Annotated in this window: 60 protein-coding genes and 3 pseudogenes (2 of these 63 cut by a window edge); 35 read left to right on the forward strand and 28 right to left on the reverse strand. The window is 40.8% G+C overall.

The features are described from left to right. The 14 genes and pseudogenes from H8A87_RS04590 to trmL (H8A87_RS04650) all read left to right on the forward strand — a co-directional run. Positions 1 to 340: the 3' end of an EpsG family protein gene (locus tag H8A87_RS04590; protein ID WP_232370075.1), read on the forward strand. It extends 635 nt beyond the left edge of the window; the window shows 340 of its 975 coding nt (coding positions 636–975); its start codon lies off the left edge, out of view; it ends in the stop codon at positions 338 to 340. Beyond that, entirely contained in the window at positions 327 to 1430 is a 1104-nt protein-coding gene (locus H8A87_RS20295; RefSeq protein ID WP_198688820.1) for a glycosyltransferase, read from the forward strand. Before H8A87_RS04590 ends, H8A87_RS20295 begins: the two co-directional genes overlap by 14 nt. Positions 1431 to 1432: 2 nt before the next feature. After that, a complete protein-coding gene (locus tag H8A87_RS04600; RefSeq protein WP_198688821.1) occupies positions 1433 to 2038 on the forward strand; it encodes a DapH/DapD/GlmU-related protein in 606 nt (201 codons plus the stop codon). A 39-nt stretch (positions 2039 to 2077) separates the two neighbouring features. Further along, positions 2078 to 3076: a CgeB family protein gene (locus tag H8A87_RS04605; RefSeq protein WP_198688822.1), complete on the forward strand. Its 999-nt coding sequence runs from the start codon at positions 2078 to 2080 to the stop codon at positions 3074 to 3076. Positions 3077 to 3091: 15 nt separating this feature from the next. Next, positions 3092 to 4510 (forward strand): mannose-1-phosphate guanylyltransferase/mannose-6-phosphate isomerase, encoded by a 1419-nt coding sequence (locus H8A87_RS04610; RefSeq protein WP_198688823.1) that lies wholly within the window; start codon positions 3092 to 3094, stop codon positions 4508 to 4510. 41 nt (positions 4511 to 4551) lie between these two features. Then, entirely contained in the window at positions 4552 to 5919 is a 1368-nt protein-coding gene (locus H8A87_RS04615) for a phosphohexomutase domain-containing protein (protein ID WP_198688824.1), read from the forward strand. Between the two features lie 103 nt (positions 5920 to 6022). Further along, the gene (locus tag H8A87_RS04620; RefSeq protein ID WP_198688825.1) at positions 6023 to 6976 is read left to right on the forward strand and encodes an NAD-dependent epimerase/dehydratase family protein; all 954 of its coding nucleotides are present in this window, start codon (positions 6023 to 6025) and stop codon (positions 6974 to 6976) included. Positions 6977 to 7055: 79 nt separating this feature from the next. Continuing rightward, complete coding sequence (gene trmL / locus H8A87_RS04625; protein ID WP_198688826.1) at positions 7056 to 7520, forward strand: tRNA (uridine(34)/cytosine(34)/5-carboxymethylaminomethyluridine(34)-2'-O)-methyltransferase TrmL; 465 nt, start codon at positions 7056 to 7058, stop codon at positions 7518 to 7520. A gap of 139 nt (positions 7521 to 7659) precedes the next feature. Next, a pseudogene (locus tag H8A87_RS20610) lies at positions 7660 to 7902 on the forward strand (IS982 family transposase); the annotation flags it as partial. Positions 7903 to 8278: 376 nt separating this feature from the next. After that, positions 8279 to 8986 carry a LicD family protein gene (locus H8A87_RS04630; RefSeq protein ID WP_198688827.1) on the forward strand — a complete coding sequence of 236 codons (708 nt, stop codon included), beginning with the start codon at positions 8279 to 8281 and terminating at the stop codon, positions 8984 to 8986. Positions 8987 to 9140: 154 nt separating this feature from the next. Beyond that, positions 9141 to 10031 (forward strand): choline kinase family protein, encoded by an 891-nt coding sequence (locus tag H8A87_RS04635; protein WP_198688828.1) that lies wholly within the window; start codon positions 9141 to 9143, stop codon positions 10029 to 10031. Positions 10032 to 10300: 269 nt separating this feature from the next. Continuing rightward, a complete protein-coding gene (locus H8A87_RS04640) occupies positions 10301 to 10972 on the forward strand; it encodes a DMT family transporter (protein WP_232370076.1) in 672 nt (223 codons plus the stop codon). Further along, positions 10969 to 11664, forward strand: a complete 696-nt coding sequence (locus tag H8A87_RS04645) for an NTP transferase domain-containing protein (protein ID WP_198688829.1) — start codon at positions 10969 to 10971, stop codon at positions 11662 to 11664. The genes H8A87_RS04640 and H8A87_RS04645 overlap by 4 nt, the downstream gene beginning before the upstream one ends. After that, positions 11658 to 12161, forward strand: a complete 504-nt coding sequence (trmL, locus tag H8A87_RS04650) for a tRNA (uridine(34)/cytosine(34)/5-carboxymethylaminomethyluridine(34)-2'-O)-methyltransferase TrmL (protein ID WP_198688830.1) — start codon at positions 11658 to 11660, stop codon at positions 12159 to 12161. Before H8A87_RS04645 ends, trmL (H8A87_RS04650) begins: the two co-directional genes overlap by 7 nt. 92 nt (positions 12162 to 12253) lie before the next feature. Here trmL (H8A87_RS04650) and cysE read toward each other — a convergent pair whose 3' ends face one another. The 4 genes from cysE to H8A87_RS04670 form a co-directional block, all read right to left on the reverse strand. Further along, on the reverse strand, positions 12254 to 13075 hold the full coding sequence (cysE, locus tag H8A87_RS04655; protein ID WP_198688831.1) for a serine O-acetyltransferase: 822 nt from the start codon (positions 13073 to 13075) through the stop codon (positions 12254 to 12256). Positions 13076 to 13094: 19 nt separating this feature from the next. Beyond that, positions 13095 to 14114, reverse strand: a complete 1020-nt coding sequence (gene gpsA / locus H8A87_RS04660; protein ID WP_198688832.1) for an NAD(P)H-dependent glycerol-3-phosphate dehydrogenase — start codon at positions 14112 to 14114, stop codon at positions 13095 to 13097. Beyond that, positions 14114 to 14584: a protein-export chaperone SecB gene (gene secB, locus H8A87_RS04665; RefSeq protein ID WP_198688833.1), complete on the reverse strand. Its 471-nt coding sequence runs from the start codon at positions 14582 to 14584 to the stop codon at positions 14114 to 14116. The genes gpsA and secB overlap by 1 nt, the downstream gene beginning before the upstream one ends. A gap of 73 nt (positions 14585 to 14657) precedes the next feature. Then, positions 14658 to 15095, reverse strand: a complete 438-nt coding sequence (locus H8A87_RS04670) for a rhodanese-like domain-containing protein (protein ID WP_198688834.1) — start codon at positions 15093 to 15095, stop codon at positions 14658 to 14660. A 337-nt stretch (positions 15096 to 15432) separates the two neighbouring features. On the opposite strand from H8A87_RS04670, the gene envC reads away from it, so the two are divergent. Together envC and H8A87_RS04680 are read left to right on the forward strand one after the other, a co-directional pair. Continuing rightward, positions 15433 to 16746, forward strand: coding sequence for a murein hydrolase activator EnvC (gene envC, locus H8A87_RS04675; RefSeq protein ID WP_198688835.1), 1314 nt, complete (start codon positions 15433 to 15435; stop codon positions 16744 to 16746). Positions 16747 to 16760: 14 nt separating this feature from the next. Further along, positions 16761 to 17831: a divergent polysaccharide deacetylase family protein gene (locus H8A87_RS04680; protein ID WP_198688836.1), complete on the forward strand. Its 1071-nt coding sequence runs from the start codon at positions 16761 to 16763 to the stop codon at positions 17829 to 17831. A gap of 32 nt (positions 17832 to 17863) precedes the next feature. On the opposite strand, the gene tdh is transcribed toward H8A87_RS04680, so the two are convergent. Together tdh and kbl are read right to left on the reverse strand one after the other, a co-directional pair. Continuing rightward, positions 17864 to 18889, reverse strand: coding sequence for an L-threonine 3-dehydrogenase (tdh, locus tag H8A87_RS04685; RefSeq protein WP_198688837.1), 1026 nt, complete (start codon positions 18887 to 18889; stop codon positions 17864 to 17866). 9 nt (positions 18890 to 18898) lie between these two features. Further along, positions 18899 to 20095, reverse strand: a complete 1197-nt coding sequence (gene kbl, locus H8A87_RS04690) for a glycine C-acetyltransferase (RefSeq protein ID WP_198688838.1) — start codon at positions 20093 to 20095, stop codon at positions 18899 to 18901. A gap of 230 nt (positions 20096 to 20325) precedes the next feature. On the opposite strand from kbl, the gene rfaD reads away from it, so the two are divergent. From rfaD to rfaC, 3 genes are read left to right on the forward strand one after another with little or no spacing between them, the layout of a single operon-like run. Beyond that, the gene (gene rfaD, locus H8A87_RS04695; protein ID WP_198688839.1) at positions 20326 to 21264 is read left to right on the forward strand and encodes an ADP-glyceromanno-heptose 6-epimerase; all 939 of its coding nucleotides are present in this window, start codon (positions 20326 to 20328) and stop codon (positions 21262 to 21264) included. Positions 21265 to 21273: 9 nt separating this feature from the next. Beyond that, positions 21274 to 22326, forward strand: a complete 1053-nt coding sequence (gene rfaF / locus H8A87_RS04700; RefSeq protein WP_198688840.1) for an ADP-heptose--LPS heptosyltransferase RfaF — start codon at positions 21274 to 21276, stop codon at positions 22324 to 22326. Continuing rightward, entirely contained in the window at positions 22326 to 23303 is a 978-nt protein-coding gene (gene rfaC, locus H8A87_RS04705) for a lipopolysaccharide heptosyltransferase RfaC (RefSeq protein ID WP_198688841.1), read from the forward strand. The genes rfaF and rfaC overlap by 1 nt, the downstream gene beginning before the upstream one ends. On the opposite strand, the gene H8A87_RS04710 is transcribed toward rfaC, so the two are convergent. The 4 genes from H8A87_RS04710 to H8A87_RS04725 form a co-directional block, all read right to left on the reverse strand. Continuing rightward, entirely contained in the window at positions 23283 to 24170 is an 888-nt protein-coding gene (locus tag H8A87_RS04710; RefSeq protein WP_198688842.1) for a GNAT family N-acetyltransferase, read from the reverse strand. The genes rfaC and H8A87_RS04710 overlap by 21 nt on opposite strands. A 223-nt stretch (positions 24171 to 24393) precedes the next feature. After that, positions 24394 to 24564, reverse strand: coding sequence for a glycosyltransferase family 2 protein (locus H8A87_RS04715; RefSeq protein WP_198688843.1), 171 nt, complete (start codon positions 24562 to 24564; stop codon positions 24394 to 24396). Positions 24565 to 24786: 222 nt separating this feature from the next. Beyond that, on the reverse strand, positions 24787 to 25740 hold the full coding sequence (locus H8A87_RS04720; protein WP_198688844.1) for a glycosyltransferase family 2 protein: 954 nt from the start codon (positions 25738 to 25740) through the stop codon (positions 24787 to 24789). Between the two features lie 144 nt (positions 25741 to 25884). Next, the gene (locus tag H8A87_RS04725) at positions 25885 to 26841 is read right to left on the reverse strand and encodes a polysaccharide deacetylase family protein (protein ID WP_198688845.1); all 957 of its coding nucleotides are present in this window, start codon (positions 26839 to 26841) and stop codon (positions 25885 to 25887) included. A 202-nt stretch (positions 26842 to 27043) separates the two neighbouring features. Here H8A87_RS04725 and rfaQ point away from each other — a divergent pair, with 202 nt between their 5' ends. The 6 genes from rfaQ to coaD all read left to right on the forward strand — a co-directional run bounded on the left by rfaQ (position 27044) and on the right by coaD (position 32975). After that, positions 27044 to 28111, forward strand: a complete 1068-nt coding sequence (gene rfaQ / locus H8A87_RS04730) for a putative lipopolysaccharide heptosyltransferase III (protein WP_198688846.1) — start codon at positions 27044 to 27046, stop codon at positions 28109 to 28111. Further along, positions 28108 to 29238, forward strand: coding sequence for a glycosyltransferase family 4 protein (locus tag H8A87_RS04735; protein WP_198688847.1), 1131 nt, complete (start codon positions 28108 to 28110; stop codon positions 29236 to 29238). Before rfaQ ends, H8A87_RS04735 begins: the two co-directional genes overlap by 4 nt. Then, positions 29235 to 30338, forward strand: coding sequence for a glycosyltransferase (locus H8A87_RS04740; RefSeq protein WP_198688848.1), 1104 nt, complete (start codon positions 29235 to 29237; stop codon positions 30336 to 30338). Before H8A87_RS04735 ends, H8A87_RS04740 begins: the two co-directional genes overlap by 4 nt. A 104-nt stretch (positions 30339 to 30442) precedes the next feature. Further along, positions 30443 to 31720 (forward strand): lipid IV(A) 3-deoxy-D-manno-octulosonic acid transferase, encoded by a 1278-nt coding sequence (waaA, locus tag H8A87_RS04745; protein WP_198688849.1) that lies wholly within the window; start codon positions 30443 to 30445, stop codon positions 31718 to 31720. Beyond that, complete coding sequence (locus tag H8A87_RS04750) at positions 31720 to 32496, forward strand: glycosyltransferase family 2 protein (protein ID WP_198688850.1); 777 nt, start codon at positions 31720 to 31722, stop codon at positions 32494 to 32496. Before waaA ends, H8A87_RS04750 begins: the two co-directional genes overlap by 1 nt. Further along, positions 32493 to 32975 carry a pantetheine-phosphate adenylyltransferase gene (coaD, locus tag H8A87_RS04755; protein ID WP_198688851.1) on the forward strand — a complete coding sequence of 161 codons (483 nt, stop codon included), beginning with the start codon at positions 32493 to 32495 and terminating at the stop codon, positions 32973 to 32975. The genes H8A87_RS04750 and coaD overlap by 4 nt, the downstream gene beginning before the upstream one ends. 47 nt (positions 32976 to 33022) lie before the next feature. Here coaD and mutM read toward each other — a convergent pair whose 3' ends face one another. Then, complete coding sequence (gene mutM, locus H8A87_RS04760) at positions 33023 to 33832, reverse strand: bifunctional DNA-formamidopyrimidine glycosylase/DNA-(apurinic or apyrimidinic site) lyase (protein WP_198688852.1); 810 nt, start codon at positions 33830 to 33832, stop codon at positions 33023 to 33025. A 114-nt stretch (positions 33833 to 33946) separates the two neighbouring features. On the opposite strand from mutM, the gene rfaL reads away from it, so the two are divergent. Next, the gene (rfaL, locus tag H8A87_RS04765) at positions 33947 to 35194 is read left to right on the forward strand and encodes an O-antigen ligase RfaL (protein WP_198688853.1); all 1248 of its coding nucleotides are present in this window, start codon (positions 33947 to 33949) and stop codon (positions 35192 to 35194) included. Between the two features lie 72 nt (positions 35195 to 35266). Here rfaL and H8A87_RS04770 read toward each other — a convergent pair whose 3' ends face one another. The 9 genes from H8A87_RS04770 to H8A87_RS04805 form a co-directional block, all read right to left on the reverse strand. Next, positions 35267 to 36445, reverse strand: coding sequence for a glycosyltransferase family 4 protein (locus H8A87_RS04770; protein WP_198688854.1), 1179 nt, complete (start codon positions 36443 to 36445; stop codon positions 35267 to 35269). Beyond that, positions 36445 to 37548: a glycosyltransferase family 4 protein gene (locus H8A87_RS04775; protein WP_198688947.1), complete on the reverse strand. Its 1104-nt coding sequence runs from the start codon at positions 37546 to 37548 to the stop codon at positions 36445 to 36447. The genes H8A87_RS04770 and H8A87_RS04775 overlap by 1 nt, the downstream gene beginning before the upstream one ends. A 16-nt stretch (positions 37549 to 37564) precedes the next feature. After that, positions 37565 to 37816 carry a glycosyltransferase family 9 protein gene (locus tag H8A87_RS20300; protein ID WP_332460331.1) on the reverse strand — a complete coding sequence of 84 codons (252 nt, stop codon included), beginning with the start codon at positions 37814 to 37816 and terminating at the stop codon, positions 37565 to 37567. Beyond that, entirely contained in the window at positions 37803 to 38543 is a 741-nt protein-coding gene (locus tag H8A87_RS20305) for a glycosyltransferase family 9 protein (protein WP_332460332.1), read from the reverse strand. Before H8A87_RS20305 ends, H8A87_RS20300 begins: the two co-directional genes overlap by 14 nt. 191 nt (positions 38544 to 38734) lie before the next feature. After that, positions 38735 to 39853: a glycosyltransferase family 4 protein gene (locus H8A87_RS04785; protein ID WP_198688855.1), complete on the reverse strand. Its 1119-nt coding sequence runs from the start codon at positions 39851 to 39853 to the stop codon at positions 38735 to 38737. A 161-nt stretch (positions 39854 to 40014) separates the two neighbouring features. Further along, entirely contained in the window at positions 40015 to 40182 is a 168-nt protein-coding gene (gene rpmG / locus H8A87_RS04790) for a 50S ribosomal protein L33 (protein WP_198688856.1), read from the reverse strand. Between the two features lie 11 nt (positions 40183 to 40193). Further along, positions 40194 to 40430 carry a 50S ribosomal protein L28 gene (gene rpmB / locus H8A87_RS04795; protein WP_198688857.1) on the reverse strand — a complete coding sequence of 79 codons (237 nt, stop codon included), beginning with the start codon at positions 40428 to 40430 and terminating at the stop codon, positions 40194 to 40196. Between the two features lie 278 nt (positions 40431 to 40708). Continuing rightward, on the reverse strand, positions 40709 to 41401 hold the full coding sequence (radC, locus tag H8A87_RS04800) for a RadC family protein (RefSeq protein WP_198688858.1): 693 nt from the start codon (positions 41399 to 41401) through the stop codon (positions 40709 to 40711). 37 nt (positions 41402 to 41438) lie between these two features. Continuing rightward, positions 41439 to 41582, reverse strand: coding sequence for a hypothetical protein (locus H8A87_RS04805; protein ID WP_198688859.1), 144 nt, complete (start codon positions 41580 to 41582; stop codon positions 41439 to 41441). Positions 41583 to 41672: 90 nt separating this feature from the next. On the opposite strand from H8A87_RS04805, the gene coaBC reads away from it, so the two are divergent. From coaBC to slmA, 3 genes are all read left to right on the forward strand, one after another. Then, positions 41673 to 42917, forward strand: coding sequence for a bifunctional phosphopantothenoylcysteine decarboxylase/phosphopantothenate--cysteine ligase CoaBC (coaBC, locus tag H8A87_RS04810; protein ID WP_198688860.1), 1245 nt, complete (start codon positions 41673 to 41675; stop codon positions 42915 to 42917). Next, positions 42895 to 43353 (forward strand): dUTP diphosphatase, encoded by a 459-nt coding sequence (dut, locus tag H8A87_RS04815; protein WP_198688861.1) that lies wholly within the window; start codon positions 42895 to 42897, stop codon positions 43351 to 43353. The genes coaBC and dut overlap by 23 nt, the downstream gene beginning before the upstream one ends. A gap of 128 nt (positions 43354 to 43481) precedes the next feature. Continuing rightward, a complete protein-coding gene (gene slmA / locus H8A87_RS04820; RefSeq protein WP_198688862.1) occupies positions 43482 to 44081 on the forward strand; it encodes a nucleoid occlusion factor SlmA in 600 nt (199 codons plus the stop codon). A gap of 249 nt (positions 44082 to 44330) precedes the next feature. On the opposite strand, the gene pyrE is transcribed toward slmA, so the two are convergent. Beyond that, on the reverse strand, positions 44331 to 44972 hold the full coding sequence (gene pyrE / locus H8A87_RS04825) for an orotate phosphoribosyltransferase (RefSeq protein ID WP_198688863.1): 642 nt from the start codon (positions 44970 to 44972) through the stop codon (positions 44331 to 44333). Between the two features lie 84 nt (positions 44973 to 45056). Continuing rightward, positions 45057 to 45800: a ribonuclease PH gene (gene rph, locus H8A87_RS04830; protein ID WP_198688864.1), complete on the reverse strand. Its 744-nt coding sequence runs from the start codon at positions 45798 to 45800 to the stop codon at positions 45057 to 45059. A gap of 125 nt (positions 45801 to 45925) precedes the next feature. Between rph and H8A87_RS04835 the strand changes: the two genes are divergently transcribed. The 4 genes and pseudogenes from H8A87_RS04835 to H8A87_RS19765 form a co-directional block, all read left to right on the forward strand. Beyond that, a complete protein-coding gene (locus tag H8A87_RS04835; RefSeq protein ID WP_198688865.1) occupies positions 45926 to 46789 on the forward strand; it encodes a YicC/YloC family endoribonuclease in 864 nt (287 codons plus the stop codon). Positions 46790 to 46977: 188 nt separating this feature from the next. Further along, a complete protein-coding gene (locus H8A87_RS04840) occupies positions 46978 to 48273 on the forward strand; it encodes a tyrosine-type recombinase/integrase (RefSeq protein ID WP_198688866.1) in 1296 nt (431 codons plus the stop codon). A 148-nt stretch (positions 48274 to 48421) separates the two neighbouring features. After that, a pseudogene (locus tag H8A87_RS04850) lies at positions 48422 to 48643 on the forward strand (AlpA family phage regulatory protein); the annotation flags it as partial. Continuing rightward, positions 48643 to 48852 (forward strand): annotated as a pseudogene (locus H8A87_RS19765) (DUF927 domain-containing protein); the annotation flags it as partial. The pseudogenes H8A87_RS04850 and H8A87_RS19765, both read left to right, overlap by 1 nt. Positions 48853 to 49484: 632 nt before the next feature. Here the strand turns inward: H8A87_RS19765 and H8A87_RS04860 are convergent. The 3 genes from H8A87_RS04860 to H8A87_RS04870 form a co-directional block, all read right to left on the reverse strand. Beyond that, complete coding sequence (locus tag H8A87_RS04860; protein ID WP_198688867.1) at positions 49485 to 50123, reverse strand: hypothetical protein; 639 nt, start codon at positions 50121 to 50123, stop codon at positions 49485 to 49487. After that, on the reverse strand, positions 50092 to 50976 hold the full coding sequence (locus H8A87_RS04865) for a Fic family protein (RefSeq protein ID WP_198688868.1): 885 nt from the start codon (positions 50974 to 50976) through the stop codon (positions 50092 to 50094). Before H8A87_RS04865 ends, H8A87_RS04860 begins: the two co-directional genes overlap by 32 nt. 121 nt (positions 50977 to 51097) lie before the next feature. Further along, positions 51098 to 52510 (reverse strand): MFS transporter, encoded by a 1413-nt coding sequence (locus tag H8A87_RS04870; RefSeq protein WP_198688869.1) that lies wholly within the window; start codon positions 52508 to 52510, stop codon positions 51098 to 51100. Positions 52511 to 52604: 94 nt separating this feature from the next. Here H8A87_RS04870 and H8A87_RS04875 point away from each other — a divergent pair, with 94 nt between their 5' ends. Continuing rightward, on the forward strand, positions 52605 to 53261 hold the full coding sequence (locus H8A87_RS04875) for a helix-turn-helix transcriptional regulator (protein WP_198688870.1): 657 nt from the start codon (positions 52605 to 52607) through the stop codon (positions 53259 to 53261). A gap of 63 nt (positions 53262 to 53324) precedes the next feature. On the opposite strand, the gene H8A87_RS04880 is transcribed toward H8A87_RS04875, so the two are convergent. Both H8A87_RS04880 and H8A87_RS04885 read right to left on the reverse strand, forming a co-directional pair. Further along, positions 53325 to 54248 carry a PfkB family carbohydrate kinase gene (locus H8A87_RS04880; protein WP_198688871.1) on the reverse strand — a complete coding sequence of 308 codons (924 nt, stop codon included), beginning with the start codon at positions 54246 to 54248 and terminating at the stop codon, positions 53325 to 53327. Then, positions 54245 to 55645, reverse strand: coding sequence for a purine-cytosine permease family protein (locus tag H8A87_RS04885; protein ID WP_198688872.1), 1401 nt, complete (start codon positions 55643 to 55645; stop codon positions 54245 to 54247). The genes H8A87_RS04880 and H8A87_RS04885 overlap by 4 nt, the downstream gene beginning before the upstream one ends. A gap of 619 nt (positions 55646 to 56264) precedes the next feature. Here H8A87_RS04885 and H8A87_RS04890 point away from each other — a divergent pair. Continuing rightward, positions 56265 to 57038 (forward strand): GntR family transcriptional regulator, encoded by a 774-nt coding sequence (locus H8A87_RS04890; RefSeq protein ID WP_198688873.1) that lies wholly within the window; start codon positions 56265 to 56267, stop codon positions 57036 to 57038. 112 nt (positions 57039 to 57150) lie between these two features. Here H8A87_RS04890 and H8A87_RS04895 read toward each other — a convergent pair whose 3' ends face one another. Next, positions 57151 to 57671, reverse strand: the 3' end of a protein-coding gene (locus H8A87_RS04895; RefSeq protein ID WP_198688874.1) for an LTA synthase family protein. Its footprint extends 1129 nt past the window's final position; 521 of the gene's 1650 nt are visible here — the last part of the coding sequence; its start codon lies beyond the right edge, outside the window — the gene reads right to left on this strand; its stop codon occupies positions 57151 to 57153.

Consider the following 57671-nt stretch of genomic DNA (forward strand, 5'->3'; position numbering starts at 1 on the left):
AGGAGCAATAAATATAAGACCTAGCATATTATCATTACAAACATTAATTTTATTGTTAGTTCCATTCTTTTTCTTTTCAGTCAAAAAAGATAAAATAACAATATTTATGTATTTTTTTATTTGTTTATCATCTATTATCCCTTTGATGATTAGAATTTATCCAATTGCATTATTACTGTTATTACCCGTAATAAATAAACCAAGGGCGAAAAATCCTAAATTAATCATGGTGTTTTTTATAACTTTTTCTATATCTTTTACTTTAGGAAAAACTTACTTATTGCTACAAACAGATAGACAGTCAATAAAAGAAGGAATTTATACTCGTGGTTACGAATAAACAAAAAGATAACTCAGTAGCTTTTGTTTTAATGTCGGACAGAAATACAGCTATGTGGTTTTCTTTTACCGGTTTATATCATGCTATTAAAGAGGAAAAAATAGAAGCAGATTTTTATTTTCCTTCAAGAACACCCGAAACAGAAAAGGAATACAATAATAATTTATTTTTTTATGATTTTAAAAGCCCTATAAGAACTTCAATCTCAGTTTATTCTCTTGCTCGAAAAATAAACAAAAAAAATGGGAAAGTGATAATTTTTTCCCAAGGTATTTTTTCTGCACAATTAAGTGTTCTTATTAAAAAAAATATTGAAATCATTCCATGGGGTCATGAAATAAATAATTATATTAATAGAGCCGGTTTATTAAGAGGACTAAACTATTACTTATCCGATATGATAATGAATATTAAATCAAATACACTTATTGTATCGTCAGACGAATTAGTTAAAAAAGCCCAAGATAAATATCCTAAAAAAAATATAATTTATGTTTGCTTACCTTTATCTGGAGATTTTTTTCGCTTATTAAATAATAAAAAGGTAGTTGAATTAGATAAAGTGAAAAGTCTTAATATTCTTTTCTTTGGAAATTTGACACCTTACAAAGGATTACAACATTTAGATAAAATTATTTCAAAATTCAGCGATTCAGATTTATCTGTAACTATTATAGGAAGAGGTAACTTAGAAAAATTAGCGCCAAATTTATATTTGCACTCAACAAAAAATCTTAATGTTCAGTGGATAAACCATTTTGTTACAGCTGATGAAGTTGTACATGTATTAATCAAATCTGATTTTATGTTTGTAATGTATGACTCTGTGACTGCGACCTCTCAAATAGATATCGCTAATGCATTTGGTATTCCTGTTCTTGTCTCTGACTTAGATTTTTTCAAAAGAAAAGTAGAAAATGGAATAAATGGGTTTATTATAAAGCAAGACCACCTAGAGAAATTTATCAGATTACACATTGAAAATAATATAAAAATGAACAGAAATGAGATTATCTCATTTTATAAAGAAACTGGTATCAATAATAATTTGATACAATCATTAATTAGTAATAAAATTATAAGTAAATAAAAATGCTCTTAAAAATAAAAAGCTATTTTAAGCATTATAGATTACTAGGATGTATTTCATTATTTGTGAATTATATTTACACAAAAATATTTTTCCCTAAAGCTCGTTTGATACGGCGTCCTTTTGATATAAGAGGTTATTCATATATTGATATCTCAAACAATCTTACAACAGGGCATCATTGTAGAATAGAGGCTCATAATGAAGAAAACAGAGTTGTCTTGTTTATAGGAGAAAATTGTCAACTTAATGACTTTGTTCATATTGCAGCAGCAGAAAAAATAAAAATAGGCAATAACGTATTAATTGCAAGTCGTGTATTTATTAGTGATCTAAATCATGGTTCATATAGTGGAACACTACAATCACATCCAGAATCCATTTGCAATGAACGAGCGCTTAGTACATCTCCTGTAACAATTGAAGATAATGTTTGGCTAGGTGAAGGCGTTGTAGTACTACCAGGTGTATCAATTGGACGATGTTCTATTATTGGTGCAAATGCTGTAGTATCTCGAGATATTCCTCCATATTCTATTGCTGTTGGAAATCCGGCAAAAGTTATAAAACAATATAATAATTCTACAGAAAATTGGAATAGAGTATAAATCACTCCCTTACATAAACATATAATTAATATATCTGATATGAACGAGAATTCTTTTTTAAATAAGAAGATTGCTATTTTTTGTCCCAAATTTTTTGGGTATGACAAAAAAATAGTTCAACAACTAGAAAGTCTTGGTGCCAAGGTTAAACTCTATGATGATAAACCATCAAACAATACACTGTTTAAAATTATCATTAGATTAAGGTTGCATTACTTTGTCAATTCTACTATCCAAAAATATTATGATAACATTCTGTATGAACTAAAAAAGTCTCCTCCTGATCATATTTTATTTATGAATCCCGAAACTCTCAAATCTGAAATAATAAAAAAATTTAAGGATTCTTTGAATAAAACAAAATTTATTGTTTATATGTGGGATTCAATATTAAATAGGAAAAATGCCACTTCATACATAGATAAAGTAGATAGTTTTTTTAGTTTTGATCATAAAGATGCTAAAGAGCTTAGAATCGATTTTTTGCCGTTATTTTATTCCAATGATTACTCTATAAGAAACCATCGTCAAAAGTCTAAAGAAATATACGATATTTGTTTTATTGGCACTGCTCATAGCGAACGCCATCTATTATTAAATAAAGTAATTAGAACTATTAACTCTAAAGACATTTTTAAATTTCTCTATTGTCCGAATGTATTGGTTTTTTTTGTAAAAAAATACTTAACAAGAGAATTAAAAGGACTAAAAATAAATGATATATCATTTGTTCCAATGAAAACTGAAGATATTTTAAATGCCATTCATATATCTAAATGTGTTCTTGATGTACCACATTTAGCACAAAATGGACTTACAATTAGAACAATAGAAATGCTCGGAGCAGGGAAAAAAATAATCACAACAAACAAGGAGATATGTAATTATGATTTTTACAATAAAAATAACATTTATATATTAACAGAAGATAATTTTTCAGGTATAAATGATTTTATATCTAGTGAGTATCAACCTTTGCCTATTGAATTGTACGAAAAGTATAGTTTACAGTCTTGGTTGAAAATTGTTTTTAGTTAATCTGAATTATCTATTATGAATAAAATATTACCTGTAATCATGTCAGGAGGAATTGGCTCTCGACTATGGCCATTATCCCGGGAACAATATCCAAAACAGTTTCTAGCTTTAAATGACGAAGCTGGAAAGACTATGCTACAAACGACAATATTACGATTAAATGCTCTTTCATGTTTACATTCTTTTCCTTTGGTTATCTGTAATGAAGAACATCGTTTTTTAGTTGCAGAACAATTAAGAAAAATAAATAAGCTTAATAAAAATATTATATTAGAGCCTGAAGGGCGTAATACAGCCCCTACTATTGCACTAGCCGCTTTAGCTACCTTACAAGAGAAAAATGATCCGTTATTACTGATCTTGCCTGCTGATCATGTAATTCATGATAAAAATTCCTTTTATACTTCTATAAAAATGGCTATTCCTCATGCTGTAGCTGGTAAATTAGTAACTTTCGGCATAGTACCCACCTCTGCTGAAACTGGCTATGGCTACATTAAACGAGGTAATTTATTAACACATGATCTATCTTCGGAAATATTTCTAGTTGATAAGTTTGTTGAAAAACCTTGTTTAATACAGGCAGAACACTATATTAAAAGTGGCACTTACTATTGGAATAGTGGAATGTTTTTGTTCCGAGCGAGTCGTTATTTAGAAGAACTAAAAAAATTAAGTCCAGATATATATGACTCTTGTTCTAATTCAGTAGAAAATATTTTTCAGGATCTAGATTTCACTCGTGTTGACAAAACAGCTTTCCTGTCTTGTCCAAGTAATTCTATAGATTATGCAGTAATGGAAAATACAGATGATGCTGTAGTAGTACCTATGTCGGCAGGTTGGAATGATGTTGGCTCATGGTCATCTCTGTGGGATATCTCAGTTAAAGATGATTTTGGCAATGTAATACATGGAGATATAATTTCTTATGAAAGTTATGATAACTATCTACACTCAGATAGTGCATTATTAGCGACTATAGGTGTCAGAGATTTAACTATTATACAAACAGAAGATGCAATACTTGTAGCCCATAAGAATAAAACTCAAGATGTTAAATACATTGTAGAAAAATTAAAGAAAGATGGTCGACCTGAATATAAGAAACACCAATGCAGCTATCATACTTGGGGAACCGCTAAACTCATAGATTATAGTCCTTATCATCGTGTTAATAAACTAACAATAAAACCAAATGGACAGTTATCATTACAATCACACTATCATAGATCTGAGCATTGGGTGATTTTATCTGGTACTGCAGAGGTAATAAGAGGTTCGGAACTATTGCGCCTTACTAAAAATCAATCAATTTATATACCAGCAGGAGAGGCTCATTCTTTGAAGAACTCTGGACAAGTAAACCTTGAAGTTATTGAAATACAATCTGGTGATTACATTAGCGATATAGATATTATACGTTTACTATAAAGAAATTATAAATTATATTAATTAATGGTTATGAGGGATTGATGAAAGATAAACTCAATTGCTTTAAGGCTTATGATATTCGAGGTCAATTAGGTCAAGAACTAAATGAAGATATAGCCTATCGTATTGGGCGTGCCTATAGTGAATTTATTAAACCTAAATCTGTTGTTGTTGGACATGACTCACGCCTTACTAGTGAAAAACTTAAATTAGCTTTAAGCCGAGGTTTACAAGATTCTGGCACTGATGTGCTTGATATAGGACTTGCAGGTACAGAGGAAATTTATTTTGCAACTTTTTTTCTAGGTATTTGTGGTGGGATTGAAGTCACAGCTAGCCATAACCCTATTAATTATAATGGTATGAAATTAGTTAGAGAAGACGCAAAACCAATTAGTAGAGATTCCGGATTGAAAGAAATTCAATCTCTGGCAGAAATAAATAACTTTCCTAAAATTAATAATTCGCATCGAGGTGATTATAAAAAAATCTCTATTTTAGAAAGTTATATAGACCATATTCTAAATTATATTGACTTAAAGAAACTGAAACCTTTAAGACTTGTCATTAATAGTGGAAATGGAACAGCGGGTCATGTTATTGATGCTATAGAATATCGTTTTAAAGCACTAAATATCCCTGTTGAATTCATAAAAATACATCATGAATCTGATGGAACTTTTCCTAATGGAATTCCTAACCCATTATTACCAGAATGTCGAAAAGATACGTCTGAAGCTGTTATAACACATAATGCTGATATAGGCATTGCATTCGATGGAGATTTTGATCGTTGTTTCTTCTTTGATGAGAGAGGTAACTTTATCGAAGGTTATTATATAGTAGGATTATTAGCTGAGGCGTTTTTGAAGAATAACCCAGGGCAAAAAATTATTCATGATCCTCGCCTCACTTGGAATACTATAGATATAGTTACCTTATCTGATGGAATACCTATTATTTCCAAAGCAGGGCATTCTTTTATTAAAGAAAAAATGCGAAAAGAAAATGCTATTTATGGTGGTGAGATGAGTGCTCATCATTATTTCAGAGATTTTTCTTATTGTGATAGCGGTATGATTCCATGGTTATTAATAATAGAATTAGTTTCTATTAAAAAAATAAAACTTAGCCAATTGGTAAAGGAGCGCATTAATAAATACCCTTCATCTGGGGAAATAAATAAAAAATCTTTCTCCCCAGATGAAACAATTAATAATATTTTAAACATTTACCAGAAAGATGCCGTTGTTGATTATACTGATGGCATTAGCCTAGAGTTTTATGATTGGCGATTTAATTTAAGAATATCTAATACTGAGCCAGTTATTCGATTGAATGTCGAATCCAAAGGAGATTTTGAGTTAATGAAAAACAAGACAAAAGAAATTTTAGCGCTATTACCTTAATATAGGATATTCAAACGAAAACCATTAAATTAGATATTTATTATTAGAAAAATAAAATTAGATAATACCAATACTGTCAATCAATAATAAAAAGGTGATATTTATGATCATAATAATAGGAGGGTCTGGATTTATTGGTTCCAGACTATGCTCCATTTTAAAACAAGAAAAAATCCCATTCAAAATTGTTGATAAGAAAAAAAGCAAAGCATTTCTTAATAATTGGGAGTATGGCGATGTTACAAAACCAGAAACATTATTAAAACCACTAGAAAATTCTTCCATTATAATAAATTTAGCTGCTGAACATAAAGACAATGTTAACCCAATTAGTCTTTATTATGATGTAAATGTTCAAGGTGCTAAAAACGTATGTGAAATTGCCGAACAACTAAATATAAAACATATTGTTTTCACCTCATCTGTCGCAGTATATGGCTTCGTACAGAAAGAAACAGGCGAAGATGGCTCTTTTAATGCTTTTAATGACTATGGAAAATCTAAGTTAAAAGCAGAATATGTATACGATGCTTGGCAAGCAAAAGAAACCGATAGAACATTAGTAACCATCCGTCCTACCGTCATCTTTGGTGAAAATAATAGAGGCAATGTCTATAACCTATTCAAGCAAATAGCTTCTGGACGTTTCTTAATGATAGGTTCAGGTAATAACAAAAAATCTATGGCATACGTTGAAAATGTTGCGGCCTTCCTAAAATTCGCAACAACTTTTAGTACAGGACGCCATGTTTTCAATTATGTAGATAAACCTGACTTTACTATGAATGAATTAACAGATGTTATTTGTAATTCATTAGGGAAAACGAAATCTAATTTCCGAATTCCATATACAATAGGGATCTTAGGTGGTTATTGCTTTGATATTTTATCTAAAGTAATAAAAAAAGAATTTCCAATCAGTAGTATTAGAGTGAAAAAATTCTGTGCTCGTACACAATTTAAATCTGATACTATGGCTCAAACAGGATTCGTACCTCCAGTCACACTCGAACAAGGTATTGCTAACACAGTACAAACCGAATTTAAGCACCTATAATTTTTTATACTCCCTATTTTTGCTTTTTTCATTTTAGAATTCAAACCAGCAACCATAACTCCCTTAATTGGGAAATACCATGCTAAACATCGTCCTATTTGAACCAGAAATCCCGCCTAACACGGGCAACATTATCCGCCTTTGTGCCAACACTGGCTGTCAGCTTCATCTCATTCAACCGTTAGGTTTCACATGGGATGACAAACGCCTGCGTCGTGCAGGGTTGGATTACCATGAGTTCGCCAATATCAAGCAGCACCATGATTACAACGCATTCTTGGAAAGTGAAGGCCTTAGTCCGGTCAATTCACAATCCCCTTCTGGAGCACGTTTGTTTGCTTTAACAACAAAAGGCACTCCGGCACACAGTAATGTGGGTTATCGTGATGGTGATTACCTAATGTTCGGCCCGGAAACCCGTGAGTTGCCGTCTTATGTGTTAGATAACATGCCGCCTGAGCAGAAAATCAGGATCCCCATGCTACCGGACAGCCGCAGCATGAACCTATCCAATTCCGTTTCGGTAGTTGTGTCCGAAGCATAGCGGCAACTGGGTTACCCAGGGTCGTTATTGTGGGATTAATACGTAATATTATGTGAGGATTGCTTCAGGAAAGGAGCTAAAGTGCCTGAGGCATGATCAAAATTTTTGTCAAGAAAAAAAATAGTGGAGACCCTCAGGCATGTATACTTTAGAAGAACATTATTGCAACGTCGATGATTTTTGCCAACAATTTATCCTCTACTGATATCAACAGATTATCGAAAATGGTTTACTTAAACGTCATCGTTCCTCTTCTCTTTCGCTCAGTGAGGTCATAACCATTATCATTCTCTTTCATATGGGCCATTACCGGGACTTCAAAACATTTTATCTTTCCCATGTTCAACAAAATATTGCTGACGCTTTCCCGGAGTTGGTCAGTATTTGGTTATCAATGATTGTGGTGAACTTTCCACATAATCGATGCCGCAGGTTTAATAACAAGGAACTTCAGGAATTTTGTTGAAGAGAAATGCCGTTTATCATGCAGCGTAATCGGCTCATCCTGAGCGTTGGTCAGGCAAGATGAGAAACTAGAAATCAGGGGGAGGCTGTGATGCTGAGAAAAACAAGCCACTTAAATCAATTAGAGGTAATTACCTTGATACTTACCGCTCTTCCCAAGATATTCCGCAAGGCTATTCATCACTTTTTTAGTATCTCACCCCGAAAAAAGGAAAACGAGCTAGCTTTCCGGATTAATGATAATTTTCAAATATTGAATCCTACATCTTTAATTTAGTTAGGTATAAATAGCTATGACAATCAAAAAGATAAAAGAACTTTTAAATAAAAACGCTTACATTAGATATATTAAATTCATATTACTCCCTGCCATTCTCTCTAATAAGAAAAAGATAAAAAGAAACAAAAGATATCATAAATACAATCTTGCCGCATTATATTCATTCCAAGAAGCCATGAATGATATTAATAAAAAATTTTGGCTAGACTGGGGAACTTTACTTGGTGCTGTAAGAGAAAAAGGCTTTATAGAACATGATAATGATCTAGATTTTGGTATGTATTTGTCAGATTTCTCAGATGAAATTGAAAAGTCTCTAATTAAAAAAGGATTTGAAAAACTTAAAAAGTTTGAAAAAAATGGCGACAAAAAAGCTCTTGAGTTTACTTATTCTTTCAAAGGTGTTCAAGTTGATATTTTTTTCTACCAAAAAGAAGGAAACCATATGGTTTGTCATCATTTTGGTAAATTTGATGAGCCTACAATTAATAGCAATATCAAAGAGGGTACATGTATTACTTTCGAAAACTATTGTCCCCTATTTGAATTAACAGATTTAAAATTCCAAGGGAGACAATTTTCCATACCAAAAAATATAGTAGAATACTTAACTAATTATTACGGCACTGATTTCATGAAACCAGTGATAGAGACTGAATATATTCCTGATAAATATTCTTATACCAAACCCATTGGAGTTGGAAAGTACTACTTATATTGATCTTATTCAAATCATCATTGTTATTAAAATTCACTATGTTAGTTATTTAAATATAAGTAATAAACAAAAAATCATTATTCTGCTTATATTATAAAAATAACATGATATAATCAATGAACTCCTAAAAAAACATATCATTTTGGAATTTTATTGCGTGACTGAAAACACTAAAAATATAAACAGACTGATTGCAAGAATATTTAATTTAGAAAAAAATAAAATAAAAATTTATTTACTCGGAGGTATGACAAACACTAATTATCTAATAGATATCGATAACAAAGAAATTGTTTTACGGATTCCTGGAAAAGCAACAGAGAATTTTATTGATAGATACAATGAAAAAATAAATAGTGAACTGGCTTCTTCATTAGGAATTAATGTCAATGTCCTTTATTTTGATTATAATACAGGAATAAAAATAACAGAATTTATAAAAAACTCATCTCCATTATCACCAAAAACAGCTAGTTCTAAGAAAAATATCTTATTAGTCAGTCATAAATTAAAGGAATTACATCAATCAAACCTAAAATTCAATAATTCATTCAATGTATTCGACAAATTCAAACACTATTGGTCTTTACTACAGAATAATTGCATCCCTTACTCTTTTAAATATAAAGAAGAAATAATAAATTTCTTCTATCAATCTGAGGATATTTTAAATAATTTAGGTATTGAGCTTTGCCCTTGCCACAATGATTTGGTTGCAGAAAATATATTAAAATTTAACGATAATATCTACATTATAGATTGGGAGTATTCAGGTATGAATGATCCAATGTTCGATATTGCAGCCTTATTCTTAGAATGTAACTACTCATCAAATGAACAGAGAGAATTTCTCTATAACTATTTTGGTGAAAACACACACATTAATTCATTAAAGAAGATATTATTATACCAATTCACTCAAGATGTTCTCTGGACAATATGGACAGTAGTGAAAGAAGAAAGTGGCGAAAATTTTGGTGACTATGGAGTTAATCGCCTTATACGTGCTTATGAAACAATGCAAAAATACAAATTAAATTATGTCTAATAGTTGCCATAAATTGCCAGAAAATTTCTATGGGTTATTTTCTGGCATATTCTGGGGATTAAGTGGTGTTCTTTTAGCTCTATTATTAAAAGACAATACACTGTCCTCCTACTTCATTGTTCCTATAGTTATAGCATTCCTGAATGATTCAATTTCATTCGTATACATGTTTTTCTATCTTTTATACAAAAAAACCATAAATATATATTGTATATTTTTAAAAAAATTTAATTATTACTATAGCTGCTATATTTGGTGGGCCTATAGGTATGTCTTTTTATATTCTAGCAATAAAATATATTGGCATAGGTTATGCTGCAACTATCTCTGCATTATATCCAGCTATTGGGGCTTTAATATCATTCTTTCTACTCAAAGATAGAATTCATCGAATAGGATTGTTAGGCTTACTATTAGCCATAGTGTGTACAATGATTCTAGGTTTTTCAGCCTCAACTCAGATTGTATCTGGATGGATTGGGTTTCTTTTTGCTTTCTTATGTGCATTGGGCTGGGGTTCTGAAGTTGTAATCAGTTCTTATGGTATGAATAAAGATATACCTTCAGACATTGCCTATTTTATAAGACAACTATCATCTTCATTGGGCTATCTTATCCTTATCATAGTCTTCATTCATTCTTTTCCTGGCCTAACACACATTTTTTCTGATGTTAAATTATCTGTTTTACTATTTACAACTTCTTTAGCTGCCACAATATCCTATCTTTTTTATTATCGTGCTATAGAGAAATTGCTCCCGATAAGAGCCATAGCTTTAAATATAACTTACTCTGTTTGGGCTGTTCTCTTTGCATATATAATTGTAGGTGAACCCATATCTATAAGTTTATTACTTACATGTGCTGGTGTTTCTTTCGGTTCATTTTTAACAGCAGTTAATCCTCGTGATATCAAAAAATTAAAATTGGCTCTCAAATGAATGCAATAATTTTAGCGGCGGGTTTAGGATCCCGATTTAAAGAGTTAACGGTTAATAATCATAAGGCACTATTGCCTATTAATGGTATTCCTAATATTGAACGCATTATACAATACTTAACAAACTTTGGAGTAAATGAGATACATATAGTCACTGGACATATGTCTCATTTATTCAATTACCTAATAGATAAATATCAGTGTAATTTAATTCATAATCCACACTATGCAGATTACAATAGTATATATTCTTTTAACTTAGCTTCTGAATTTTTTAATGACTCTATAGTAATAGATGCAGATGTAGTTTTGTTAGAAAATATCTTCGTTACACTAGAAAAAAGTGCTTATTATGTTATTGAAAGACCCAAAAGCCTTGATCAGGAATGGATACCTATATTAAATAATCGTGGCATAATTGAAAGCATGCAAGTCAGTGATGCTGATGCACCTTCTCTTCTTGGTATATCTTACTGGAATGCTTCTGCATGTGAGCTTATCAAAAAAGAACTTTCTAAATATCTTGATAATGAAACATTAGAAAATAGTAAACTCTATTGGGATAATATCCCCATTTCTCTATTCGATAAGATGAATGTTGGTACACACTTGGTAGAAAAAACACACGCAGCAGAAATGGATACTGTTGAAAACTATAACTATATATGTAACAACTTACTTAAAACATGCTAAACATCGTCCTATTCGAACCAGAAATCCCGCCTAACACAGGCAACATTATCCGCCTTTGTGCCAACACAGGCTGTCAGCTTCATCTCATTCAGCCCTTAGGTTTCACATGGGATGATAAACGCCTACGTCGCGCTGGACTGGATTACCACGAGTTTGCTAACATCAAACAACACCATGACTACCACGCATTTTTAGAAAGTGAAGGCCTTAGCTCAGTCAATTCGCAATCCCCTTCTGGAGCACGTCTGTTTGCCTTAACGACAAAGGGCACTCCAGCACACAGTAATGTGAGTTATCGTGATGGTGATTATCTGATGTTCGGGCCGGAAACCCGTGGGTTGCCGTCTTATGTGTTAGATAACATGCCGCCTGAGCAGAAAATAAGAATCCCCATGCTGCCGGATAGCCGCAGCATGAATCTGTCCAATTCTGTTGCTGTAGTTGTGTTTGAAGCGTGGCGGCAACTGGGTTATCCAGGTGCGTTATTGCGGGATTAAGATTGATAGGTAACATTCAGCGCCTAACCCGCGCTGAATGTCCTAGCTATTTATTGATCGTAAAAAAGTGATCATAAAAACGGAACAGGGTTTCAAATCCCATCCCCATTCTCAAATCCATTATTGATGCCATTAAAATGCTGATCCATATCCAGTGATGGCTTATCACTCTCCGGTTTTCCGACAATCCTGGCCGGTACGCCAGCCACTGTAGTATGAGGTGGAACTGGTCTTAATACAACGGAGCCCGCCCCAATTTTTGCGCCACGGCCAATCTCGATATTACCGAGGATTTTGGAGCCCGCACCAATCATTACCCCTTCACGTACTTTCGGATGACGATCGCCTCCCGCTTTGCCCGTACCACCAAGTGTTACGGATTGCAGAATGGAAACATCATTTTCAACAACCGCCGTCTCGCCAATCACAATGCCGGTTGCGTGGTCGAGCATAATACCGCAGCCAATTTTCGCGGCAGGATGGATATCGACACCAAAAGAAACCGAGATCTGGTTTTGCAGATAAATCGCCAATGCTTTGCGATCTTGATTCCACAGCCAGTGTGCGATGCGGTAGGCCTGTAGTGCATGGAAACCTTTAAGGTAGAGTAGTGGTGTCGAGTATTTGTCTACGGCCGGATCACGCAATCGAACAGCTTTGATGTCACGAGCTGCCGATTCGATCATCTTAGGGTCACTGCGATAAGCGTCTTCAACAACTTCTCTGACCTCAATCGGAGGCATAATCGGTGTTGCCAGCTTATTTGCCAGCATATAGCTTAGGGCACTACCAAGATTTCCATGCTTGAGTAGTGTCGCGTGAAAAAAACTGGCTAACATGGGTTCACAATCTGCCAGAGCCCTCGCCTCGTTTTTTATATTTTTCCAGACTTCGTTCAGTTCTTCTCGCGACATATCAGTTGTCCCATCTTACTTAAGAGTGAGAGCTTTCTCCCTCATCTCTTGTAGCTCTTCCCAATAATGCTTGGGCAGCTTCAATCACGTTCTTATTGCAGTACAGTATCTGGTAGATCTGCTCCGTGATAGGCATTTCAACACCCACTCGTTCCGCCAGTGCCCGAACTTCTTTAGTGTTGCGGTACCCTTCAACAACTTGCCCAATCTCGCGCTGCGCATCATCAACATTGACACCCTGCCCCAGCATCATGCCAAAACGACGGTTGCGGGATTGGTTATCAGTACAGGTCAGAACCAAGTCGCCTAATCCAGCCATTCCCATAAATGTGGAAGGATCAGCACCCAATGCCACTCCGAGGCGACTCATCTCCGCTAATCCACGGGTGATCAACGCAGTGCGGGCATTCGCCCCGAAACCCATACCATCAGAGATACCCGCGCCAATTGCAATGACATTTTTTATTGCTCCACCGAGCTGCACGCCAATGAAATCTGGGTTTTTGTATACTCGGAAGCTTTTGCCACAATGGAAAAGCTGTTGGAGTTCCTCACCAAATTCAATTGTTGTAGCAGAGACAGCAATCGCGGTTGGTAAACCAGCCGCCAGTTCTTTTGCGAATGTCGGGCCAGAGACTACTGCCAAGGGGATTTCATTACCTAATATCTCACGCGCCACATCTTGTAATAAGCGCCCTGTCTCGGTTTCAAGACCCTTGGTTGCCCAAACAATACGGCTATCATGTTGTAAATGTGGCTTTATCTGCTGTAAGACATCCCCGAAAACATGGCTGGGAACCACTATCAAGATATTACGGCTGGCTGAAACAGCACTCTTCAGGTCAGCTTCAAGCAGTAAACTATCAGGAAAAGAAACATCCGGTAAAAATGCCTGATTACAACGCGCTTGTTGCAAGGCATGGACATGCTCAGGATTATGTCCCCAAAGCACAACTTTATGTCCATTACGAGCAAGTGTAATGGCTAAAGCGGTGCCGTATGAACCGGCACCGATCACTGTCATAGAAGCAGTATTCATTAAGCTTCCTGTTCAGCCTCATTAGGCTGAGGTTCAGCTTGCTGTTGCAGGTAGTTCATGAACAAAGCATCAAAATTCACTGGAGCCAGGTTCAGTTGTGGGAAAGTACCACGACCAACCAGACTAGTGATACATTCACGGGCATACGGGAACAGGATGTTCGGGCAATATGAGCCTAAGCAGTGTGCCAGTTGGGTTCCTTCGATGCCATCGATAGAGAAAATACCCGCCTGCTGAACTTCGCACAGAAATGCGGTTTCTTCCTCTAATGCCGCCGTAACGGTGACACGCAGAACAACCTCATAGACTCCCTGAACCAATTCACTGGAAGCAGTATCCAGATCCAATTTGACTTCCGGCTGCCATTCCTGCTGGAAAATCTGAGGTGCCTTTGGTGCTTCAAAAGAAACATCTTTCGTGTAGATACGCTGGATCTGGAAAGCCATTTCTGTGTTGTTTTGTTCTGACATAATAGTGTTTACCTTTTTCAGACGTCCTTATTAAACCTTAATGGTACAAGCATACTGCTAGCACCAGAGTTCATTATTTCTTGCCACGGGCCAATGGCAGATTTTCACCCGCCCACCCAGCAATCCCCTCTTTCAGGGAATAAGCCTGCTCAAAACCGAAACGAACCAGATTCTCTGCTGGTGTTCTGGATTCCATTCCATTCGCTGAAACAACAATGACAGGCTGTTTTTTATGTTTTTCCAACTCACCCAGATTATTGTCTTTAATCTCAGATGGCGTCAGATTAACGGAACCAATGATATGCCCTCTGCGGAAATCGTCACGGGAGCGTAAATCCACGACGATAGCATCTTCCTTATTGATTAAATGGATGGCTTGTGCGCGGGTGATCTCTTTACTCTTGGAGAACACGCTTTTTGCCGTCATGACGATGACAGCCACCAGCAATGCAATCCAAACAAGACTCAGGATTGTGTTCCGGCTAATAAATTGCATGATTTCTTGCAGCATGGAGGGCAACAACTCCCGTTAGTTAATAACAAATATCTAAGGTAGCAGAGTATACCTATGTGCTGCGTCAATTACAGCCAATTAGCACCAACCCAATGCAGATTTTGCGGGGAGTTTCGAGAAAAAGTAAAAAATGCACCGAGAATAACTTGATTGTAATACATCATTAAAATATTTCATGCCACACTCATCCAAGGCAGGATCTTCGACAATAAATGAACTAAATTAACTAAAACTTATATTAATGATAAAAAACAGGCTGTTCTCTGGTCAGAGGCAATTCCTCATGAAATAATCGGGCGCTATGACGCTATATAGAAGCAGGGTACTCAATAAGATGGCTGAACATAAGGATCTAAAGAGCCGTACGAATCGGCAGAAACAATATCAATGGCAAAAGAAAATCAGAGTGTTCTCACTCTGCGCCTTGTTGTTCGCCTTTTTCAGCTTCTGTACAAGTACTTTCGCAAATCAAATTTCAGAGAATAAAAATCAGCTCAAAGATATTCAACAGGATATTGCCGAGAAAGAGCAAAGTGTAAAACAACAGCAAAAACAACGCACTGATCTACTTGATCAATTAAAGGAACAAGAAGGTACGATCTCAGAAGTGGGGCGTTCGCTGCACGGTACACAGACTCGTCTGAATGAGCTGGAAAATGAAGTCTCATCATTGAATGCAAACATCAAACGCCTGCAAACACAACAAAAGGAACAACGCAAACGACTTGCAAGCCAATTGGATGCTGCATTTCGGCAAGGAAATCACCAAGGATTAGAATTGCTGCTCAATGGCCAGGAGACTCAGCGCAAAGAGCGTGTTCTTGCTTATTACAGTTATTTAAATCAGGCTCGTCAGGACACTATCACTAAACTGCAAAAAACGACCGCAGAGCTTAACCAACAAAAAAAATTGCAACTAGAAAAACAAGGTGAGCAGAAAACAATACTGACCAACCAAAAACAACAAAAACAAAAAATGGAAGTTGCCCGTACAGCACGGCAAAAAACGTTAACGGTACTGGAATCTTCATTGAAAAAGGACCAACAGAGCCTAACAGAGCTTCGACAGAATGAAACCAGCTTGAGGAATAAGATTGCCAGAGCTGAACGTGAAGCCAAAGCCCGTGCTGAACGAGAGGCACGTGAAGCTGCTCGCGTTCGTGCTCAAGTTGCCGCTAAACAGAAGCAAGCTCAACAAAAAGGCTCCAGCTACAAACCAACAGAAGATGAGCGTGCTCTCATGGCCCGGACAGGTGGTCTTGGGCGTCCGGCCGGGCAAGCAATCTGGCCAGTACGCGGTCGCGTCATCCATAGCTTTGGTGAAGCGATTCAGGGTGAACTGCGCTGGAAAGGAATTGTTATCGCCGCTGCGGAAGGTACAGAAGTGAGAGCTATTTCAGATGGACGCGTATTACTGGCAGACTGGCTGCAAGGCTATGGTTTAGTTGTCGTAGTTGAACACGGTAAAGGCGATATGAGCATTTACGGTTACAACCAAAGCACACTAGTCAGTGTTGGGCAACAAGTTCGGGCAGGCCAGCCAATAGCGCTGGTCGGCAACAGTGGCGGGCAACAGCAACCTTCACTGTACTTTGAAATTCGTCGTCAGGGCCGGGCTGTTAACCCATTACCATGGTTAGGAAAATAAGGATAAACACAGTAATGATGAAGTATCTATCAATGAAGCGTGTTAGTTCGTTCACTCTGTTATTTTGGATACTGTTACTCTCCACATCATTACTGTTTACCTTTAATGCCCAAGCTGCACGTTTAGCCATTGTCATTGATGATGTTGGCTATAGTGTTAATGAGGAAAACAAAATATTACAAATGCCTGTTGCAGTTTCTATCGCAATCCTGCCTAACTCTCCGCACGGCAGAAAAATGGCAGAAAAGGCCCATCAGCAGGGACGGGAAATTTTGATCCACTTGCCGATGGTGCCGCTAAGTAAGCAACCTCTGGAGAAAAATACACTGCATCCTGACATGAGCAGGGAAGAAATTGACCGTATTATTCTAGATGCGATACAGAAAGTTCCCCACGCGGTTGGTATGAATAACCATATGGGCAGTGCAATGACATCTAATCTCAGTGGCATGGAAAAAGTGATGCAAGTGTTATCTCATCACCATATTTACTTTCTGGATAGTGTGACGATTGGTAATACGCAAGTCACTAAAGCCGCGATGGGAACATCTGTTTCTGTGATCCGCAGAAATATTTTTTTGGATAATATTCAGACCGAAGCCGAAACACGACATCAACTCAACCGTGCAATCGCCCTTGCCCGCAAGCAAGGTTCTGCCATTGCAATTGGACACCCACATACGACAACCATACGCGCCTTACAGCAAACACTCACGACATTACCTGGTGATATTGAGCTGGTAACACCCAGTATGTTACTAAGCCCCGTACCGACAAACAAAAATGGTCAACAGACAGCACATCAGTGTATAAAGCCCCGTGCACCAGAATCTGTACCTGCAACTCAATTGGATTATCTCAAGATGGTAGGAAGGGCATTAGCTAACAATGCTATCGTTAATATCTTAAACCAGCACATTCAAAAGCTCTTGGGCAATGCCTCGAAACAAGAAGCACTGAACTCCTTAGGTAAGACAGAAGTCAACCAGACAACAGAAAATAAAACGGCGGGCAAAACAAAATCACAGCAAAAGGATGATAAAACAGACGCCCATAAAACCAAGGACGCCTGTTCTAACTTTTAATTTTTAACTTTTAACTATTAAATCTCAATTCATTAATCCCAATTCAGGATAACTTTGCCAGATTGCCCTGATCGCATGATATCAAAGCCTTTCTGATAATCATCAATTGAGAATTGGTGAGTAATAATTGGGGTCAAATCTAAGCCAGATTGGATCAAGGCCGCCATTTTGTACCACGTTTCGAACATTTCACGTCCGTAGATTCCTTTGATGAACAGTCCCTTAAAGATGACTTGATTCCAATCTATCGCCATGTCTGACGGTGGAATACCCAACAGGGCAATGCGTCCGCCGTGATTCATGGTATTCAGCAAAGTACGAAACGCAGGTGGTGCTCCTGACATTTCCAAACCGACATCAAAACCTTCTGTCATCCCCAGTTCTGCCATAACATCGGGCAGATTTTCTTTGCTGACATTCACGGCACGGGTAACACCCATTTTTCGTGCCAGCTCAAGGCGATATTCGTTCACATCGGTAATCACAACATGACGTGCACCGATATGCTTACATACCGCAGCCGCCATAATCCCGATAGGGCCAGCACCTGATACCAGTACATCTTCCCCTACCAGATCAAAGGACAGTGCAGTGTGAACGGCATTGCCGAATGGATCAAAAATAGCCGCCAGCTCATCCGGAATGTTGTCTGGGATTTTAAACGCATTAAATGCTGGAATAACCAGATATTCAGCGAATGCTCCTGCACGGTTCACACCAACACCCGTTGTATTGCGGCATAAGTGAGTACGTCCGCCACGGCAGTTACGGCAGTAACCACAGGTGATATGGCCTTCACCGGACACGCGATCACCAATTTTGAACCCTTTTACTTCCTGACCAATCGCAACAACTTCACCAACATATTCGTGCCCTACTACCATCGGCACAGGGATCGTTTTCTGGGACCAATCATCCCAGTTATAGATGTGAACATCCGTACCGCAGATGGCAGTTTTACGGATTTTAATCATCACATCATTGTGCCCAAGTTCCGGAGTGGGCACATCCGTCATCCAGATACCTTCTTCTGGCTTTAATTTCGATAATGCTTTCATAGTGATACCTTATGCAATGACGTTCAGTTGCTTGCCAATGCGTATAAACGCAGCTACCACGCGTTCAATTTGTTCTTCAGTATGGGCGGCAGAGATCTGGGTTCGGATACGCGCCTGACCTTTAGGAACAACCGGATAGAAGAACCCAATCACGTAGATACCTTCTTTCAGCAGTTCAACCGCGAATTCCTGTGCCAATTTCGCATCACCCAACATGACTGGGATGATTGCATGGTCAGCGCCTGCCAAAGTGAAGCCCGCAGCGGTCATTTTTTCACGGAAAAGATTCGCATTTCTCCAAAGACTATCACGCAGCTCCTCTCCATCTTTCAGCATATCCAGCACTTTGATCGATGCAGAAACAATGGCAGGAGCCAGTGAATTGGAGAACAGATAAGGACGTGAACGCTGGCGAAGCCATTCAACAACTTCTTTGCGTGCAGCGGTATAACCACCAGAGGCGCCACCCAGAGCTTTACCCAGCGTACCAGTGATAATATCGACACGATCCATGACATCACAATATTCATGTGTGCCACGACCATGCTTGCCAACAAAGCCAACCGCATGTGAATCATCGACCATGACCAGTGCACTGAATTCATCCGCCAAATCACAGATGGATTTCAAGTCGGCAATCACGCCGTCCATTGAAAATACTCCGTCAGTTGCGATCAGGATATTTTGCGCACCTTCCGCTTTTGCCTTCTCCAACTGCGCTCTTAATTCCTGCATGTCATTATTGGCGTAACGGTAACGTTTCGCTTTGCATAAACGGATGCCATCAATGATGGAAGCGTGGTTCAAGGCATCAGAAATAATGGCATCTTCTGGCCCGAACAGCGTTTCAAACAGACCGCCGTTTGCATCAAAACACGAGGAGTACAGAATGGCATCTTCCATACCCAAAAATTCAGCTATCTTATTTTCTAATTCCTTATGGGAGTCTTGAGTACCACAGATAAAGCGAACGGATGCCATACCAAAACCGTGGCTATCCATTCCTGCTTTTGCGGCAGCGATCAGGTCAGGGTGATTGGCCAACCCTAAGTAGTTGTTGGCACAAAAATTAATGACTTGGCTACCCTCAGCAACAACAATATTGGCATTCTGGGCAGACGTGATGATACGCTCATTTTTAAATAGCCCTTCGGAACGGGCTTGTTCCAGCTGTTCATTAATTTTCTGGTAAAACGACGCTGACATTTTTCTCTCCTGAGTACCTAAATAAGTGAAAGGCGAGGTGTATTTTACTGATAGATCCTGCCAGTGACGACACAACGAGAAAGATAATATCAACTTTGTAAAGCTGATCACGACTCAGAGTCTGCCATGCGGCAGGATTTCAGGATATTCCCCTGTTTAAGCTGCTGTCGTCAGTAGGGTTAAGTGCTATTATACGCACCAAAGATACTGACTATTTAAAGGTGAGCCAAATGATTATTGTCACTGGTGGTGCAGGGTTTATTGGCAGCAATATTGTCAAGGCACTGAATGACGAAGGTTATAAGGATATTCTGGTTGTAGATAACCTGAAAGACGGCACAAAATTTGTCAATTTGGTTGATTTGGATATCACCGATTATATGGATAAGGAAGATTTCGTTGCCAGTATCGTTGCGGGTGATGATTTAGGTGACATTGATGCCATTTTCCATGAAGGTGCGTGCTCAGCCACAACGGAATGGGATGGTAAATATATGATGGACAATAATTATCAGTATTCCAAAGATGTACTGCATTATTGCCTTGAACGTCAGATCCCGTTTCTTTATGCCTCTTCTGCCGCAACTTATGGTGGGCGCAGTGATAATTTTATTGAAGAGCGTCAGTACGAAAAACCTCTCAATATTTATGGCTACTCCAAATTCCTTTTTGACCAGTATGTTCGTGATATTTTGCCTCATGCGGATTCCCAAATTTGTGGCTTCCGTTATTTCAACGTATACGGGCCGCGCGAAGGGCATAAAGGCAGTATGGCGAGTGTCGCCTATCATTTAAATAATCAGATTCACCAAGGACAGAATCCGAAGTTATTTTCTGGTAGTGAGAATTTCCGCCGCGATTTTATCTATGTCAGTGATGTTGCCGCAGTCAATCTGTGGTTCTGGAAAAATAGCGTTTCAGGCATATTTAACTGTGGAACAGGCCGCGCTGAATCTTTCCAAGCTGTTGCCGATGCCGTTACTGAGTTTCATAAAGAAAAATCCCCTGCTGTGGAATACATCGATTTCCCAGAAAAATTAAAAGGTCGCTATCAGAGTTTTACTCAAGCAGATCTGACGAAACTTCGTGCTACCGGTTATGAAAAACCATTCAAGGCCGTTGCCGAAGGCGTCACTGAATATATGCAATGGCTCAATCAGGATAATTAATCGACTTCTATGAAGATATTGGTGATCGGTCCATCATGGGTGGGGGACATGATGATGTCACAAAGCCTCTACCGTACTTTGAAAGCTTTGTACCCCAATGCAGAAATTGATGTGATGGCACCGGCATGGTGTCGCCCATTACTGGCAAAAATGCCAGAAGTGAATCAGGCATTAGCCATGCCGCTTGGTCATGGCGCCCTTGCCTTGGGTGAGCGCCGCCGTCTCGGCCTCGCATTGCGTGAAAATAAATACGATCGTGCCTATGTATTGCCCAACTCATTCAAATCTGCACTGGTGCCTTTCTTCGCCAATATCCCGCTGCGCACAGGCTGGCGCGGTGAAATGCGTTACGGGCTGCTGAATGATATCCGCACCTTGGATAAGAGCGCTTTTCCGCTTATGGTTCAGCGCTATGCGGCTCTCGCGTATGATACAAAGAACATGCGCAGTGCCGATGATCTTCCCCAACCTCTGTTGTGCCCGCAGTTAACCGTCAATGACGAAGATATCGCCGAATCGACCACAGCCTTCAATATTGCCGACCATCGTCCTATTATTGGTTTTTGCCCAGGAGCCGAATTCGGCCCAGCCAAACGCTGGCCACATTATCGCTATTCAGCCCTCGCCGAACAGTTAATCGCCCAAAAAGGCTATCAAGTCTTGCTGTTTGGCTCCGCCAAAGATCATGAAGCGGGTGAAGATATTCGCACCCTTTTAAGCGACGATGCTCGCGAAGATTGCCTCAATCTAGCGGGCAAAACTTCACTTGAACAAGCAGTAAATATCATCGCAGCCTGTGATGCCATCGTGACGAACGATTCAGGTTTGATGCATGTCGCGGCAGCTCTAAATCGTCCTTTAGTCGCATTATATGGTCCAAGTAGCCCAGATTTTACTCCCCCCCTATCAACCAAGGCCGAAGTCATTCGTCTGATTACGGGCTATCATAAAATCAGAAAAGGTGACAGCGATGGGGGCTATCACCAAAGTTTGATTGATATTCAACCTGAGATGGTTTTAGCTTCATTAGAGAAACTGCTACAGGCGGAGAAGCAGGATTAATGCGTGTTTTACTGGTAAAAACGTCTTCGATGGGCGATGTGTTACATACTCTGCCAGCATTGACTGATGCAAAACAGCACCTTCCTGATATTCAATTTGATTGGGTCGTGGAAGAAGGATTTGCACAAATTCCAACTTGGCACTTTGCTGTCGAAAATGTTATTCCCGTAGCTATTCGTCGCTGGCGAAAAAACTGGTTCAGGAAAGATATTCGTGAAGAGCGAGCGCGATTTCGGCAACAACTGCAACAGCCCCAATATGACGCCATCATTGATGCCCAAGGTCTGTTAAAAAGCGCCTTCTTGGTAACTCGGTTGGCACATGGCCCAAAACATGGCTACGACAAAAAAAGCATTCGCGAACCCATAGCCAGCTTCTTCTACGATCACCGTCATACCGTTAGCAAGCAACAACACGCAGTTGAACGCATTCGCACCTTGTTTGCTGACAGTTTGGGCTATAAAAAACCGTCAGAGCAAGGTGATTATGTCATCGCTCGCCATTTTCTGAATCAGCAAATGGGAACCCAAAGCAATTATCTGGTTTTCCTGCATGCAACAACCCGCGATGAGAAACATTGGCCCGAAAATCATTGGCGACAACTTATCGCAGAGCTCCAAACAACGGGTATGCGCATCAAATTGCCTTGGGGCGCAGAACATGAGCATCAACGGGCATTAAGACTGGCAGAAGGATTTTCTCATGTTGATGTTCTGCCTAAACTGACACTCGCTGAAGTCGCACAAGTCCTCGCTGGTGCAAACGCAGTGGTTTCAGTTGATACGGGACTCAGCCATCTTACAGCTGCACTTGATCGCCCCAATATCACTCTGTTTGGTCCAACAGATCCTGGTCTGATCGGTGGATATGGGAAAGAGCAGCATCCCCTGAAATCAGCGAGTAACACGATGCAAGGTATTACATCATCGGAAGTTATGCTGCTCTTGCAAGATATGTTAAAAAAGAACTTTTCCTAATGGTAAAGTTTCACACCAACGATTTTTATATTCAAAAGTAGGATTACCCAATGAGTAGCGCATGGTTTTGTCCCCCTGCTGACACAGTGCTTTTGCTTCTTGGGTATTCACCCACATCAAAATACTACCAACACTGAGATGAGCATATTCGGGATCATAGCCACCATTAATGGCATCAAATGAAATCCATTTAGGGCTATCCGCCCATAGAACAAAATCATAAGCACAAGGTTTACCGTTAATCAGTAACACATTGCCAAACATATGTTCACGAAGCTCTGAATACATTTCAAGAAGATGCGTTTTTTGCTCCTCAGAGTAGCTGTAATTCCAGCGCTTCTGGTACAGATCGATATAGATATTCACCAATTCTTCTGCACTGAATTCACTTGAAGGACGGATTTCTCCCCCAGCCCGCTTAAATTTGTTGATCTCGTTGCTGCGATTACGACGGGTTTTGTAAGAGAAACTGTCTTTAATGAGACAGATTTTTCGTTTGTTGAATCGTGGGCTATAGCTGGTATTAATAAAGTTATCTTTATGGATTGGAGATAACCTCTTTGATTTTACTGGTAAAAATATCTTAGCGTCCATTGCAATAGGGAAAACAATTTCATCATATGAAACTAAGTAACTAGTTTGCATATCTTCAATTAACTTTTTGTTATTAAAAGAAAAACAGGCCCCTTTAATTTCTGTTTTTGTTTTTTTGATATAAAAACAAAATTTCCCATCAAGATGCCTATCCAAAAAAGAGATAATGTTGGGGTGTGTTGATGCACATCCACCAAAAAGAGCATAAGCCTCTTTATACTGCTCAAAACCGCATTCTTTCCACCCTGAAAGAAGTGCTTTTACTGCTCCCATAGGGGTATCTCCATAAAGATATTCTGGTTTTATCTGTCAATAATTAGAAACAGTCAGTCAAATACCATATTTTACATAAAAATAAGGTAATGAGATACGGGTGTATTTTACGTTAAAAACAATCTATATGAACATAATAATCTACATTATTTATGAAATAACAAATTAACTCCCTTATAATTTTCATTAGAGAAAATCACCCTCATTCGCAGTAAATGAATACTTAATTGGCTGATTGAGTAATAGAAGAAGTCGAATCAATTGAACCATCATCAATTATGATAAGCTCATAATCTTCAAAAGACTGTGACAATATAGAATCTATAGATTCCTCTAAATAACTCTCACCATTATAGACTGACATCAGCACAGAAATCCTAGGAGATGAATTCATTTATCTACCTTAATAAAAAAACAACAATTTTTTATATTATTACTATAGCACATCAATTCAAACAAAAATTTATAATTCATACAAAATCACATCTATTTCTTCAATAAAAACCAACATTATAAAATCACTTTATTAATAAATATAATTTACCTTACTTTATAATTAATAAAAAACAGACCAAATAAATTTAGTCTATTTTTTAATATCACACCATGATTATCATTAGTAATTTTTCTTATTAATTACCTTATAGTATTTTTTCTTAAAACTAAATCTAACACGTCTGTCTAGCATAAAACCTAATGTGGATACACTTCTTATCAACCCCATCAATGAAGAAAAAGATTCAATTGATAATAATCCTTTATGTTTGTATATAATTTCTATTGCATGACAGACAGTAAGATTTCTGAAACCTTCACCAAACACTTTATTATCCATTAACACAACTTCTGCCATGGTATTTATTTTATCTTTATTTATAGTACCAGAAAGACTACCTTCTCTTTTAATATAATTATAATACTTCATTTTTGTATAATATATTTTTTCACATTTAATTAATATTGATGAAAATGATAAGGCATCTTCATAACATGAAACTTCTGGGAAATTACTCCCTTCAAATAAGTTTCTTCTAAAAAATTTACCGCATGAATGAGCCTGATATTTTTTATGGATCAAATACTCCTTTATTGCCGTATTTCTATCAAATAGCACTGGAGATATTAAATGCGATTTATGTATTATATCATCAAACTTTTTAACCTCTTGCAACGGAGTAATTAGCATATCCGGTTTTTTTTCCATAAGAAAGTCAATAATCTCTTTCATAGAAAAATCTGCTAGAAAATCATCACCATCAACAAAAGTAATATAATCACTATTACTTACTTCCACAGCATATTTTTTTACTTTACCTAAGCTCCTGAATTCTTTTCTTATATATACAAAAGAACTATTTTCCTCAGAAAAATTTTTTAAAATAGATGGAGTAGAATCGGAGGAACTATCATCTATCAACAAAACTTCATATAAATAGGGGTTTAAACCAGACAAAGCACCTTTTATGCTATTGATACACTTTAGAATTAGTTTTTCCAAATTATGTGCAGCAACAACGATTGACAATATTTTTGAAGAAACTGAATGTGTGTCTTGTATTTTAGTAATCATAATAATTATTAATTCACATTATCAATGTGGTATACTGTTAATATATAATATCATAAATTCAAGTCAATATTTATGACATTACACCTATAAATTTTCATATTAAAAATAAATTCAATCTCATTATAATAATGATATCTTGTTATGTCACAATTTTAATTGGTAATAATATTCTGCCAATGTCATTCCTCGCACCAGCGGTTTCAGAAACTCAAATAGTCCTTCCAAGTCTTGATAAAGCTGCTCAATCTGTCCCTCGTTTTTAAACGTTGGGCTCCCTCCCGGCATAAACTCAGATGAATGCAGCATAAACTCAACATAATCACTACCACCAGCCAACGTTTGCTGGACAACTTTTTTCATCTGCTCCAAGTTACCACCTTTTGGGCGCAACCAATTAACCGATGGCGAACGCTGCTTACCTCGCAAATGATCATACTTTTGCTTGATAAAATTCATAATCAGTGAGTGTTTATACTGAATACTCATTGGCACTTGCAGCAACGAAGAGTCACCGACTTTGGCTATATCCTGCAAATCCATAAAATAAGCGTGAGCAGGAAAACGGCTATAATCTGTTCCACCATTCCCCTTAGGATCACCTTTAGTAAGACGCCAATTAACCTTTGGTGTAACGGAACAATCTACTTGATAACCATACTCGACCAATAATTGCGCATAGTACTCATTGAATGCCCAGCGACCAGCACGATGACTCAACATCTTAGTTTGGAGCTTATCTTCCAGCAAATTGGTCATTAAATCAACTTTGGCTTTAATCTGTTCTTTGGGGTATTCAATCAGGTAAGGCTTATAACACATATCGTCATCAGTAAGGGGAACAATGGGCGGATTGTTCCAAGCATGCAAATGCATGCCTATTTCCCCAGTATTTCTGGCAATCACATCCTCGGCAAATTCGATATAGCTATCATCCATTGCCATTTCATAGTTGGTTAACCAGACGGGTTTGAATCCAAAACGTTCACAGAGATTCTGAAATCTTGGCAGATAATGCGTGTTCTTTGTCGATATCTTCTCACGATTTTGCCATAGATCATCACCTTCAGTGTCGATCGTGATAATAAAAGCGGGTAATAACATCAATATGCACCAAAATGTGATAATAATAGTTATCCTAATGGTACGCATAGCAAATAAATAGCGCAATTAGAGAATCCTAACTACCTGATTAGGTGTAAACTTCCCTTAATAAAGCTACTTTATTGATGCACTTAAAGATGGCACGCTATAATTTTTACATTAAGATCACCATATAATATTGATATTCTAAAGAACTCAACACATGACCAAAAAAAACAATGAAATCAAACGCATTCTGGTGATTAAACTACAACATCATGGTGATATGCTACTGGTAACACCTGTCATCAACACACTAACCCATAATTATCCAGATGCAAAAGTTGATGTACTTCTTTATAAAGAAACCTTGCCTATGCTGGAGAATTCAACAGAAATTTCCCGTATTTTTTCCATAGACCGTAAATGGAAACAGCTAGGTGAAAGAAAGAAGTTATTACATGAGTGGAATCTACTAAAAGCATTACGACAGCAACACTATGATTTAATTGTCAATCTTGCTGATCAATGGCGAAGTGCCTTTATCACTCGTTTCACTGGGGCACCCATTCGTTTGGCACTTGATTACCCTAAGCGCCAAAACTGGAAATGGCGTTTTTGTCATACTGAAGTTATACCTATAAATGACCATAACTCATTACACACAGTAGAACAAAACCTTTCTATCCTAAAACCATTGCAACTTACACCGCTCATCACAAAAGTGACAATGAGCTATAGTGATAAGGATTTACTATGGGTAAAAGAAGCACTTACCAAATACGCATTTTCCGACCGATACCTCGTGATTCAACCTACGTCTCGATGGTTTTTCAAATGCTGGGATGAAAAGAAAATGGCAGAGGTGATTACAACACTACAGAAAGATGAACACAGTATTATCATCACTTCTGGACCAGATAAGCGTGAGCTGGAGATGGTCGATACTATCCTGTCATACTGCCCTGATAAAAAAAATATCCTATCTCTCGCAGGGCAATTAACATTACCCAAACTTGCTGCTTTGATTGATCATGCCAAGTTATTCATCGGTGTAGATTCAGTCCCCATGCACATGGCCGCTGCGCTAAAAACACCTTGTATAGCATTATTCGGCCCATCCAAACTAACATTCTGGAAACCGTGGGAATCTATTGGTGAAGTGGTTTGGGCTGGTGACTATGGCAATATCCCACATCCAGATGATATCAAAACTCATACAAATGAGCGTTACTTGGATTTGATTCCAGTGGATGCAGTTATTTCAGCAGCAAGGAAATATATTTCATGAAACCACTACGTTTAGCTATCGTTCGCCAAAAATACCGCCCAGATGGAGGGGCTGAACGTTTTGTATCGAGAGCACTAGAAGCTCTAAATCACCAACAAATTGAGCTGAATGTGATTACACGATCTTGGCAGGGAGAAAACAACCCTAATTGGCATATTCACCTATGTAACCCGATTAAGTATGGAAGAATCAGTCGAGAAAGTGGTTTCGCAAAATCTGCTCGACAATTATGGCAAAAAGAACAGTTTGATTTAGTCCAAAGTCACGAAAGAATTGCTGGTTGCGATATTTATAGAGCCGGGGATGGTGTTCATATACGCTGGCTACATCAGCGTGCTCGTATTTTGTCAAAATGGAAAGCCAAATGGCTATTAAACGATCGTTACCACCGTTATGTGATGAAAGCAGAGCAGGAAATGTATTCGGATCCTGCTTTGAAGCAGGTTATCTGTAACGCAAAAATGGTAAAACAGGAAATTATTGAGGCATTTGGTGTATCTGAAGATAAAATATCCGTTATATACAATGCTATTGATAGTAAGAAATTCTTTCCTCCTGATGAACAAGCTCGTTTAGCATTGCGACAACAATATGAAATTCCCCCAATTGCAAAATGCCTGATTTATGTGGGATCTGGTTTTGAACGAAAAGGCTTATCCGCGGCCATTAAAACGGTTGCGAAAACGGGAGACTATCTATTAATTATTGGTAAGGATAAAGAGCAGAAGAAATACCAAGATATTGCAAGTGCTTTAGGGTGTCATCATCGTATCCGTTTCATGGGCTTACAAAAAAATACATTACCTTTTTATCAAATGTCTGATGCTTTGTTGCTGCCAACACTCTATGATCCATTTCCGAATGTGATCCTTGAAGCCATGGCATGTGGTTTACCTGTAATCACCAGTACAACGTGCGGAGGAGCCGAATTCATCACCGACGGAAAAAATGGTTTCGTCTGCGATGCACTAGACCTCGAAAAATTAGGGGAAGCAGTTCATAGCATTCCTGATAATATATTAGATACAAATATGTCTATTGCTGCAAAAAATCAGGTAATGACAGCAACCCCTGAAAATTTATCTCAGCAATTAATTCAGCTTTATCAAAGAGTTTTAGCACAGTGAAAGAACACATTCTATTTATTATTGATGGATTACCCGGAGGAGGAGCTGAAAATGTCACTCTTCGTCTTGCCGCTGGTTTACATCAATCAGGTTATCAAATTTCATTACTTTCACTGAATACTCAATTATCTTATACCATACCAGAAGGTATTCATTATATTATTAGCTCCGATAATTATCAGGGCCCTTTAAGAAAACTCAATGAGATCAAACGCCGAGCTAAAGCTATGGATAAAGTTTTATTAGAACTTTTCCAACAAAGAAGCAAACCAGCTCTTGTTATTTCTAACCTTCATAAGACTGATCGTATAGTCGTTAAATCCAAAGCATTGGATGATTGCAATGTATGGCATTGTATTCATGGAATATTCTCTCAATCATACTTAGGTAATAAAAGTGGTCTTTCTTATTGGATAAAAAAAGAAAAGATAAAAAGTGTTTATAAAAACAGGCAAATCATCTGTGTTTCTAATGCAGTTAGCAATGACCTGATAAAGAATATTTCGATACAACCTAACCAGATAAAAACCATCTATAACCCATTTAATATTGATGAAATAAATAATAAATCTTCACAGACCAACCCTTATCATGGGCTAAATTACCTTCTCCATGTTGGACGTCTCCACGAAGTCAAACGTCAAGATAGGCTTATTGATGCCTTTGCAAAAACAAATCTACCATGCAAACTAGTTATTGTTGGCCAAGGCAGTAAAGAAATCGAAGATAAGATTAAATTTAAGATCCGTGAGCTTGGCTTGGACAATAAAGTTATTCTGGCTGGTTTTCACTCTAATCCGCTACCTATTATTAGTGGTGCCAAAGCTGTTGTTATCAGTTCAGACAGCGAAGGATTACCCACAGTGTTAATCGAAGCATTGATTTGCCATACACCTATCGTTAGCACTGATTGTCCTGGTGGTGTAAGGGAAATAATGACCGGTGACCTTAAAAACTATCTGGCTGAACTAACTGCCGATGGCTTAGCAAAAAAAATGCAGCTTGTTTATGATACCCCACCAAGAATCACAGATGAGATGTATGAAAAATTTGAAGCAAATAATATACAGAAGCAATATATTGAATTAATAGAAAAATAGCTCATAAAACACCCAGCCATGAATAAAATTGGTCCGCATTTTACACACTTTCTTCAAGCCAATGTGATATTATAGCCAAAGTCTATGTCAGTGAATTTGATAGAATGTTGCTTCGCTTATATCAGGTACTTCTCTACCTTATCCAACCAATTATCTGGTTACGTCTGCTGTTACGCAGCCGTAGCTCACCTGCGTATCGCAAACGCTGGGGGGAACGTTATGGTTTCTGTGCCAAAAAAGTTACCCCGGGTGGGATTTTACTTCATTCCGTTTCTGTCGGAGAGACATTGGCCGCTATTCCGTTAGTGCGGATCTTGCGGCACCATTATCCTTTCTTGCCCATTACTATAACCACCATGACACCGACTGGCTCTGAAAGAGTCCTGTCTGCTCTGGGCACTGATGTTAACCATGTATACCTTCCCTACGACTTGCCTGGCTCAATGAGCCGTTTTCTTGATCACGTCAATCCAAAGTTAGTGATCATTATGGAAACCGAACTGTGGCCAAATCTGATCACTCAGTTGCACCGGCGCGAAATCCCGCTGGTCATTGCCAATGCAAGGTTATCAACCCGCTCTGCGGCGGGATATCAAAAAATTAGCAGCTTTATTAAAACCATTTTAAATAAGATCACACTGATTGCTGCGCAAAATCAGGAAGATGGTGAACGTTTTATCGAATTGGGATTAAGGCGTTCCCAACTCTCGGTGACTGGTAGCCTTAAGTTCGATATTTCCGTTGCCCCAGAATTAGCGGCAAAGGCCATCACATTACGCCGCCAATGGGCTCCTCACCGCCCTGTATGGATCGCAACCAGCACCCATGATGGCGAAGAAAGTATTATTCTGGATGCACATTGCAATCTCCTGAAACAATTTCCTGATCTCTTGTTAATTCTAGTGCCTCGCCATCCTGAACGTTTCAGCAAGGCCGCTGAACTGACACAAAAAGCTGGGTTGAACGCAATATTGCGAAGTGCTGGCACTATTCCAGACACCAATGTGCAAGTGGTTATCGGAGATACCATGGGCGAATTGATGCTCCTGTACGGTATCGCTGATCTGGCTTTTGTCGGAGGTAGCCTGATAGAACGTGGTGGACATAACCCATTGGAAGCAGCAGCGCATGCCATTCCGGTTATTATGGGTCCACATACATTCAATTTTAAAGATATCTGTGCCAAGCTGGATAAAGCTGATGGGCTGATTACTGTCACGGATAGCCAATCATTAAGTTCAGCTATCAATAGTCTGCTGACAGACAAAGACTACCGCCGCTATTACGGTCATCATGCCGCAGAAGTCCTGCACGAAAATCAAGGTGCCCTTCAGCGCTTGCTAAAATTACTGGAACCTTATCTCCCTCCAAGGAGCCATTGATGAGTGCGAAAAAACGGTTATCTGTTGTCATTATTGCCCAAAATTCTGCTGATTTGATTGCAGATTGCCTACTTTCTGTAAGTTGGGCGGATGAAATCATCGTTTTGGATTCCGGAAGTACGGATGCAACTTGCCAAATAGCCAGCGAGATGGGCGCAAAAGTTTACACGAATACGCAATGGTCTGGCTTCGGTCGTCAACGACAGCTCGCACAATCCTATGCCAGCGGCGATTATATTTTCGTGATTGATACCGACGAGCGCGTTACCCCAGAACTAAAAACATCGATTGAACAAATCCTAGTCAGCCCTGACGACAATAAAGTCTATAGCTGCTCACGCCTCAATCTGTTTATGGGTCGGTTCATGAAACACAGTGGCTGGTATCCTGATAAGGTCATCCGTCTCTATTGCCGTAAAAGTTACCAATACAACGACAATCAGGTTCATGAATCCCTTGATACTCAAGGAACCGCCATCGTGACACTAAAGGGCAATTTACGCCACTTGACCTGCCGCAATCTGATGGAATTCCAGCAAAAGCAATTGAATTATGCGAGAGATTGGGCAAAACATCGCTACGAGCAAGGCAAAGAAACCTGTTATTTTTCTATCTTCAGCCATACGTTAGGCGCATTTTTCAAAACATGGCTGTTAAGAGCAGGTTTTCTTGATGGGAAGCAAGGGTTGGTGTTAGCAATTGTGAATGCTCAGTACACATTCAATAAATATGCTGCACTTTGGGAATTAACTCAAACTAAGAATAAAAGACAATGAAAAGAAAAGCGATTTATCCCGGCACCTTTGATCCCATCACTTACGGTCATCTTGATATCGTTACTCGTGCCGCAAACATATTTGATCATGTTTTACTGGCTATCGCTAATAGTGACAGAAAAAATCCCATGTTCAGTTTGGAAGAACGTGTCGCGTTGGCAAAAGAGGTCACGGCTCATCTAGAGAATGTCGATGTAATTGGTTTTAGTGAGCTTATGGTTAATTTTGCCAAAAAACAGCAAGCTACCATCTTAATCCGCGGAGTTCGTTCTGTTTCCGATTTTGAATATGAATGGCAACTTGCCAATATGAACCGACATTTTATGCCGGAACTGGAAAATGTCTTTTTATTACCTTCTCAAGATCTGTCCTTCGTCTCATCATCATTAATCAAGGACGTTGCGCGCCACGATGGCGATATTTCATCATTCCTGCCTGAGCCAGTTGCACGAGCAATGCTACAAAAATTAGGTAAATAATATCGTCATTCAGGGGGCAATGATTATCCCCAGCCCCCCAAATACGCTTAATGCTGACACTGGCGACAGAAAAATGTGCTGCGTTGCCCTAATTTTACACACTCAATTTTTTCACCGCATATTGGGCAAAGTTCACCTTTCTTACCGTAAACAAACAACTCCTGAGCAAAATACCCCGGTTTACCATCAGATTGCAGAAAATCTTTCAGCGTCGTTCCGCCTTGTTTAATAGAACGATGCAAGATTTGTTTGATGATATCGACCAATAAATAGGCCTCTTGCTGTGTCAGTGAATTCACAGGGCGCTCGGGCAAGATACGCGCAACGAACAGTGCCTCGTTGGCATAAATATTCCCCACACCAACGACAACTTTATTATCCATCAGCCAAGGTTTGATGGCGGTTTTTTTGTTGTGGGAAAGAGTGTAAAGATATTCCCCATCAAATAAGTCAGAAAGCGGCTCTGGGCCTAAATGGGCCAGTACGGAGCACTCATCAAGATTGTCACTCCATAACCATGCACCAAAACGCCGAGGATCGGTATATCGAAGAATTTTGCCATCAGCCATAATCAAATCGACATGATCATGCTTTTCTGGAGGAAATTCATCCAACAAGATACGTAAACTGCCGGACATTCCCAAATGAATAATAATCCAGCCTTCAGGCAGCTCAAGCAGTAAATACTTTGCCCGTCGCTGAACACTCAATACTGGCCTATCGGAAAGTTTCATGATTTGCTCGGAAACAGGCCAGCGCAAACGCGAATTTCTGACCTCAGCGTATTGGATCACATTACCAACCAAGTGAGGTTCAATCCCCCTGCGACTGGTTTCCACCTCTGGTAGCTCCGGCATACCGACTCCTTGAATAAATAATCAACAACGGGTATCTCAGCAGATAACGATACCGTTTTCATGTATCATTTGCAGCCAGTTTCGTTGGATAGTTGAGAAAATAGATTAATCACTATGATTGATATAAAAAATAGATTTAACATAAATAACAGCAAGAAGTCCTTATGGAATTTATCCATTGTCGGGCTGTACATTATTCTTGTTTATCTTCCTGATATTACAAGATATAAAAATCTTGTCATGATACTGATCTGTACAACAGCGCTGTATTATCTGGTAAAAGACTTTCGCCAAGTAGCCAATTCGTTACGTAATCACCTATTCTTAACCATTTTACTGTTTGTTCTAGCCATGCTCTATTCTGTTGGGATCTCGATTGATCCTGCGTTGAGTTTCAAAGAAATGAACAAACCGATCTTAAATGGGTTGCTGCTATTCAGTTTTACTTTCCCCATCGTGCTCTATCAAGAAAGCAGAGAACACATTGCGAGGATGATTCTAGTTGCATTTATTATCGGTATGGTCACTATTTCGCTGGCAGATATTGCACAATACATCATTAATTACCATAGAATCGGTGAAATACCATTTACAAATTACAACCATCGTGAATTTTCCTACGGATTTATTTTCTATTTCCCCGTATTGCTATGCACTTGGGCGTTATGGAAAAAACATTCTCTGCTGAGTTGGTTATTACTGGTTATTACCTCAGCGATTAGCCTATTCTTACTGCTCGGCACACTTTCCCGTGGTGCTTGGGTTGCCATTGTAGTGACCACAGTCTTTATCATTGCAATTAATAGAGAGTGGAAACTCACCGTTGCGGCGGCAATATCTCTGGGATTATTGGCTGGTGCCACGCACTGGTCAGCAGCATCCAATCCTGATACCCAATTACTGCTTCATAAACTCACCCAAACAGACAGTAGTTATCGCTATAGTAATGGCACTCAAGGATCAGCATGGTCCCTAATCATGGAAAACCCCATCAAAGGCTACGGTTTTGGTAATAAGGTTTATCATCAAGTCTACAATAACCGTGTGGTCGATTACCCTGACTGGACATTTAGAACGTCGATTGGTCCACATAATGTCTTTTTAGCACTTTGGTTTTCAGCTGGCATCCTTGGTCTGATAACAACACTATTAATGACATTAACAGCACTATTCACTGGGGGCCGGATCATTCGCCAGCATAGTGGCATCATCCGGCAAGCAGGGCTCATACTTCTGGCTGCTTTTATTGGTCTGTTCATCGTCAGGGGCGCGTTTGAAAACGCCTATATCAATGAGATAGGGATCTTATTTGGCTTAATGATTGCTCTGTATAAGAAAACACCCGGAAAGGCAATAAACTAATCAGTAACACACCAGCCCATACCCAAAAAGGGTGCGGGCTGACTTTGTACATTCTCTAGTTCAATCAGGCGATTACTGAGACAATTTTTCCGCTATCACGCTCGTAATCAACTTCGCACGCTGATCCCAGTTAAAACGTTCCGCAACCAATCTCTGCGAGCAATCAACTTTCGCTATCATTTCAGTTGGATTATTAATCAACCACCGGATCTGCTCAGCAAAACTCTCTGCATTTTCACTATCGGCAAAATTTACCGCATTTTCATCAACAGCATCACGAATGGAAGGAAAATCAGAAATAACCACAGGCTTGCCCATGGCCATATATTCAAAAAGCTTGAGGGGAGAAGTATAACGACTGCCGATACTGGTTTTTGTTAATGGTAGAACACAAATATCATTATCAGCAATAATCTGAAAGCGTTTTTTAGGTTGGACAAAACCAAGGAAATTGACTTTATCACTCACACCAATCTGTTCAGCTGTCTGCCGCAATCGTTCAATTTGCTCAGTTGTACCGCCGGCAATATTCAATATGATGTTATCAAGGTAAGACATGGCCTTCATGACCGTAGGGACACCTTTCCAGCGATGTAAACTACCCAAATAAAGCACCTGAGTAAGAGACTTACTTTTATGTTTTCTGCCGGAAAGCGCCTGTTTCGTAGATTCAACCGCCAACATATCAACACCATCCGGTGCCACAACAATCGGAGTTTTGACGCCATATTGTTTATAAATATCTTCACGTAACAGCGAGGTCAGGACAAAAACAACCTTAGAGCAGTCATAAACTTGTTGTTCAATTTTCCTCAACTTCTGATATTTGTGTTGATTTATACGCTTGGTCAAATTATGTGATTCTTTAAACGACTGAGCAAATACTTCGTGGCTTTCAAAGAAATGAGGAATATCAGGATGTTTACATAACAGATAATTCGCCATTTTAATATTACGGGTAAAAATGGCATCAACCTGATGCTCTTTAAGCCAGCGAGAGACCTGAAAATAAAACAGTTTCTGGGTATTCAGTGGGAAATACCATTTTCTACGTATATTGTGTAAGGCGATTAGCTCCGCAGCAGGCGGTAATGCTCTTCCAAGAATCTCTTCAATATGGCTTTGGCCTTTTGGGGTAATCAGACAGACACGATGCCCCTGACGGGAAAAAGCATCGACATTCTGCAAAATCTGCAGCGATGCAACCCGGTAATCAGGAACAGGGTAAGGATCAATATACGCAATTTTCATTATTTTTTTATAGCGCCCAATAAACGACTCGCAGAATGTCCCCAGGTATACATAGTTTCAATCCTCTGACGAGCATATTTACCCATGTCTCTTCCTCTATCCGGTAAAGACGAGAGATGATTGATTGCATCGGCAATGGCCGCAGTATCCCCCGGAGTCACCAGAATACCAGCATGGTTCTCATTGCCAACCACCTCGGGTATTCCACCAATATAACTGGCAATCACAGGGCGCCCACACGCCATCGCTTCAGCAATGGTAATACCAAATGCTTCATCACCAACGCTGGGGAAGATTCCAGCATCTCCCGCAGCGTAAAATTCGGGTAATTGATCATGACCCACTGGCGGATGAAAAATGACCGATTTTTCCAACTGCAATGAAGAAACCCGTTTTTCAAGCGGTTTCAAATCTTCACCTGCACCAATAATCAATAACTTTACATCCTTGTCCCGCAGCAAAGCCATTGCATCAATGGCAACTTTCATACCTTTCCAGCCTACCAATCTACCAGCAAACGTTAACAGGAACGTTTCCTCATTGATACCTAATCGAGTGCGAACATCAGAATCAGCAGGTTTGAATTTATCGATATCCACGCCATTGTAGATAACGCCCGGAAATTGCTTAAAGTGGTGCTGGATCTGCCAGGCATTGAAATGGCTGCATGCAACCCATGCGGATATTTTCTTACCTAATATTCGATCCCCTTTAAAAAAACTGGTTCCACCACTCATATAGCAAAACTTTGTACCGGATGACTTAAGCATCATTCTCGGCCAGAAAAAGTCAAAGGGCTTCGTCAAAATCACCCAATCAAAATTTTCGGCAATAACCGTTTCGCGGGCATGGCGGGCAAAAGAGTAACGTTCAATAATGCGTTGAAAACGGCGCCCAATGTTAAGCACTCGATCTCTAGGAATAAATGGGAAAGTATGAACATGGATATTTCGCCCACCTAATGCGGGCCGAACATCACCAGTACCGCCGAAAATATGAATTTCATGCCCCGCATCTGTCAAAGCTTTGGCCAACTCCCACACTGCGGTTTGAATGCCGCCATAAGACATGGTAACGGTAACATCGATAAATCCTATTTTCATTTTATTCATTATCCTTTCATTCATTTTCCAGTAAGTTCTGAACAGAATGCCAAACTTGATCAACTGATATTGCTGACATCGTATCTTGACGAGTTGCCTGTCTATAATCTACAGGATGTTCAATTACCACCAATTTTGGGTGTTGTTGAGGTGCGAGAAAACGTCCTGGGTGAAAACTGTGATACAACGCAACCATCGGGATCCCTAATGCGCCGGCCAGATGAGTCGTTCCGGTATCGATTCCAATGTATAAATTAAGCTGGCTCATTCTGCCGCATCGTCGTTTTACCAGCCAGCGATGTGCATCTGTTTGCTCCCAGCTTTTCTGCGAGCATTTGCGCACTATCTTCACCATCTTTACTACCCAACAGCAAAATATGTGCATGCGGATAATCATGATAAATACGTTGGGCTAATTCGTAAAAGTGTTCTACAGGCCAGTCGCGATAGGCTTTTGCTGGAAAACTCTGTAACTGAAAACCTACCTTCAATCGCTGTTCTAATTCCTGCCGCCGGAGAAAATCTCTGGCATATTCATCTTCACTCTGGCTCACGCAATACTGCAAATGCCAATCACTGACGTCAATCCCAAGTGCATTAATCAACAGCGCCCTTTCCTGTTGCGCTGGCATAAGTTCCCGTGGTTTTGCCACAGTGTATTCATTTGATTTTGCATTAGAAATATCCGAAAAATAAACAGTTAAATTTGCTTTGCGTTTGGCATAACGTAACAGGGATTTATCATGACTATATACCAATGCCAAATCATAACACCGGCGAGAAAACCACCCACACCATCTTGCCTTTCCTTTTGAAAAAATCTTCAGCTCATTAATTGAATCAATGTGTTCAAGGATTTCTTTTGTTTTTTTATGCACAAAGATATCAATATTTGCTTCCGGCCATTTTTCTTTTAATGCACGAATAATCGGCGTCACCAACAAGGTGTCGCCAAAACGGGCAATATTTATGATTAAAATATTTTGGGGTTGCATAATAATGAATATTAATTTATCAATCTAAGGATTGGCCTCAGAGCACTATACAGCAAAGTTATTCAATGTACTATTTGCCAATAAATAAACGCGATAATCACTCACAATAAAATTCATTTAATTTCATGAAGTTATGTAATGGCATGTCAATTATATCTTCCAATGCTGATTAACAAGATATAAACAAAATGTCATCGATTTATTTCTGTACTGCGATAAAAAATAGATTCCATTTTTTCTAACATGTTATCCATGCCAAATAAATGAGTAGCCCGTTTTAATGAAGCATTTCCCATTTGTAAACGCACCTCATCATTATTCATTAATAAATCTAATTTTTCTGTTAATTGTTCGATATTTTTGGGTTCGATAATATATCCGGTATCTCCATCAATCACGGCTTCTGTAATTGCTCCCACTGATGTAGATACGACAGGCAATCCACATGCCATCGCCTGCATGATTCCTTGTGGCACACCTTCATTGCCAAACGAAGGCAGGGCAAAGATATCCATCGCATTCAAACAGTCAGGAACATCCTGGCGGTTGCCAAGAAAAATAACGCTCTCTGTCAGCCCTTCCTGCTGAACTCGTGGTTCTAAATTTTTTCTCTGGGGGCCATCCCCCACAAACAACAACTGCCAATCAGGATAACGCTGATGAAGAATTTTCCAGCTATCAAGCAGATAACGATGGCCTTTCCAAGTTCTCATCGTGGCAACAATACCAAGCGTTGGCCTATCTTTGATACCAATACGCTGGCGACTCTGCTGCTTGTTTTCAGGATGAAAGCGCGTCAGATCGATCCCTGTCGGCACAGAGGTCATATGAGAGAGTGGATAAGCATTATGCGTATGCAGATATTGGCGCAGCTTTTCCCCAGTTGTCACAATATGCTGACAGGCATGCAAATACAGCCAGCGAGTCGCGATAGATTTTGAAACATGAGTAGAGACATGACGGGTTCGGACTGTTACAGGCATACCTTTTAACGTGGAGCATGCCGCTGCCACTAACCAAGAATCGGTAGAACTATGGGTATTGATCACATCAAATTGGTGGCCTTCTGTCTTTAGCCAGCGACGCATTGCCCGTAGGCAGGGAAGGCGTTTTTTTTCAATCGGGAGTGCAACCACAGGCACACCATAGTGATGGGCTTCACGGTAAAGGGTTGAAGTTGGACAACAAACAATAACCACATGATGACCACGTTGTATCATGCCCTGAGATTCCGTCAGGATACGAATCTCCTGCCCTCCCCAGCCACACGATGATTCTGTGTGTAAGATATTCAAGGTCTTTTTAGCCATTTTCCAAAGCCACGCCTGACGGTTAATAATCAAAAAAACATTAGCATAATTGAATAATTCATGACGTCCACGCATAACCTAATTTACATCAGATTATCGAGACATTATCAACAGGCATAAAAAAACCCAGCGTGATGCTGGGTTTTTTTCATCCACTAAAATTATTTAATTTTAGCTTCTTTGTACAGTACATACTGACGAACAACTGGATCGAACTTTCTCAGTTCCAGTTTTTCAGGCATAGTACGCTTGTTCTTCGTAGTGGTATAGAAGTGACCAGTACCAGCAGAAGAAACCAGCTTAATTTTATCGCGAATACCTTTAGCCATTTTTCAGCTCCTTAGTATTTCTCACCACGGGTACGCAGTTCAGCAAGAACTGTATCGATACCCTTTTTGTCAATCACACGCATACCTTTAGCAGATACACGCAGAGTTACAAAACGTTTCTCAGACTCAACCCAGAAACGGTGAGAGTGCAGGTTAGGCAGAAAACGACGTTTAGTCGCATTTAATGCGTGGGAGCGGTTGTTACCACTCACCGGGCGCTTGCCAGTAACTTGGCAGACTCGGGACATGTCTATTCTCCAAAAATCAAATCAGCTCGAGCTTTGTATTGGGTGTGGCCGCCTCGTCAGGCTTAGGAGCCCATCTCAGCACATTTTCGTTACTGAAAAAACGTCTTTACTGAAAAGACCGTCACTGAAAAGACTCACATTTTCCCAGTAAAAAACTTACTGAGATAGGCTCTTCTCGCCAAGCCCAAGATCCTCAAAGGTGGCGTAGTATACGCCCTCATTCGCTGATGCTCAAGTCCCGAACAACTAAGATCTGACAGGATCGTGAAAAAACCGTATTAAATCCAACCTCTTTCCATAAATGAGACACAATATTGCTTGCCGATAACTATATGATCCAAAACCTTAACGCCAACCAAGTCACAAGCCTTGATAATTTTTTCTGTCACCAATTTATCTGCCAGACTAGGTTCTGGATTGCCGGAAGGATGATTGTGGGCGAGAATAATCGATGCTGCATTAACTTTAACCGCCTGTTTCACAATTTCACGCGGATGAACTTCAACTTTGTTTATCGTTCCTTTAAACATTTCATCATGGCAGATAACTTTATTTTGGTTCGTCAAAAACAGCACGACAAATACTTCCCGGTCTTGCCAAGACAATAAATCCTGCAAATAATTCTGAGTCATCGTAGGGCTGCTCATGATATCTTCATGGATAAACTGGCTGGAGAAGAAACGTTTTGCCAGTTCGGATATCGCCTGCAATTGGACATATTTGCACAGCCCCATGCCCTTATGTGAACAAAAATCTGCGTAATCAGCAGATAGCAGATGGTAAAGCGAGCCAAACGATTTCAGCAGATAATCTGCCATTTGCACAACAGGAACCCCTCTGGTTCCCGTACGCAAAAAGATAGCCAGTAGTTCAGCATCCGTGAGGGAAACAGCGCCATAAGCCAGCAATTTCTCCCGGGGAGCAAGATTTGCATGCAATTCATCGCTTTTTTCCATTACCGTGACCTCCATTACACCCCTCCCCTTGATATCCTTTGCCCTATAATCATCACGTTATAACGATCACCCATGAACCATCACCCATGACGATGGAATCCATCAATCCGATATTCACTCGCCCACTATCCCATGATGAAAAAATCACCGCCAGCCTCATTTTCATGGCTTGCGCAACGCTTCGCAAACTTGTCATTTTTGGCTGTCTAAATAGGCACGTTTCTCAACTCAATATTTTCTTATGGTAGAATCTTAGAGAATTGTAACTTACATCTGGACAATCAAAATGACAGGATTTTCCGGCAAACAACTTTCTGGTAATCAGCTTTCTGGTAAACAAATCGTCCTCGGCATTAGCGGAGGGATCGCCGCTTACAAAACGGCTGAACTGGTACGCCGTTTACGTGATCGCGGTGCTCAGGTACGCGTCGTCATGACTCCTGCGGCAGAAGCCTTTATTACGCCGCTTACATTACAGGCCGTATCGGGCCATCCGGTCTCTGATGATCTCCTGGATCCAGCAGCCGAAGCCGCCATGGGGCATATTGAACTGGCGAAGTGGGCTGATTTAATCATTCTCGCTCCCGCCACAGCGGATCTACTGGCACGCTTAACCGCAGGGATGGCGAATGATTTAGTTACCACAATCTGCTTGGCTTCCGCAGCCCCTATTGCTGTCGCTCCCGCAATGAACCAGCAAATGTACCGTGCGCAGGCAACCCAACATAACCTCAAGGTGCTTAAAGAGCGTCATGTGCTGATTTGGGGGCCAGATGAAGGTAGTCAAGCATGTGGTGATGTCGGGCCAGGCAGGATGTTGGAACCCATGGCGATTGTCGAGCTGGCTACGCAACATTTCAGCACTGAGCAAGATTTTGCTGATCTGAGCATCACCATTACCGCCGGGCCAACCCGCGAAGCCTTAGATCCCGTCCGTTTCATCAGCAACCACAGCTCCGGTAAAATGGGATTCTCCATCGCACAGGCTGCGGCAGAACGTGGTGCAAAGGTGACATTGATCACTGGCCCCGTTAATTTACTGACACCACAAGGTGTTAAACGCATTGACGTGACCAACGCACTGGAGATGCATGAACAGGTTCAAGCGATGGCAGCCTCACAGAATATCTTTATCGGTTGTGCGGCCGTATCTGATTACCGTTTCAAACAAATCGCGACAGAAAAAATCAAAAAACAGGGTGATGAAATCACATTTACACTAGTGAAAAATCCTGACATTGTAGCGAGCGTTGCAGCAATGGAAAAAAATCGTCCATTCGTCGTTGGATTTGCAGCCGAAACCCAGAATGTGGAAGAATATGCCCGCGGAAAACTCAAGCAGAAGCACTTAGACTTGATTTGCGCGAATGATGTATCCCTGACCGGACACGGTTTCAACAGTGATACCAATGCATTACATCTATTCTGGCATGATGGTCGTATTCATTTACCCCACAGTGGTAAATTACAACTCAGCCACCGCTTATTAGACGAGATACTCGAACGCTATGATGAAAAAAATCGACGTTAAAATCCTTGATCCCCGCATCGGGCAAGAATTTCCTTTACCGACTTATGCTACACCTGGCTCTGCGGGTTTAGATTTACGTGCTTGTCTGGATAATGCAGTAGAACTGGCTCCAGGCCAGACTGAACTTCTGCCAACCGGGATTGCTATCCATATCGCAGATGAACAATTGGCTGCGGTTATTCTCCCTCGCTCAGGTTTGGGCCATAAACATGGCGTCGTTCTGGGTAATCTGGTCGGTCTCATCGACTCCGATTATCAGGGACAATTGATGGTTTCAGTTTGGAATCGCAGTGATAAAACATTCACTATCGAGCCTGGTGAGCGCATCGCCCAGATGGTTTTTGTGCCCGTTGCACAGGCTGAATTTAATTTGGTTGAAGACTTTGAAACCAGCAAACGTGGTAGTGGTGGTTTTGGTCATTCCGGTCGTCAATAACTTTCCATAAAGCCTGATACCGTCAATCGATTTTCATATTTTTTGCTCACAATGTTTTTGTCAGTAGTAACGTTGTGGCAAAAAATAGCTGGATTTGTTTTGCTGTTTTAGCAGGGGTTTTATCAGACATGGCAGAAAAAGAACGTACAAAAAAGAAAAATAGACGTGAGGAAATCTTGCAGGCACTGGCACATATGCTTGAGTCCAGTGGTGGCAGTCAGCGCATTACTACTGCAAAACTCGCCGCAAACGTTGGCGTTTCTGAAGCCGCACTTTACCGTCATTTTCCAAGCAAAACCCGGATGTTTGACAGCCTGATTGAGTTTATTGAAGACTCCTTAATTTCACGCATCAACCTGATCCTGCAAGATGAAAAAGACACCATCACGCGCATTCGGTTAATTCTTGTCCTGATTTTGGGCTTTGCGGAGAAAAATCCCGGGTTAACCCGTATCATGACTGGTCATGCTCTGATGTTTGAACAAGACAGATTACAAAATCGCATCAACCAGCTATTTGAGCGAATTGAAGTACAGCTTCGTCAAATTTTAAAAGAGAAAAAAATCCGTGATGGGCAGGGGTTCGATTATGACGAGACCATATTGGCCTCACAGTTGCTGGCATTTTGTGAAGGGATGCTCTCCCGCTTTGTTCGCTCTGAATTTCGCTCTCGCCCGACAACTGAGTTTGAAATACGCTGGCCATTGATATTGACCCAACTGCAATAGGTTATCACTGCACCGCAAGTTCCCACCTTTCACATAGTGAATGATGATAACGTGCGGTTTTTTTATGGGGTTATGTTAATATGTTCCAGCTTATTGAGTTCAATATCAGGTAACTCAATAATAATGGCATCATTATCGCAATCCTTACCATTCAGTATGCAGGATGCCATTTCTACTACTCACCCCGCCCACCTTTGGGCGAGGGATTTTTTTTCGTTCTGCCTTGCTGCTATCAGCATTTGCTGACCATCAGATACCGTATTCTTTACGATAGGTTTCCACCGCTTCCAGATGGGATTGCATCTCTGGATTTTCACGCAAATAGCTCACCAAATCATTCAAGGTAATGATGGAGAAAACTTGGCAATGATAGTCACGTTCAACTTCCTGAATGGCTGAAAGTGTCTCCCGCCCACGTTCCTGACGATCCAGACACAAAATCACCCCCGACAGTGTTGCACCGTGCTGCTTAATAATATCCATCGACTCGCGAATTGCCGTACCTGCCGTAATGACATCATCCACAATCACGACATTGCCTTGCAACGGGCTGCCAACCAGAGATCCACCTTCACCATGATCTTTGGCTTCCTTGCGGTTAAAACAATAAGGCATATCGATATCATGATGCTCCGCCAGTGCCACTGCGGTAGTAGCCGCGATCGGGATACCTTTATAAGCAGGCCCAAACAGCAAATCACACTTAATTCCGCTATCCAGCAGTGCTGCTGCATAGAAACGACCAATCAACGCCAAATCACGTCCGGTATTGAACAGACCCGCATTGAAAAAATACGGGCTTTTGCGACCTGATTTCAGCGTAAATTCGCCAAATTTCAGCACCTGTTTTTTCAGTGCCAGCTCAATAAATTCGCGCTGATAGGCTTTCATTGGAGTTTCTCCTTTTTGATTTTTTCATTTATCAATAAATTGCAGGCATAAAAAAGGCGACTCTTCAGCCGCCCAATTAATTTATTATTTTAAAGGATCTTGTTCTAACGCATCCCGCTGCGCTTGGAAAATAATATCCAATCCCTCTTTTGCCAGGGAGAGCAGTGAGAGCAACTCATCATGGCTGAACGGTTCACCTTCTGCCGTACCCTGCACTTCAATCATTCTACCGTCATCTATCATGACAATATTCATGTCAGTTTCAGCCGCAGAGTCTTCGACATACTCCAGATCACAGCGGCCTTCGCCCTCAACAATACCGACAGATACTGCCGCGACCATCGCTTTCAGTGGGCTTTCTTTCAACTTGCGATCAGCAACCAGCTTATTCAGGGCATCGACCAACGCCACACAGGCGCCAGAAATAGCTGCAGTGCGAGTACCGCCATCCGCTTGAATCACATCACAATCCAGCGTAATGGTAAATTCACCCAGTTTTTTCAAATCCACAGCGGCACGCAGTGAACGTGCGATCAAGCGTTGAATTTCCATCGTACGCCCTGTTTGCTTGCCTCTGGCAGCTTCGCGCGCATTACGGCTATTGGTCGCTCGTGGCAACATACCGTATTCAGCCGTGATCCAGCCCTGTCCCTGACCTTTCAGGAAACGTGGAATTCCTTCTTCAACGGAGGCATTACATAACACTTTGGTATCCCCAAACTCCACCAGAACCGAACCTTCCGCGTGTTTGGTGTAATGACGGGTCATTTTAATAGGACGCATCTGCCCTGCTTCTCTTCCCGCTGGACGCTTTCCTACTAAGCTCATAGTGTGATCTCCGTTGTTAAAACATTATAGGGGGCGCATTATACGGCCTAACACGGCGAATGCCTATCCTGCATCTACATGGAGCGCTATAATCCGCCAATCATTTTATAAATTGAGAACGAATTATGATCCGTAGTATGACCGCTTTTGCGCGGAGAGATATCAAGGGAGACTGGGGAAACGCAGCATGGGAATTGCGCTCCGTCAATCAGCGTTACTTGGAAACCTATATTCGCCTACCAGAGCAATTCAGAAGCCTTGAACCCGTCATCCGCGAACGCATTCGTTCCCGCCTGACGCGTGGAAAAGTGGAATGCAACCTGCGTTTTGAACTGGATGCCCGTATTCAGGGTTCCTTGATGTTGAATGAAAAGCTGGCAAAACAACTGGTTGAATCAGCAAACTGGGTTAAACAACAAAGCGGTGAAGGTGAGATTAATCCAGTAGATATCCTGCGCTGGCCGGGCGTGATGTCTGCCGAAGAACAAGATTTAGATGCTATCAGTACACAATTGCTGACGGAGCTTGATCTAACATTGGATGCCTTTATCCAAAGCCGCGAAACCGAAGGACAAGCGCTTAAGGCACTTATTGAGCAGCGTTTGGATGCGGTAACGGTAGAAGCGACTAAAGTCCGTGAGCAAATGCCGGCAATCCTGCAATGGCAGCGCGAACGCTTACAGACCAAACTGGAAGAAGCACAAATTCAGTTGGAGAATAACCGCCTTGAGCAAGAGCTGCTTTTACTGGCGCAGCGCATTGATGTGGCGGAAGAACTGGATCGTCTGGATGCCCACGTGAAAGAGACACGTAATATCCTGAAGAAAAAAGAAGCCGTCGGCCGCCGACTGGATTTTATGATGCAGGAATTTAACCGCGAATCGAATACATTGGCTTCGAAATCAATTAATGCAGATGTGACGACTTCTGCGATTGAATTGAAGGTATTGATTGAGCAAATGAGGGAACAAATTCAAAATATTGAATAGTGTTTCTTAGCAACTCACAACATTTCATCAAGCCAGATATGCATTGTTATATCTGGCTTTTTTACTATCATAGCATTGCAGAACGAATCACAGTAGGCATGATTAGCGTGTACCCAAAGGTATACCCATAGAGCATTCAGAAAACCATTTTGGGTACACCCCTACTTTTTTTCATTGGAGATTGCACAATGCCTAAACTCACAGACAAAGAGATCAGGGCGTGGATAAAGTCAGGCGAAAGATTCGAAGGGAAAGCAGACGGTAACGGGCTATATTTACGCTTTAGAGAGATTGACCGAATTCCAGCATGGCGTTTCAGATATAAATTGGCTGGAAAGTCCAGAACCATGAATTTGGGAACGTATGCTGACCTATCGCTAGCCAAAGCTCGAGAGCTTACCCGTGAGTTGTCCGCGCGTGTTGCTTTGGGCTATGACGTTGCCGGAGAGAAACAGGAACGCAAGGCCGAAGCGCTGGCAAAGATTGAGGCTGAAAAGAACGCTATAAAGATATCAGACTTAGCAGCTGAATATTTTGAGCGCCAAATACTCCCACGCTGGAAACACCCCGATATACTCCGCAGACGCATAGACAAAGATATTAACCCTCGCATTGGTCATATGAAGCTGGAAGACGTTAAACCTCGTCATATTGATGAAATGCTGAAAAGCATTGTAGACAGAGGCGCACCGACTATGGCGACCGATGTTCTACGGTGGCTAAGGCGTATGTTTGATTATGCCATCAAGCGGCAGATGATAGAGATTAACCCGTGTTCAGCTTTCGAGGTTGCGGACGCTGGCGGGAAAGAAGTATCACGCGATAGATGGCTAACCAGAGAAGAACTGATCATTCTGCTGAGAACGTTCAGGACGTCCACAATCAGCCGCCAGAATGAAATCAGCTTCAAGATACTGCTTGCCCTATGCTTACGGAAAATGAAGCTATGCGCCGCACGTTGGGAAGAATTCAACTTTAAAAAGGCGGTATGGCACTTTCCGGCAGAACGTAGCAAGAATGGTGATGCAGTAGATATTCCACTGTGCCCACAGGTTATAGAGTGGTTTATGGAATTAAAAGCTATGGCTTGTGGTAGCCAGTACGTTTTGCCAGCCAGAAAAATGCAACACCGAATGATCCCACATATTCAGGAAACTACCTTGTCCGTTGCGCTTGCCAAAGTAAGACGAGCAATCCCTATTGATATGCCTAACTTCACTATCCACGACTTTAGGCGAACTGCCAGAACTCACTTAGCCGCGCTAGGTGTTGATCCTTTTGTGGCTGAACGTTGCCTAAATCACCGTATAAAAGGCGTTGAGGGTATCTATAACAGACATGATTATTTCGACGAGCGTAAAGCCGCACTAGCTCAATGGTGTGATTTACTGGTAGCACTAGAAAAAGGCGAAGATTACAACGTGATCCCGATGGGTACCCTACCAATGGCAATGCTAGAAAACGCCATACAGCCGATTTTTTAGGCATATCTGACGCAACCCTTAACCGATGGATTAAAGCCAGAAAGCTACCATTACCATTTGAGCTTGAAGAGGGTTTTTCTGTCTTTGACGCAGCCGAGATCCGTGCGTGGGTAGAAAGCAAAAAGCTGCTAGGACGCAAGGTAGTTCAATGAAAAAATTTATATTACCGACCGATGAACAGCGGAAATATATTCTTTCTGCCTATGGCGAAATTGAAAGACGAATAAGAGAACGGGAACGAGAACGAATGTCCGGTATTTCTCGCAGCCATTGCCATAAATTAGAGGGATTAGGTTTATTTCCTCCACGCTGCCATTTTGGGCGTAATTCCTGTGCATGGCTATTAAGTGATATTTTATGGTGGGTAAAGGGGCGTACATCATGCCGGATGGCTCCATTATCGGTAAACCTGAGCAACCTGTATTATTTGTCGGCGGAAGTGCGTCAGCGAATGCCTATACCGTTTCAGGAACGCCGGAAAGCTGGCGTGAGAATGTGGCGGCACTGGCGAATAAGAACCCGTTTATGATGCTGGGTATTGCGACCGCTTTAGCCGCCCCTATAGCTACAGTCACAGGCAAGGTCACCGTGGCACCCAAACGCGTAAAGTGTCAGACAGGGAAAGTCATGGCAGTCGCTACGATGCAGGTACAGAGTGAGAAGCGCAGTGATTACCCGCTGCGTGTCGTGGGCTTTGATGAGGTGGCGCTGTCGGTGATGTTATTGCGGAGAGGTCAGGTGATAACCGTGACGGGGAAGACTTCTTACTGGCAGGGCTATCAGTTAGCTGTCTCCTCAATCACTCAATAGGTTCCGACGAAATTCGTCGTCAGTCATTAGCTCAGTACATTTAGCGTATTGACCTCGTTTTGCCGTGTACCCAAGGATGTACCCCTAGAAAATATTGAATAACAACAATCCAGTAATGACAAGGCTTCATGCCGCCTACTCAATGAATAAATTCAGCTTCACAAAGAATCATAAAGTCAAAAAATCCATAAAGCCTGTGTTTTTTTCGGGCTTTTTTTATATCACAACCTCTAAGATGGTTCTCAATTCGGCTTTTTGCTTTGCAGACAGCACTCCATCATGCCGTTCGAAATGATAATACTGATATTCGCTCATGGTTAGATCACCATAAATTTGGGTTTCGTGCTACAGGACTAGAGCCTGTTGATGAAGGATTATGGAATACGCTATCTCATCTGAGATCAGATTATGGCTATTTCGAGACCTTCAATCAATCCATCAACAACAATACTTTCATTAGTTCGTGATTCAAACTCTATCCGATTTTTTTCATTACAATCAATCTGAAATTTATTTGCAATTTCTTTTGAGATTTTTTGAGCAATTGAGAGCGACTTTAAACGACCAATCTGGTATTTGCCACCTGAACAGTCTGCGAATTCATTTTTTAGCCTTTTGCTCCAACCGCTTGTATCAAAGTGATATTTGACAAAAAATAGGGTTGGAAAAATATTTTCTTCTTCAACCGTTATTGTTGTGTGGGCTTGTGCTTCTTCGCCAATTCGATAGTGCAGATTCATTGCATTTAATACATTAATAGACTCACTAACAGAATGCTCAGTATTGAAGGCAATCCCACTAAATCCATTGAATTTTTTACCCTTCGTGCCAAATCGGATATTAAAATTGATAAACTCAATATTCAAATCACCTAAATTAACGCCAACACTGGTATAGGCATCAGTTTCTATTAACGACCATGCTAATGGTAAACCAAGCTGCTCGATAACGTCATTTGCTGATTGTGGAGGGTCATTTACTTCAACCATTAGGTGATCAATAAAAAAATCATTTTGGGTACACATCATCTGCAACATCATTACCATCCTGAGTCATTAATCGCATCAGTTTTGGATGCACAAACAATTTTTCCTTACCTGCCATCAGTTCTTGCAAGACACCAATATCAGTCAACTGTTTTAAATACACAGAAGCAGTCTGACGTTTAGCAATATCACGTTCAACCAAATTATTGATACGGCAATATGGTTGCTCAAAAATCACCTGTATCAATTCATAACTGTAAACTTTTGGGAGTTTCCTACGTACATAATCGGTAGTATTTTCCATCAATTTTCGGATAGCAGCAATTTTGTTGCGAGTCCAGCAAGATGTTTGCTCGACGCCCTTAAGCATAAAGATGATCCACTCTTGCCATTGGGCTTCCCGCGTGACTTGATTCAGCAATCGATAATATTCTGCTTTATGCTGTACGATATACCGACTGAGGTAAAGGATCGGCAAAGTCAGTAATTGCTGTTCAATCAAGTATAGTACATTCAATATTCTTCCCGTACGGCCGTTGCCATCATGAAACGGATGGATAGCTTCAAATTGATAATGACTGACAGCCATTTTGATCAATGGGTCAATCCCATCTTCTGCGTGAATGAACCGCTCCCAATTACTGAGTAAATTGCGAATCGCACTTTCTCCAACTGGAGGAGTGTAGATAATTTCACCTGTAGTTTGATTACCGATAACCGTGCCCGATATCTTACGAATTTCCATATCACGGCCTTTGAGTGTGCTACAGACTTCAATTGCAGTAGAAGTCCACAAGGGTTTACTTTGCAACTGCTTAAAACCTTGATAAAGGGCAGTTCGGTAACGTAACGCCTCTTTTGTTGCCACATCAGCACCAGTATCTTCTTGTGCATACTGGAATACCATCTGGAAGAACCATCTGCTTTAATAACCTATATACCCGTCATCTTTCAATTAAAAATGATAATACAAATAATAATTTCAATTTCGTATTAGTTTCCCATAAAAACTAATACGCAGAAATTAATTATTTTTCCACTTTAATTTTTGCTGATTTACAGGCAGTCAAGAATGCCAATATTGGCGCAATGGCAAAGAGTAAAAATAACCAATGGGAAGAAGAAGAAGCTCCTGCTACTCCACCGGGTTGATAAAATCCAAATAGATTGACGATCATGCCACCCAATGCAGAACCAAATGCGGTGGCAAATAGCTGAACGGTGGTAATGGATGAACCGGCGATGTTTTTATCAGCATCACTGGAAACCTGTAAAATGCGGGTCAAAAGATGAGGCCAGCCAAAACCTACCCCAAAACCAAACAATCCCAATCCAAAAATGATCGGCAACATTATCTGCCATTCTCCTACCGATTGAGATGGCAACATCACAAGCAACAACAACATGCCAATCAACATGAAAACAGGGCCGCCCACAATCGCAAATCGCATTTTCGCACCTTGCCAGCTGGCACTGAGCATTTCTCCTATCGTCCAACCAAGCGCTGCAATAGCAACTATATAACCAGAAGCCAAAGGAGATTGCCCATGCAGAACTTGCAGAAAATAGGGAACAAAAACGTCACCCGACAAACCAATCACCAATAGCGAAATGGTGGTGAATAAAATCAGATGGGGGGAACGCAAACTCAGGGCATTTTCAGGCAATAATCTCGCCGAAGTACGGCGTTCATAGATGACCAATAAGGATACCAATATCACAGACGCAACAATGCCGATAATATTGCCCCGAAAATCTTGTGACAAGCTTCCCGAGGAAACCGCTAGCACCGCGGCCGACAGCAGAAGCAATTGCACTATCGGCAGTGCCGTTTTGGTTTTATTCTGTACCTGCTTTTTGGGCAAAATCAGGTAGGTGAATAAGGCATACAGCAAAATGGTGGGCAGCATAATGCCAAACGCATAACGCCATGCGTTCATTTCGGCAAAAATACCGCCAATAGCTGGCCCGATTAAGGTTGCCACGCCCCACACACCCGAAATCAGCGCCATGGCTCGGGTCCAGAGTGATTGTTCAAACACCAAATTAATCATTGAGTAGGAAAGTGCAAACAACAATCCACCACCCAATCCCTGAATGGTTCTTCCAATCAGCATCATTTCCATCGTAGGTGCAAGGGTACAAAATAGACTACCAGTGAAAAACACTAACGCCGCCGCCAAATAAGCATTTCTCGCACCCGACACACTCAGTAATCTCGCAGAAAGGATGGAGCCAATAATCGATGCCACGACGAACAATGTCGTATTCCAAGCATAGAGATTCAATCCCCCTATATCGTTTACGACAGAAGGCAAAATCGTAATCGCAATTAAGGTATTGATTGCCATCAATCCCACACCCAATGAAAGTGCTATCGCACTCGGCGCATTTTTGCTGGAAAACAGATCTCTCCAGCGGCCTTCCTCAGTCATTATCATGATTGTTGTCCTGAACACAGGTTGAGTTGTGAAAAATCTTACGCTAAATTAAACAAGATAAATCTTGGAATAAATTAGCGTCGGGGTCAACAATATGTCAAGCATTGACTTGGGAAATAACTTAATCGAGGGGCAAACAGTGAGTGAGAAGTTGCTAATGCTTCTAAAAACTCAAGGTGCCTTACAAGCCACTGATGCCGGCAGATTATTGGGAACAACTGGAGAAGCGGCCCGTCAACAATTTGTGAAACTGGCTAAAGATGGATTGGTTGAGGCGAAATCAGAAGCAAAGGGAGTTGGTCGCCCTATTCAACTTTGGCATCTCACTGAGAAAGGCCATGCCCGATTTCCTGATACCCATGCAGAGCTAACAGCGCAGTTGATCACGATTATTCGCAGTCAATTGGGCGAAACAGCCATGGATTTGATTATCAACACCCGCGAAAAAGAGGCTTTTTCCAGCTATAAAAAGGTGATGGAAGGCGCGGCAGGGTTACAGGAGAAAGTTGAACGACTGGTCGCCATTCGCTGCCGAGAAGGTTATATGGCTCACTATTCTGTTGAGGAAAACGGGGCTATTCTGTTTTTTGAAAACCATTGTCCAATCTGTGCCGCAGCTAAAATATGTCAGGGGTTTTGTCGAACAGAGCTGAAACTATTTCAGGAAACTCTGCAAGCTGATGTGAAAAGAATCGAATATATACTAAGTGGTCACCGACGCTGTGCCTATCGAATCACACCATTGACATGACACACGAAAAAACCTACGCAATATCAGTTGAGTAGGTTTTTTATTTGTCAATTTTTAGATGATTTAGTCAAAGATAAAATTTGCCAGTTCATCCTTGGTCGGCGCACCGTTGGCACCAGGGCGACTGACAACTACGGCCGCAACGCGATTACCCAAATCGACAGCATCCCGTAACGACATACCGTGAGATAATCCCGCCAGCATTCCGCCACAATGTGCATCGCCGGTGCCAATCCTATCCTCAACCTTAACCTTATAAGCAGGTACATATTCAGGCTTTTGATTTGGCTGACATATCCATGCTCCCTCTGCGCCTACACGAGCAATAATCGTGAAGCCATGCTCATTGGCATAGAGGCTTGCCTGTGTCATTGAATCGCCAACACCACACAGTAAGGCTATCTCATCTTTGTTTAAGCTGAGTATCGTTCTGTCCGCAGGCAGTGCTTGAATAAATTCAGGATCTATATCAACCAGACGAGGGCCAAAATCTAATACCAAGGTTAACCCGGTAGGGGAGGCCAGCAACCATTCGCGCAAATCGCCAGCTTTTGAGTTCGCCAATTCATAGCCGCTGGAATAGAGATATCCCTGTTCTGGGCATGGGATAGTTGCCAGTACATCCGTACTCCAAGCATCGTCACAACCGGGGATGGAAACATAAATGCGTTTTCCATCAGGCTTCATCATGGCAAAACACCAGCTATTGTCTTTTGTCGGATGACGCAATGTCACCCTTAACCCTAGGTTTTCCATTTCTGTTGCAACACATTCTCCCCAAGTACCATTACCAACAAATATGCCATTGATAATCGGGGCTTGAAGACGGCTCAGTGCACGCGCAACATTGAAAGCACAGCCACCGACTTGCCGATCAATTTCCTCAGCTTCCCAATATTCACCATCATGAGGTAATTCGGGCAACCTGAGAACAATATCTCCTGTCGCCGATCCCACAACAACTACTGGGAGTAAAGTATCCTTCATCTTTTACACCTACTCAGCATCAAATACAGACCATAACAAATAAAACTGACGAAAAATGACAGGAATAGCCCAAGACTGGAATTCGCAAAAATCCCAACTGCCCACGGGCCACTGATGAAATCATTTTGCGTCACCAGAAAACCAGCCAATGCTCCCAGTAGCCAACACAATATGGGAACCCATTTAATGCCGCCATTTGGGCCAATATAATTAAACAGCTTATCCGTACAATAACCCTGCTTACGGCGGATCACGATATAATCAAGTAAGAATACCGCCTCCCACGATGCCAAAAATACGCCGCAAAATATCAGGAATGCGACAAATGGCCCCATGAAGTCACCAGTAACAAAAAGGGTGTAGACCGCGATAGTCAGAACAATAATGGAATCAATGGTGACAGCATGGACTCGCTTAACTTTTACTCCCAATGTCAACAAGTTCAAGCTGGCAGAATAGAGGCTCATGACTGCCATTATGACTATGCCTGCGATTGCCGTCATCAAGTAAGGGATCACCATCCAGTCCGGCAAGATAGAACCAATATGGGCAATAGGGTTCTCTGATTTGGAAAGGTCAGGTAATTGAGCGGAGAGTAAGATCCCCGCAAACAATAACAATACCAAAGGGATCATTCCGCCCGCAGTGACTGCCGTGAAAATTTTTGCTTTAGAAGAATTTTCGTTCTGAAAACGGCTATAATCAGCGCTCGTGGCCGCCCACGCAATGCCACTCCCAGCAGCAACCACCGAGACGGCTGGCAGGAACCCCGTTAACCAACTGCCTGATGGCATGGCCAATACCACATTCCATTTTGTCGTGAGCAGAATATAGAACACTACAACCAGTGTCATGACGCCAAAAATGCGGATAACCCATCGCTGCATGGCGATGACCATCTCTTTTCCCAGTAACGTGACACCGATTGACAGCCCCGCAAATAATACCATGCTAACCACAGTCAAAATGGTGCTTTCACTGAGTCCGCAAGCCTGAAATAACGCGGAAAGTGTCAAAGTGCCGGTGACAATATTGATGGATTCCCATCCCATGGAGATGAACCAGAAAATCACCGTCGGCGCAATATTTCCCTTGATACCAAAAATAGTGCGGGAAAGGGTGAGAGTTGTGGTTCTGCCTAATTTGCCACTGAAACTGACATAGCCAACTAGCGCAAAGCTGGAGAGACCTATCAGTGCCGCGAGCACAGATTGCAGAAAAGAGAGTTTAAAGGAAACAATGATGGCACCGTAAACAATGCCGAGAATACCAATATTGGCGGCCGACCAGACCCAAAACAAATCCAGTGGTGTACCTGTGCGTTCTGAAGAAGGAACAATATCTATACCTGTGTGTTCTACCTTCCAGAACCGATGACTATTTTGCTGTGTACCCATTATGTTTTCCATCACTGAAAAACCCTATCTGAGTTGATTTCACTAACTTATATCATTACCTCAGCAGGGAATATGAAGATACCGGATAGTGTCCTGAAAAAGGGCTCTGATCATGGCCTCAATGGTTCTCTTTCCCTAGGTTGGCGCAAAGATTCACACACATTACCGGAGTACCATAAAAAATGACGCCATGACCAGAGCACAACGTTCCGACTTGATTAGCCCATGATAAAGCTAATTAAGCCTCTGTTTTCTTCAAACACAGCATGGCGACAGGACGTTCCACCACGCCACTTTAGGGCCGATGTTATACATTGGCCCTAAGATTGAAGAACACATAACGTTTCTATACCCGCCATCTTTCGAGCTACAGCTTGATTGGATGTAACTCGAAACATATTGGGTATATATCTCCTGCAAATAGATCAGGTAGCTCCAGAAAGGGACTTTCCTAACTCCCGATTTCTTATATAAGCAAGACTTATACTTTAACTAGCCATTAAGGCCAATGAAAGTCCAATTTTGTCATTCTGTGATGCCAATCTAATTCCAATACACTCTATACCTTGCTGTGCGGGCTACTGTAAACTTATGCCATCAAATAACTGGGGTTAAAAAAATGCTGAATCACTTTGTTAACTGGGTACGCGAACAACTTGAAAAGAAAAGCAACAGCCCTCGTTATATACAACTGCAAAAGACCATTGAAATGGCGATTGAAAAGCAGTTATTGAATGTAGATGAATTTTTACCGCCGGAACGACGATTAGCTGAACGGCTCAATATATCTCGAGTAACAGTCAGTAAGGCAATGAAACTTCTGGAAGAAAAAGGGGTGATCATCCGCCAGCAAGGGATTGGTACTCAGGTTGCCAAACCGGATAGCTCTTCACTCAATCAAGCTGTTGGTTTTACCTCCCAGATCATTAAAGAGGGCGGAACGGTATCCAATTATTGGTTATCGAGAAATATCATTCCTGCGCCGGAAGAAATAGCGAAAAAATTATCGATTAACGCGGGTGAGTACATCGCAGAACTACGCCGTATTCGCCTTGCTAACGGCACTCCGGTTTCCCTTGAGAATACCTATATTCCCCAGACCTATCTGCCTCATCCTGAATTGCTGGAAGGGTCTCTGTATGCTCATTGGGAGGAGAAAAACATTCATCTCACCAACGTGAATCACAAAATCAAAGCCATTTCCTGCCATGCTGAACTTGCCGTATTGCTCAATATCGCTGAAAACTCGCCACTGCTGCAAATTCACCAAATAAGCCTGAATAGCCAAAACGATATCATTGAGTTCAGTGAAATTTTGTGTCGTGGTGATATTTATGGGCTGGATTTCAATTCTCCCCAAAATATCGACATAAATTATAAATCACAAAAATAATTAATAAATCTGACGACTAGCGACCATATCGTAGCGATATATCTCTAACCCCCCCTTCTGTCAGCGATGCTGGCTGACAGAAGGGAGATAGTGAAGAGTCGCAGTAAAAAAGTTATTCCTTACCTGCCGCATCCAATTGCTGGTAAATATAGTGCTTATAGCTCTCTACCAGTGCGTTGTCCTGACAATCATTCAAGGCACCATCACACAAATGACGCATGGCCATGTTGGCCTGATAAAACGGTGGGGCTATCAAACGGGCACGTTCCAGAACTATTCCGCCGAGGAAAGAGATATCTGTCAACTTGCCCGTTGTGATTGAAGCGCCCTGTTTCAGGTTATCTCGCAGGGTAAATTGGGTCAGATGAGCGGGATCAGGTAGCGAAGAGTTATAGTGCTCAAAATGGATACTCGGTTGATGATCACCAAAATGGAGAAAAACGGTAGGTTTATCGCGCTTGGCAACGAATTCACTGAAATCCTTGATAGCAGGATCAGAAGCCGTGATTTTTTCCATGTAATGACTGAACTTACCAACCACTGTTGGATGGTCAACTTTACCGCTCAAACCATAGTCGTCATGGTGGCTCTCTTCATAAGGGCCATGTTCATACATTGTCAGGGAGAAAACAA

Source organism: Xenorhabdus lircayensis (assembly GCF_016306625.1).
In the GTDB taxonomy this organism is placed as follows: domain Bacteria; phylum Pseudomonadota; class Gammaproteobacteria; order Enterobacterales; family Enterobacteriaceae; genus Xenorhabdus; species Xenorhabdus lircayensis.

Coding starts and splice junctions, on each gene's coding strand:
- H8A87_RS04600 (WP_198688821.1), top strand. CDS start 1,433: ATGCTCTTAAAAATAAAAAGCTATTTTAAGCATTATAGATTACTAGGA.
- H8A87_RS04605 (WP_198688822.1), top strand. CDS start 2,078: ATGAACGAGAATTCTTTTTTAAATAAGAAGATTGCTATTTTTTGTCCC.
- H8A87_RS04610 (WP_198688823.1), top strand. CDS start 3,092: ATGAATAAAATATTACCTGTAATCATGTCAGGAGGAATTGGCTCTCGA.
- H8A87_RS04615 (WP_198688824.1), top strand. CDS start 4,552: ATGAAAGATAAACTCAATTGCTTTAAGGCTTATGATATTCGAGGTCAA.
- H8A87_RS04620 (WP_198688825.1), top strand. CDS start 6,023: ATGATCATAATAATAGGAGGGTCTGGATTTATTGGTTCCAGACTATGC.
- trmL (WP_198688826.1), top strand. CDS start 7,056: ATGCTAAACATCGTCCTATTTGAACCAGAAATCCCGCCTAACACGGGC.
- H8A87_RS04630 (WP_198688827.1), top strand. CDS start 8,279: ATGACAATCAAAAAGATAAAAGAACTTTTAAATAAAAACGCTTACATT.
- H8A87_RS04640 (WP_232370076.1), top strand. CDS start 10,301: ATGTCTTTTTATATTCTAGCAATAAAATATATTGGCATAGGTTATGCT.
- H8A87_RS04645 (WP_198688829.1), top strand. CDS start 10,969: ATGAATGCAATAATTTTAGCGGCGGGTTTAGGATCCCGATTTAAAGAG.
- trmL (WP_198688830.1), top strand. CDS start 11,658: ATGCTAAACATCGTCCTATTCGAACCAGAAATCCCGCCTAACACAGGC.
- cysE (WP_198688831.1), bottom strand. CDS start 13,075: ATGTCGCGAGAAGAACTGAACGAAGTCTGGAAAAATATAAAAAACGAG.
- gpsA (WP_198688832.1), bottom strand. CDS start 14,114: ATGAATACTGCTTCTATGACAGTGATCGGTGCCGGTTCATACGGCACC.
- secB (WP_198688833.1), bottom strand. CDS start 14,584: ATGTCAGAACAAAACAACACAGAAATGGCTTTCCAGATCCAGCGTATC.
- H8A87_RS04670 (WP_198688834.1), bottom strand. CDS start 15,095: ATGCTGCAAGAAATCATGCAATTTATTAGCCGGAACACAATCCTGAGT.
- envC (WP_198688835.1), top strand. CDS start 15,433: ATGGCTGAACATAAGGATCTAAAGAGCCGTACGAATCGGCAGAAACAA.
- H8A87_RS04680 (WP_198688836.1), top strand. CDS start 16,761: ATGATGAAGTATCTATCAATGAAGCGTGTTAGTTCGTTCACTCTGTTA.
- tdh (WP_198688837.1), bottom strand. CDS start 18,889: ATGAAAGCATTATCGAAATTAAAGCCAGAAGAAGGTATCTGGATGACG.
- kbl (WP_198688838.1), bottom strand. CDS start 20,095: ATGTCAGCGTCGTTTTACCAGAAAATTAATGAACAGCTGGAACAAGCC.
- rfaD (WP_198688839.1), top strand. CDS start 20,326: ATGATTATTGTCACTGGTGGTGCAGGGTTTATTGGCAGCAATATTGTC.
- rfaF (WP_198688840.1), top strand. CDS start 21,274: ATGAAGATATTGGTGATCGGTCCATCATGGGTGGGGGACATGATGATG.
- rfaC (WP_198688841.1), top strand. CDS start 22,326: ATGCGTGTTTTACTGGTAAAAACGTCTTCGATGGGCGATGTGTTACAT.
- H8A87_RS04710 (WP_198688842.1), bottom strand. CDS start 24,170: ATGGGAGCAGTAAAAGCACTTCTTTCAGGGTGGAAAGAATGCGGTTTT.
- H8A87_RS04715 (WP_198688843.1), bottom strand. CDS start 24,564: ATGAATTCATCTCCTAGGATTTCTGTGCTGATGTCAGTCTATAATGGT.
- H8A87_RS04720 (WP_198688844.1), bottom strand. CDS start 25,740: ATGATTACTAAAATACAAGACACACATTCAGTTTCTTCAAAAATATTG.
- H8A87_RS04725 (WP_198688845.1), bottom strand. CDS start 26,841: ATGTTATTACCCGCTTTTATTATCACGATCGACACTGAAGGTGATGAT.
- rfaQ (WP_198688846.1), top strand. CDS start 27,044: ATGACCAAAAAAAACAATGAAATCAAACGCATTCTGGTGATTAAACTA.
- H8A87_RS04735 (WP_198688847.1), top strand. CDS start 28,108: ATGAAACCACTACGTTTAGCTATCGTTCGCCAAAAATACCGCCCAGAT.
- waaA (WP_198688849.1), top strand. CDS start 30,443: ATGTTGCTTCGCTTATATCAGGTACTTCTCTACCTTATCCAACCAATT.
- H8A87_RS04750 (WP_198688850.1), top strand. CDS start 31,720: ATGAGTGCGAAAAAACGGTTATCTGTTGTCATTATTGCCCAAAATTCT.
- coaD (WP_198688851.1), top strand. CDS start 32,493: ATGAAAAGAAAAGCGATTTATCCCGGCACCTTTGATCCCATCACTTAC.
- mutM (WP_198688852.1), bottom strand. CDS start 33,832: ATGCCGGAGCTACCAGAGGTGGAAACCAGTCGCAGGGGGATTGAACCT.
- rfaL (WP_198688853.1), top strand. CDS start 33,947: ATGATTGATATAAAAAATAGATTTAACATAAATAACAGCAAGAAGTCC.
- H8A87_RS04770 (WP_198688854.1), bottom strand. CDS start 36,445: ATGAAAATTGCGTATATTGATCCTTACCCTGTTCCTGATTACCGGGTT.
- H8A87_RS04775 (WP_198688947.1), bottom strand. CDS start 37,548: ATGAAAATAGGATTTATCGATGTTACCGTTACCATGTCTTATGGCGGC.
- H8A87_RS20300 (WP_332460331.1), bottom strand. CDS start 37,816: ATGAGCCAGCTTAATTTATACATTGGAATCGATACCGGAACGACTCAT.
- H8A87_RS20305 (WP_332460332.1), bottom strand. CDS start 38,543: ATGCAACCCCAAAATATTTTAATCATAAATATTGCCCGTTTTGGCGAC.
- H8A87_RS04785 (WP_198688855.1), bottom strand. CDS start 39,853: ATGGCTAAAAAGACCTTGAATATCTTACACACAGAATCATCGTGTGGC.
- rpmG (WP_198688856.1), bottom strand. CDS start 40,182: ATGGCTAAAGGTATTCGCGATAAAATTAAGCTGGTTTCTTCTGCTGGT.
- rpmB (WP_198688857.1), bottom strand. CDS start 40,430: ATGTCCCGAGTCTGCCAAGTTACTGGCAAGCGCCCGGTGAGTGGTAAC.
- radC (WP_198688858.1), bottom strand. CDS start 41,401: ATGGAGGTCACGGTAATGGAAAAAAGCGATGAATTGCATGCAAATCTT.
- H8A87_RS04805 (WP_198688859.1), bottom strand. CDS start 41,582: ATGACAAGTTTGCGAAGCGTTGCGCAAGCCATGAAAATGAGGCTGGCG.
- coaBC (WP_198688860.1), top strand. CDS start 41,673: ATGACAGGATTTTCCGGCAAACAACTTTCTGGTAATCAGCTTTCTGGT.
- dut (WP_198688861.1), top strand. CDS start 42,895: ATGATGAAAAAAATCGACGTTAAAATCCTTGATCCCCGCATCGGGCAA.
- slmA (WP_198688862.1), top strand. CDS start 43,482: ATGGCAGAAAAAGAACGTACAAAAAAGAAAAATAGACGTGAGGAAATC.
- pyrE (WP_198688863.1), bottom strand. CDS start 44,972: ATGAAAGCCTATCAGCGCGAATTTATTGAGCTGGCACTGAAAAAACAG.
- rph (WP_198688864.1), bottom strand. CDS start 45,800: ATGAGCTTAGTAGGAAAGCGTCCAGCGGGAAGAGAAGCAGGGCAGATG.
- H8A87_RS04835 (WP_198688865.1), top strand. CDS start 45,926: ATGATCCGTAGTATGACCGCTTTTGCGCGGAGAGATATCAAGGGAGAC.
- H8A87_RS04840 (WP_198688866.1), top strand. CDS start 46,978: ATGCCTAAACTCACAGACAAAGAGATCAGGGCGTGGATAAAGTCAGGC.
- H8A87_RS04860 (WP_198688867.1), bottom strand. CDS start 50,123: ATGATGTTGCAGATGATGTGTACCCAAAATGATTTTTTTATTGATCAC.
- H8A87_RS04865 (WP_198688868.1), bottom strand. CDS start 50,976: ATGGTATTCCAGTATGCACAAGAAGATACTGGTGCTGATGTGGCAACA.
- H8A87_RS04870 (WP_198688869.1), bottom strand. CDS start 52,510: ATGATAATGACTGAGGAAGGCCGCTGGAGAGATCTGTTTTCCAGCAAA.
- H8A87_RS04875 (WP_198688870.1), top strand. CDS start 52,605: ATGTCAAGCATTGACTTGGGAAATAACTTAATCGAGGGGCAAACAGTG.
- H8A87_RS04880 (WP_198688871.1), bottom strand. CDS start 54,248: ATGAAGGATACTTTACTCCCAGTAGTTGTTGTGGGATCGGCGACAGGA.
- H8A87_RS04885 (WP_198688872.1), bottom strand. CDS start 55,645: ATGGGTACACAGCAAAATAGTCATCGGTTCTGGAAGGTAGAACACACA.
- H8A87_RS04890 (WP_198688873.1), top strand. CDS start 56,265: ATGCTGAATCACTTTGTTAACTGGGTACGCGAACAACTTGAAAAGAAA.